Raw genomic sequence first — 56578 nt, 5'->3', positions numbered from 1 at the left:
GATGATCAGGCCGGGCGGCACGAACCACCACCAGGCGCCGCTTCCTACCGCCTGACCGGTCTGGGCGTCGTTGAGCACCGTGCCCAGGGTGATCGACCCGGTCGGTCCGAGGCCGAGGTACGACAGCCCCGCTTCACCGAGCACCGCGAAGATCACCCCGAAGATCAGCTGCGCGGCGAGCAGCGGCACCAGGTTCGGGAGGATTTCGACGAAGATCACCCGCAGCGGACGCTCGCCCGCGACGACCGCCGCGGCGACGTAGTCCCTCGTGCGCAGCGACCGCGCCGTCCCGCGGAGCACCACCGCCGACCCCGCCCAGCCGGTGATGCCGAGCACCAGCGCCACCAGCAGAGAGCTGCGGGCCAGGTCGCCCAGGCCCTCCGTGTGCTGCACGTAGGCGGCGATCACCATGACGAGCGGGAGCCCGGGGATCACGAGCATGATGTTGGTCGCGAGCATCAGGGTCTCGTCGAGCGCTCCGCCGAAATAGCCGGCGAGCACGCCGAACACCAACGCGAGGAACAGCGCCACGACGCCCGCGACCGCACCGACGAAGAGCGAGCCCTGCGTGCCGGTCGCGACCTGCGCGAGCACGTCGAAGCCCAGCTTGGTGGTGCCGAACGGGTGCTCGGGGCTCGGCGGCAGCAGCGGCTCGAAGCTCGCGTCACGCGGATCGCCGAGCAGGAGCGGGCCGATCAGCCCGAACAGCACGATCGCGGCGAGCACGATCATCCCGACGAGGAGCTTGCCCGACAGGCGCGGGAGTCCGCGGCGCAGGCGCGCCGACCGGGCGACGGCCACGGCGTGCGTGGACTCGGACGGGGAGACGATCAGATCAGCCATCGCGGCGCACCCTCGGGTCGATGAAGCCGTACAGGAGGTCGATCAGGAAGTTGGCCGCCAGCACGGTCAGCGTGATGACGAGGAACACCCCCTGCATCAGGGCGTAGTCGAGTCCCTGGACGGACTGGATCATGAGCTTGCCGAGTCCGGGGTAGCTGAACACCTGCTCCGTCACGATCGAGCCTGCAACGACGAAGCCCAGCGCGATGCCGAAGCCGGCGAGGCTCGGGATCGACGCGTTGCGGGCCGCATAGGCCCGGCGGATCCGGGAGGGCCGCAGCCCCTTCGCCTCCGCCGTGAGCACGTAGTCCTCCGACATCGTCTGCACCATCATGTTCCGCATCCCGAGCAGCCAGCCGCCGACCGAGGAGATCACGATCGTGGCCGCCGGCAACAGGGCGTGCACGAACGCACTCGCGAAGAACGCGGGTGTCCACTCCGGACCCGCCGGGAACTCGAACACGTCGTAGCCGCCGATGATCGGCAACAACCCCAGTTGCACCGAGAACACCGCGACGAGCACCAGCGCGAGCCAGAAGTACGGGATGGACTGCAGGAACGTGGTCACCGGCACCAGCTGGTCGACCCAGGTCCCGCGGAGCCATCCGACCCAGGCGCCCGCGAGGATCCCGAGCACGAACGAGATGATGGTGGCTGCTCCGACGAGCGTCACCGTCCACGGCAGAGCCGCGGCGATGAGCTCGCCTACCGGGGCCGGGTATCGGGTCGACGAGACCCCGAGATCACCGTGCAGCAGCCGACCCCAGTAGGCGAGGTATTGATCCCACAGCGTCGATCCCTTCTCCGCGCCGAGGATGGAGGTGATCGCCGCGATCGTCTCCTCGGACAGCGGTCGTCCACCGTTCGCGCGCCGGAGCTTGCCCAGCATGATCGCGGCGGGGTCGCCGGGCAGCAGCCGCGGCAGCAGGAAGTTGAGGGAGATCGCGGCCCAGAGCGTGATGATGTAGAACGCGATGCGGCGCATCCAGAACTTCACGAGCCTCTCCTCTCGTCGGATCGAGCCATGGGTGCTGTGCCCTACTTCTTCGCCGGGCGCAGGTGCGTGAGGATGACCGCGGAGGCCGTCGACAGGTACGGCAGTGGTGCCGCGTACATGTCGTCCTCCGTCGGCCAGCCCGTGAAGTCGGCCGTGTTGAAGAACGACTGCGAGGCGTTCAGCACGACCGGGATGTAGGGCAGGTCACGCGCGATCTCGGCCTGCACCGCGGCGTACGCCTCCTTCTTGACCGCCTCGTCCTGCGTCGCGCCGGCCTGCTTCACCGCGGCGTCGACGACGGGGTTGGTGTAGCGGGCGTAGTTCTGTCCCTTGGTGGGCTCCTCGCCGACCTTGGCGCTGGCGGCCGTGGTGAAGTACTGGTCGTAGTTGGAGTACGGGTCGGCGACCAGCGACTGCGTGATGCCGTAGAGGGCGAGCTGGAAGTCGCCGGTCGAGATCGGCGTCCAGTACTCGGCCTCCGACACCGTGCGCGCGTTCACGCGGATGCCGGCCTCCGCGGCCTGTGCGCTGATGAGCTTGGCGGCGTCGTTGTAGTCAGTCCAGCCGTCGGGCGAGAACAGGTCGAGCTCGATCGCGGTGCCGTCCTTGCCGTAGAAGCCGTCGGAGCCCTTGGTGTAGCCGGCGTCTTCCAGGATGCCCTCGGCGGTCGCCGCGTCGGGCTCCTGGGGGCTGACCGCCAGGGACGGATCGCTCAGCCACTTCTCGTCGCGCGGCAGCAGGGCGAAGCTGGGCGATGCCTCGCCGGACAGCCCGGCGAACGCCTTGCTGCTGATGGCCGCCCGGTCGATCGCGAGGTTGAGCGCCTGACGCACGGCCGGGTCGGTCTGGGCTCCCGCGCAGCCCATCGACGTGTCGGCGCAGGTGACGATCACGGTCGGGTCCTGCTGCTGGTTCATCGTGCTGATGCGGCCGTTCGAGGTCACACCGTCCGGGTTGGCGATGAACTGGCCGACCCAGTCGAGCTTGCCGGTCTTGAGCAGATCCTCAGAGGACTGGTTGGAGTCGATGCCGATGTCCTGCACCTCGGTGATCTCGGGCGGGCCGTCGCGGAAGAGCGGGTTCGCCTCGAGCGTGTAGGCGGCGTCGGTGAACGACTTGAGCATGTAGGGGCCGGACCCGACCGGCTCGGGGTTCGTCTCGGTCATGTAGTCGTCGATGTCCGACCAGATGTGCTTCGGGATGATCCAGGTCGAGCCGAGGATGAGCGGGGTCGCGGTGAACTTCGCGGAGGAGTACGTCACGACGACCGTGGTGTCGCCCGTGGCCTCGGCGGACACCATGTCGGGGTCGAGGTTCGATCCGTAGCCCAGGCTGAACGCGACATCCTCGGCGGTGAGGTCCTCGCCGTCGCTCCACTTCAGGTCGGGCTTGATCGTGATGGTGAGGACGGTGCCGTCGTCACTGAACTCGTACGTGTCGCCGAGCATCCCGACCGGCGGGTCGGCGGACAGCTGGTTGAAGAAGAACAGCGGCTCGTAGATCGCGCCGAACGTCATGTGTGTCGCGGTGTCCACCGCGAACGGGTTGAAGTTGTTGGTGATCGGCGTCATCGACCCTGACCACATGCGCAGCGGGCGATCTGTGCCGGATGCGCTGCCACCGGGCGTGCAGCCGGCCAGTGCCAGCGCGAGGGCGGCGGCACCGGCGACGAGAGGAAGGGTCTTCCTCCAGCGGTTGACGTGCATGGAAACCTCGTCTCAAGAGCTTCGTTGCGGAAGTCGAGCAGAGCGGACAGGCATCCGCTCTGAGGCGAGGTTATAGTAAAGGCTCTTTCCAGTAAAGAGGTTTCTAGTTATTCGATTCGAGGTCAGTACCAGATGTCGAGCGACGGGGCGGGGAACGCGGCCAGGGCCCGGTCGAGCGCCCCCACGGCCTCCGGGGAGCCGCTGATGCGGCCGGCACCCGCCAGCGAGGCCGCGCGCACGCTGCCCGCGTACAGCGACGACAGCGCCGACACCGAGAGCGTGACGTCCGCCTCCTCGCCCGAGGCCGACTCGACCTCGGCACGCCCCGCGCCGTCCACCCGCATGCGCCACTCCCCCTCGGAGAAGCCCAGCGGGTCTTCCACCCGGATCACGACGTCGAGCGGAGACGAGTACCGGCGCCCCACGAGGGCGGCAGGCACATCGAGGATGCGCAGCCAGCCGTGGTCGTGCACGATCTGGGTGACGCCGCGCGGGTCGGCGACCAGCCACGGCAGCGCATCATCGAGCGGGCGCAGGTCGGCGGTCACCTCGTCCACCAGGTCGTGCTGCAGCGCGAACCGCCACAGCATCGCGGTCGACTCCGGAGTCTCGGCGACCAGCAGTCGCACGTGCAGGGCGAACCGGAACGACTCGCCCTTCTCGCTGACCGCGTACGCCATCACACCGCGGACCACGCCGTCGGCGTCGACGTGTCGTACGCCCCGCACGCGGTCACGGTCGGTGTCCGACGACTGCAGACCGGCGAGGCCCGTCCAGCGCGCACGCCACCCCGGCACCTGTCCCGACCGCGCACCGCGCGAGCGCTCGTGCACCGCGCCGAGCTCCTGTGCGAGCTGCTCACGATCCAGGTACTCGATGCGCCCCTGCGGTGCGGGGCCGTCCCAGCCCGCGCGCCGCGTATCGACCGTGAACCGCGCGACCGGCACGGCAGACCCGAATCCGTAGCGGCCGTAGATCGTCGCCTCCGATGCCGTGAGCCCGGCGACCGCGACCCCGGCGTCTGCGGCGGCGCGCAGCTCGCCCTCCAGCAGGGCGCGGGCGATACCGCGGCGCCGGTGCGTCCCGGAGACCGTGACCCCGCTGATCGCCCACAGGCCGATCTCGCCGCCGGGCACCGTCATGGGCGTCACCCAGGAGTCGATCGTGGCGACGGGGTGCGGCGCGGTCGCCGCGTCGCGCTCATAGACCCCGATGTTGCGGCGGCTGCGCACGGTGGGCAGCCCGTCCGCAAGAGTCTCGGCGGTGGGTTCCGCGCCCAGGAAGCCACGGGCCAGCGCGCGCTGGAACGCTTCGACCGCCGCGGCGTCATCCAGGTCGAGCACCCGGTAGTCGAGCCCCTCCCCTGCCAGACGGTCGACGGAGGTCTGATCGGCGGGGATCCCGCGTGCATCGATGAGGGCCATGCGACCAGCCTATTGGCCGCCGCCGACGCGCGAGCGGGCCGGTCAGTGCTGCGCGGCCTGCACCTCGCGCAGGCGGGCGAACACCTGGTCGCGCAGCTCCTCGGGAGCGGTCTCCTTGCAGGCGCGTGCCACGACCTCGGTGAGGGTGGTGGCCACGAGCGCCTCGTCCCGGCAGGACGGGCAGTTCTCGAGATGCTCGCGGATCTCGGCGTGCTCGGTCTTGCACACCTCGTTGCGGAGGTACTCCTCCAGATCCTGACGGGCCTTGTCGCAGCCGCAGTCGCTCATTTCGTGCTCCTCGGTTCAGCCGCGGCGATGCCTCGCTCGGCGGCATAGTCGGCCAGCAGCTCCCGCAGCATCCGCCTGCCACGGTGCAGACGGCTCATCACGGTGCCGATGGGGGTCTTCATGATGTCGGCGATCTCCTGATACGCGAAACCCTCGACATCCGCCAGATACACCGCCAGCCGGAAGTCCTCCGGGACGGCCTGCAGCGCATCCTTCACGACAGACGCTGGCATGCGGTCGATCGCCTCGGCTTCCGCGGAGCGACTGTGCGAGGCCGTGGTCGACTCGGCGCCGCCGAGCTGCCAGTCCTCGAGCTCGTCGATGGTGCCCTGGAACGGCTCGCGCTGACGCTTGCGGTAGATGTTGATGTACGTGTTCGTCAGGATGCGGTACAGCCAGGCCTTGAGGTTCGTGCCCTGGGAGAAGGTCGACCACGACCCGTACGCCTTCACGAAGGTCTCCTGCACCAGGTCGGCGGCGTCCGCCGGGTTCCTGGTCATACGCATGGCCGCCGCGTACAGCTGGTCCATGAAGGGGAGCGCCTGCTCCTCGAACTCGCGTCGAGGGTCGCCGACGGTGTCTGCGGTTGCGGTGTCATCCATCACCGGCCAGTCTAGGCCGCGGAGGTCGATCACCTCGCGCTCCAACGTCGCGGGCATGCCCATCCCTTTCCTGCCTCGGGTGGCGCCGCTTCTCACGATGACGGCGTCCTGTTTACTAAGGTGAGAACCGATGAGCGCCAAAAGGTATTCCCCCTCCCGTGTGCAGGGCGCCTATCCCGCGCCCACCACCGACGCGCCGGTGCGCGCCGAGCTCACGATCCCCGGATCGAAGTCTCTGACGAACCGTGAGCTCATCATCGCGGCGATCGCCGACGGTCCGGGGCGTCTGATCGCCCCGCTCCACAGCGACGACTCCCAGCGCATGATCGAGGCCCTGCGCGCCCTCGGCGTCGGCGTGGAGGAGGTCGACGGCGGTCACGAGTTCGGTCCCGATCTCGTCGTCACCCCGGCGAAGCTACACGGCGGTGTCACCATCGACTGCGGTCAGGCGGGCACGGTCATGCGTTTCATCTCCCCGCTCGCGGGTCTCGCCGAGAACGACGTGCACCTCACGGCCCACGAGACCGCGCTGCATCGTCCGATGGGCGGCCTGATCAGCGCCCTGCGCGACCTCGGGGTCGACATCGACGACGAGGGCACCTGGGCGCTGCCGTTCACTATCCGCGGGCACGGCCGGATCCGCGGCGGCCGGGTCGAGATCGACGCCTCCGCCTCGAGCCAGTTCGTGTCGGGCCTGCTGCTCGCCGCCCCGCGCTTCGATGTCGGCCTGCACCTCGTGCACACGGGCGAGCGGCTGCCGAGCCTGCCCCACATCGACATGACGATCGAGGCGCTGAGCCGCCGCGGCATCCGCATCGAGCGACCGGCCGTCGGCGAGTGGCTGGTCGAGGCCGGCGTGCCGCGTGCGAAGGAGATCGCGATCGAGCCGGATCTGTCGAACGCCGCGCCGTTCCTCGCCGCCGCGCTCGTCACCGGCGGAGCGGTGTCGATCACCGGCTGGCCGGCGCACTCGACGCAGCCCGGCGCGCTCCTGCCGGAGATCCTGCAGAGCGCCGGCGCCCACGTGTCCCGCCACGGTGGCACCCTCACGGTGCGCGCGGGCACGAGCATCCGCGGCCTCGACATCGACCTCTCCGCGGCGAGCGAGCTCACGCCCACGCTGGTCGGTCTCGCGGCATTCGCAGAGTCCCCGACCACGATCCGCGGCATCGGGCACATCCGCCTGCACGAGACCGACCGCATCGCGGCGCTCGTGGGAAACCTGCGCGCGCTGGGCGGCACCGCCGAGGAGCTTCCCGACGGCCTGCGGATCGTGCCTTCCCCCCTGCGCGGGGGTACGTGGCCCGCGCACCACGATCACCGTATGGCGACGACGGGGGCCCTCATCGGACTGCGGGTGCCCGGCGTCGAGATCGATGACATCGGCACGACCGCGAAGACCCTCCCGGAGTTCACGATGCTCTGGGAGCGGATGCTGCGAGGCTGACGGTGAGCTGGCTCGACGACACCGACCTCGACGACGACTTCGAGGAGTACGACGAGAGCGCGATCCGCACGCGTCCGAACCCGAAGGCGAACCGTCCGCGCACCAAGCGCCGACCAGCGCACGAGGACGCCCAGATCGGCCGCGTGCTCGGCGTCGATCGTGGACGCTATTCCGTCCTCCTCGACGAGGGCACGGCCGAGGAGCACACGATCACGGCCGCGCGCGCTCGCGAACTGCGGCGCACGCCGATCGTGACCGGCGATCAGGCTCGCGTCGTGGGCGACACCTCGGGCGCCGAGGGCACGCTCGGGCGGATCGTGGGCATCCTCGACCGCACGTCCCTGCTGCGCCGCAGCGCCGACGACACCGACCAGGTCGAACGCGTGATCGTGGCCAACGCCGACCAGATGCTCGTGGTCGTCGCCGCCGCCGACCCGGAGCCGAGGGCCCGCCTGGTCGACCGCTACCTCGTCGCGGCGCTCGACGCGGGCATCCGCCCGCTGCTGGTCGTGACGAAGACCGACCTCGCCGACCCCGCGGAGTTCCTCGCCCACTTCGACGGCCTCGACCTGCGCGTCTTCACCAGCGCACGCGACGAGATGCCCGTCGCGGAGATCGGCGAGGCGCTGGTCGGCCACTCGACCGTCTTCGTCGGTCACTCCGGCGTCGGGAAGTCGACGCTCGTCAACGCGCTGGTCCCGTCCGCCGGCCGCGCGACGGGTCACGTCAACCAGGTCACCGGCCGTGGGCGCCACACCTCCTCGTCGACCGTGTCGCTGCGCTACGAGGGTCCGGACGGCACGGGATGGGTCATCGACACTCCCGGTGTGCGCTCGTTCGGCCTCGGACACGTCGATCCCGCCAACATCCTGGCGGCGTTCACGGAACTCGCCGTGATCGCGGAGAACTGCCCCCGAGGCTGCACCCACCTGCCCGATGCGCCGGACTGCGCCCTCATCGAGGCCGCGGAGCGCGGAGAGCTGAGCGAGACGGGCCGCGCGCGCCTCGACTCGCTGCAGCGCCTCCTGCAGACGTTCGCCGACAAGGCGGAGCAGACTCCCGGCCGATAAAGTGGACGGGTGACTGAGCGCCTGGAACCCGGTACTGCCGCCCCCGACTTCACCCTCCTCGACCAGGACGGGAACCCCGTCTCCCTGGCCGACCTGCGCGGCCGCAAGACCGTGCTCTACTTCTACCCCGCTGCGATGACCCCCGGGTGCACGACCGAGGCCTGCGACTTCCGCGACAGCATCTCGTCGCTGCAGGGTGCCGGCTACCAGGTCGTCGGGGTCTCCCGCGACGACCCCGCCACCCTGACCACCTTCCGCGAACGCGACGGTCTCACGTTCCCGCTGCTCAGCGACCCCGACCACGCGGTCCACGAGGCGTACGGCGCCTGGGGCGAGAAGATGAACTACGGCAAGGTGGTCGAGGGCGTGATCCGTTCGACCTTCGTGCTCGACGAGGAGGGCGTGATCACGCTCGCGCAGTACAACGTGAAGGCCACGGGCCACGTGGCGCGACTGCGCAAGCAGCTCGGCATCGACGCGTGAGCGTGGCGCCGTGGGGCGTCACTCCGCCCCGCGGCGCTCGCCTTCGCGTCGCGCGCTGGAGATGAGCAGCGCGAAGCCGACGACTCCCGGAACCGCGAGTCCCAGCACGAACGCCCACGGCACCGGCTGCACCGTGAGCGATCCCAGCGCCAGGGCGACCGCGAGCACCTGAGCCACCACCCCGCCGGAGCGCGCCCATGACCGCCCGGTACGCGTCCCCACGGCGAACGCGACGAGGGCCGCTGCGCCGATCAGGGTCAGCACGATGAGCGCGATCGCGGTCGTCGATGACGCCGCGTCCCCCGCACCGAGACCGGCCACCTCGATCGCCGCGAACACGACGAGCGCGGCGGCTTCCAGAGCGAGCACCGCGGACGCGGCGAGGGCGATTCCCGGTGCGCGCACGGGGTCCTCCTGGGGGTGCAAAGCAGAGAAAACCCTTGATTTCAGGGTGTCCATGTAACAGAATAGAGAAAGTCATGTGCTCCCACAGCGGCGTGGGGCGAACGTTCGCGTTCGCATCACAATCGGCGGGCATCCGCCCGCATCTCAACAGGGTAGCGGAACCCGAACCGCCGCCCGAATCGAGAAGTCGCATCGCGACATCTCATGAAATCCACACCGAGGAGCCCCCATGGACTGGCGCGATAAGGCCGCCTGCCTGACCGTCGACCCCGAGCTTTTCTTTCCCGTCGGCAACACCGGACCGGCCGTCGACCAGATCGAGAAGGCCAAGACGGTCTGCGCCACGTGCACCGTCACCGAGATCTGCCTGCAGTACGCCCTGGAGACCAGCCAGGACTCGGGCGTCTGGGGCGGCCTGTCCGAGGACGAGCGCCGCGCACTCAAGCGCCGCGCCGCCCGCGCCCGCCGCGCCTCTTGACGACTTCGAAGCGGCCTGAGATCAGATCTCAGGCCGCTTCCGTCTGTCCGGTGTCCGCGTTCAGCGCTCCAGCCATCGCAGCGGGATGTCGATGACCACCTCGGTGCCCTCACCCTCGCTGCCGCGCCACTCGATCGACCCGCCGAGCTCCCCCTGGATGAGCGTGCGGATGATCTGCGTGCCGAGGCCCTGACCGACGCGCCCCTCCGGCAGCCCGTGGCCGGTGTCGCGCACGGTGACGCGGAGGTTGTCCTCGGTGCGCTGGGCGTCGATGGTCACCGAGCCCTCCTGACCCGCGAGCCCGTGCTCCACTGCGTTCGTGACGACCTCCGTCAGCGCGAGGGCGAGCGGCGTGGCGTACTCGCTCGGCAGCACCCCGAAGCGCCCCGTCGACTGCGTACGCGCCCGGGTGTTCGGCGCGGACGCCACCTCTGCGACCAGCTTGAGGACCCGATCGAACACCTCGTCGAAGTCGACCTTCTGGGTGAGTCCCTGGGCCAGCGTGTCGTGCACGACGGCGATCGCGTCGACCCGGCGCATGGCCTGCGTGAGCGCGTCTCGGGCCTCGTCGGAGTGCGTGCGACGCGCCTGGATCCGTAGCAGCGACGCCACGGTCTGCAGGTTGTTCTTCACCCGGTGGTGGATCTCCCGGATGGTCGCGTCCTTCGTGATCAGCTCCTGCTCCTGATGCCGCAGTTCCGAGACATCGCGGCAGAGCACGATCGCGCCGATGCGGGTGCCGTGGTCCTTCAGCGGGATCGCGCGCAACGAGACGGTCACACCGCGCGCCTCGATGTCGGTGCGCCACGGTGCGCGGCCGGTGACGACGACCGGCAGCGACTCGTCGACCTGCCGCGAGGGCGGTACCAGCCGGGTCGTGACCTCCGCGAGCGATTCCCCCTCGAGCTCGTCGTCGAATCCCATGCGGTTGAACGCCGAGAGCGCGTTCGGGCTCGCGAAGGTGGTGATCCCGTCGACGTCGATGCGGATCAGGCCGTCGGACGCACGCGGCGCTCCGCGACGAGGTGAGGTCGGTGCGGCCGGGTCGGGGAAGCTGCCGTCCGCGATCATGCGGAACAGGTCGTTCGCGCACTCGTCGAACGTGATCTGCTGCCGCGACGGCGTGCGGACCTCGCCGAGGTTGGTGTGGCGGGTCACGACCCCGATGACGGAGGGCGCCACGTCGTCGCCGCGGCGGGTGATCACGATCGGAACCGCCCGCACGCGCGTGGGCGTCTCCTCGAACCAATCCGGCGAGGAGGAGTCCACGATCTCCGCCGACTCGAAAGCGCCCTGGACCTGCGTGCGCCACTGCGGACGAACACGCTCGCCGACGATGTCCCGGTAGAACAGCGTCGCCGCGCCGCTCGGACGGGCGTGGGCGACGGCGATGAAGGACCCGTCCTCCGTCTGGATCCACAGCACGATGTCCGCGGAGGCCAGGTCGGCGAGAAGCTGACCGTCACCGGCAAGACGGTGCAGCCACTCGATGTCGTCGTCGGTCAGAAGGCCCTGGGTCTGGGCGAGGTCGCTGAGGGTTGACACCTACCCAGCCTAGGCCGCACCGCCTCAGAGGATGGCCAGCGACGTCGCCCGCCATCGTCGATCGAGCCCTTCGAGTCGCACCGCGACCGCCCTGGTCCGTCCGGGACCTGCCACGACGACGACCGCTTCGATCACGCCGTCGACCGGCTCCGTGACCCGGAGCGAACGGATCACGAACGTCGGTCGCGCCGGCGGCACACCCCGCGCGCTCCTCGCCCGTGCCGCCAGGTTCGAACGCACGACCAGACTCCGGTACGCGTCCTCGCTGAACCATCGCGCGAGCTGATCGATCTCCCGCACACCGGCGAGCACTTCCAGGACGCCGTGCGTGAGACGGCGCAGCAGCGGTGCGGGATCGGGAAGCTGACGCGTGGGCGTCGGCTGCGGGGCGAAGTACTCGTGAAGCATCATGGCGAACTCTCCGGTCGGCGGACGAACGGCGACAGTCGAGCACGCGCGAGCACCCGCGCGGGGGCGATCAGCGGAACTATGTGGATAACTCGTACATCCGACCCGCGCTCCCCCTACGCTCTGTCGGGTGCACTGGGACCGCCTCTTCGACGACCTCGAGAGCCAGCTCGCCTCGGAGTGGGAGGCGGAGCGCGCCGCGCTGGATGCGGAGTCCGAGCGGCTCCGCATCTCCCGACTCGACCTGCACTCGCGTCTCCGGAAGCTCTGCGCCGCCGACGCCGACGCGGTCGTCGACCTGGCGGACGGCCACCGGCTTCCGGTGACGCTCCGATCCCTCGGCGTCGACTGGATCGCAGCGGTCTCGCGGGTACCGCAGGAGGCGAGGGCTGCCGCGTCGGCCCTGCTGATTCCCCTCCCCGCGATCACGGGTCTCGCCGTCGACCACGGCGCCATGCTCTCCAGCCTCGACGAGCATCGGCCCGCCGAGCGCACCCTCCGCGAGCGTATGCCGATCGGCTTCGTGCTGCGCGACCTCGCGCGACGACGCGTACCCGTCCACCTGACCACACGACACGGAGACGACGTGCACGGCACGATCGATCGCGCCGCCGCCGATCACCTCGATCTGGCGCTGCACGACACCGGGGAGTCGCGGCGAGCCGCTGCGGTGCGCGGGTTCCGCATCGTCCCGTACGCGGCGCTCGTCGTCGTGCGCTTCTCCGGCGATCAGCGCGTGTGAGCCGCGGACGTTCCCCACACCTCGGGGAAGCTCGCGGTCTGCGACTGACGCCACAGCGCCATCCTGCGTGCCTCTTCCGACTGCTCGGCGAGGTACCCCTCGATGCTGGCCTCCTCCACGCGCCAGCGCGCGGGCGAACCCAGTTGCGCGCCGCGCAGTCGCCCCTCGTGGATGAGGCCGATCACCTCGGCCACGTCGATGCTCAGGAGCTCCGCGACCTGCGCGGGAGCGAGGAACTGCGGTGCGGGGGTCGGAGCGGGTGTCATACCCACATTCTGGTCGAGGGGCCACCGACGGAGGCGGGTGTCCCGCGTATGTGGATAACTCCGCGAGCCCTCTCCGCGGTTCTGTGACGATATCGCCATGGCTTCCCACTCGCGTCCGCGCCCGGCTTTCCGCGCCGACCTGCGCTTCCTGGTCGGCATCGCCCTCGTCGTCATCTCGATCGCCGGGGTATGGCTGCTCGTCGCGGCATCCGACCGGACCGAACCGCTCCTGCAGGCGCGGCGGACCATCGCGCGCGGCGAGGTTCTCACCGCTGACGACTTCGAGGTGGCCCAGGTCAGCATCGGCGCACTCACGGATCGGTACGTGGGTCCAGGTCGGCTCGAGCCGGGGCAGATCGCGCGGCGCACCCTCACGAAGGGCGAGCTGCTCCCCCGGTCCGCGGTGGCCGACGAGAAGGACGACCGCACCACCACCGTCGTGATCGAGACCACGACCGCGATCCCCGATTCGATCGGCCCCGGCGCCGACGTCGAGGTATGGCAGGCGCCCGCGAGAGACGACGGCAGGACGTTCGACGCCCCGCGCGTCCTCGTCGGCGACGCGGTGGTGCGGACGGTCCTCGAAGACGACGGCATGCTGGCGGAGAGCGGCACGAAGGTGGAGATCGTCGTCGACCGGACCGACGTCGCCGACGTGCTCGCGGCCGCCACCGGGGGCGCCGCGCTCTCCGTGATCCCTGTCGGTGCCGGATCGTGATGGTCCTGGTCGCGCTCCCGAAGGATCGGGCGGACCAGCTCGCCGCCGAGCTCCTCCTGGAAGGAGTGGACGCGGTCGCCATCGATGGTCCGTCGAGCGTTCGCGAGCATCTTCACGCCGGCGTGGATGCGGTGATCGTTCCCGCCTCGCGAGACGCCCTGACTCCGGACCTGATCGCCGCATGTGACCGGGCGGGTGTCCGTATCGTGGCGCTCGGCGATTCCGACAGTCGTCTCCTGGCACGACTCGGCCTTCCGTCGGCGCTGCGCACGGACGCCCCCGGTTGGGAGGTGGCGGCAGCGCTCCACGCGGAGGCCTCGCCCGCCGTCGCCGAGACGCCTCGGAGCGCCTCCCCGAGGATCATCGCGGTCTGGGGGCCCCAGGGAGCTCCCGGCCGCTCGACTGTCGCGATCCAGTTGGCCGTGGAGCTGGCGCGCACGGGCCGCCGCACAGCGCTGCTGGATGCGGACACGGTCGCTCCCTCGCTCGCGCTTCTCCTCGGGCTCGGCGACGACGCCCCGGGAATCGCCGCTGCCTGCCGCCGCGCGGAGACCGGGGCACTCGACAGCGCCGAGCTCGCCAGGCTGGCGGCACGCGTCGGCGCGGGCGGTGCGGAGTTCGACGTGCTGTGCGGCATCAATCGTCCGACTCGCTGGCCCGAACTCTCGGCGCATCGACTCCACGTCCTCCTCGCGGCCTGCCGGGAGTGGGCGGAGGAGACGGTGGTCGACGTGGCAGCCGCGGTCGACGCCGACGACGAGGCGACCTACGATCTGGTCGGCCCTCGCCGCCACGCGGCAACCGCGGCGACCCTCGCCGAAGCCGACCGGATCGTGGCCGTCGCGGCCGCCGACCCGGTCGGCATCAGCCGCTTCCTCCGAGACCACGCCGAGGTCCGCCGACTCGTCGGCTCCACGCCCATCACGGTGGTGGTCAACGCCGTACGCCCCGGGCCGCTCGGCATTGACGCCCGGGGACAGGTCCGCCGGACTCTCGAACGGTTCGCCGGGATCACCGACATCGTCTTCCTGCCGTTCGACCAGCGCGCAGCAGACGCGGCCCTGCTGCACGCGCGGCCCATGGCCGACCTCACACCGCGTTCCGCCCTCGTCGCGGGGGTGCGTCGACTCGCGCTGTCGCTCTCCCCCGCGCCCGCCGTCGCCGCGCCTACTGGCGGTAGCTCGAGAGGAAGTTCCCCAGTCGCTCGACGGCTTCGCTCAGCACTCGCGGCTCTGGCAGGGTCACCAACCGCAGGTGATCGGGGTTCGGCCAGTTGAATCCGGTGCCCTGCACGACCAGGATGTGCTCCGACACCAGCAGGTCGTACACCAGCTTCGCGTCGTCACGGATCTCATGCACCTCGGGGTCGAGACGCGGGAAGGCGTACAGCGCCCCCTGGGGCTTCACGCACGTCACCCCCGGGATCGCCTCCAGGCCTTCCCATGCGATGTCCCGCTGCTCGTGCAGGCGACCGGTCGGCGCGATCAGCGCATCGATCGACTGCACCCCGGAGAGCGCCGCCTGCACGGCGTGCTGCGCGGGCACGTTCGGGCACAGCCGGGTCGACGCCAGCAGTGTGATGCCCTCGATGAAGCCCTTCGCATGGTCCTGCGGCCCCGTGATCACCATCCACCCCGAGCGGTAGCCCGCCACGCGATACGTCTTCGAGAGGCCGTTGAACGTGAGGCACAGCAGGTCGGGCGCGAGGGTCGCCGTGGGGATGTGCACCGCATCGTCGAACAGGATGCGGTCGTAGATCTCGTCCGACAGGATGAGCAGCTGATGCTCCCTGGCGATCTGCACCAGGCCCTCCAGCACCGCGCGCGAGTACACGACACCGGTCGGGTTGTTCGGGTTGATGATGACCATGGCTTTGGTCCGCGGCGTGATCTTGGACCGGAGATCTTCCAGATCGGGCTGCCAGCCGTCGTTCTCATCGCACACGTAGTGCACCGGCGTGCCACCCGCGAGGCTGGTCATGGCGGTCCACAGCGGATAGTCGGGCGTCGGGATCAGCACCTCGTCGCCCTCGTCGAGCAGCGCCTGCATGGTCATGGTGATGAGCTCGGACACGCCGTTGCCGAGGTACACGTCGTCGGGGTCGAACCGCGGGAAGCCCTCGACCTGCTCGTACCGGCTCACCACGGCGCGTCGCGCGGAGATGATGCCCTTGCTGTCGCTGTAGCCGTGCGCCGTGGGAAGGGCTGCCAGCATGTCGTGCACGATCTGATGCGGGGCGTCGAAGCCGAAGATCGCGGGGTTGCCCGTGTTCAGCTTGAGGATCCGGTGGCCCTCTGCCTCCAGTCGCGCCGCCTCGACGAGGGCGTTTCCGCGGATCTCGTACAGGACGTTCTTGAGCTTCGACGACTGGTCGAAGGTGCGCGATGGTGTCATCGATCAAGCCTACAGGGACGAAAGGAGGGCCAATCCGCACGGACTGGCCCTCCTCTCACCCTGCTCGGGTCACTTCTTCTTCTTGCCCTGCGCCCGACGCTGCTCGCGGTTGCCGGCGGCCGGTGCGGGGGCCTCGGTGCGCTGGCCGAACGCGCCGCGCGGCGCCTCCTCCTCGGGGGCGGACGGGGGTGTCTGCGCCCGTGCGGCCGCCTGACGCAGACGGTCGGTCGCCGCCTGCTGCACCTGCCCGCGGTCGTTGCGCACCTCGACCTCGCCGGCGTCGTTCGCGGCGGAGTACTCCAGTCGCTGCTCGCCCCCGTCGGTGGCGAGGCCCTTCGCCTCGACCTCCGCGGTCTGCGCATCGCCGACGCGGCGCACCTCGACCTCGAGGTTGTAGAGGTAGCCGACGGACTCCTCCTTGATCTGCCCCATCATCGACTGGAACATCGCGTACCCCTCGCGCTGGTACTCGATGAGCGGGTCGCGCTGGGCCATGGCGCGCAGGCCGATGCCGTCCTTCAGGTAGTCCATCTCGTAGAGGTGATCGCGCCAGCGGCGGTCGAGCACCTGCAGCACCACACGGCGCTCCAGCTCACGCGTGGCGGCCTCGCCCAGCGACTCCTCGCGCTTCTCGTACGCGATCTTCGCGTCGGACAGCAGCTCGCGCGTGAGACCCTCCGCGGTGATCCCGCCCTTGCGGCCCGCAGCCTCCGACACGACCTCGTCGATGGTCACTCCGACCGGATAGAGCGTCTTGAGCTCGGTCCACAGCGCGTCGAAGTCCCAGCTCTCGTTGTGACCCTCGCCGGTGTGGTCGCGCACGACGCCGCTGATCGCGTCCTCGATGAAGTGCTGCACCCGGTCGGCGATGTCGTCGCCCTGCAGGATGTGGCGACGGTCGGCGTAGATCGCCTCGCGCTGCCGGTTCAGCACGTCGTCGTACTTGAGGACGTTCTTGCGCATCTCGGCGTTGCGCGCCTCGACCTGCGACTGGGCGCTGCGGATCGCGCGGGAGACCAGGCCGGACTCGATCGGCACGTCGTCGGGGAAGTTGGTGCGGGCCAGGATCGCCTCGGCGGCTCCGGACTGGAACAGGCGCATGAGGTCGTCGGTCAGGCTGAGGTAGAACCGGCTCTCGCCCGGGTCGCCCTGACGACCGGAACGACCGCGGAGCTGGTTGTCGATACGACGGGACTCATGCCGCTCCGTGCCGAGGACGTACAGTCCCCCGGCCTCGATGACCTTGGTGGCCTCCTCCGCGACCACGGCCTTCATGGCCTCGTAGGTCTCGTCCCACGCGACCTCGTACTCGTCGGGGGTCTCGACCGGGTCGAGGCCCTTGGACTTCAGTTCCTGCACCGCGAGGAACTCGGCGTTGCCGCCGAGCATGATGTCGGTACCGCGACCGGCCATGTTCGTGGCGACGGTGACGGCCCCCAGGCGGCCGGCGCGCGCGACGATCTCGGCCTCACGCGCGTGGTTCTTCGCGTTCAGGACCTCGTGCTTGATGCCCTTCTTGGCCAGCAGCCGCGAGAGGTACTCGCTCTTCTCGACGCTGACCGTGCCGACGAGCACGGGCTGGCCGGCGGCGTGCCGCTCCGCGATGTCCTCGACGACCTGGGCGAACTTCGCCGTCTCGTTCTTGTAGACGAGGTCGGACTGGTCCTTACGGATCATCGGCCGGTTGGTCGGGATCGGGATGACGCCGAGCTTGTAGGTGGACATGAACTCCGCGGCCTCGGTCTCGGCCGTACCGGTCATGCCGGCCAGCTTCTCGTAGAGGCGGAAGTAGTTCTGCAGGGTGACCGTCGCGAGCGTCTGGTTCTCGGCCTTGACGGGCACGCCCTCCTTGGCCTCGATCGCCTGGTGGATGCCCTCGTTGTAACGGCGGCCCACGAGGATGCGTCCGGTGTGCTCGTCGACGATCATGACCTCGTCGTTCATCACGACGTAGTCGGTGTCGCGCTTGAACAGGGCGAGCGCCTTGATCGAGTTGTTGAGGAACGAGATCAACGGAGTGTTCGCCGACTCGTAGAGGTTGTCGATGCCGAGGTAGTCCTCGACCTTCTCGATGCCCGGCTCGAGCACACCGACCGTGCGCTTCTTCTCGTCGACCTCGTAGTCCACACCGGCCTCGAGCGTGCGGGCGATCTTGGCGAACTCCGCGAACCAGCGGTTCGCCTCCCCCGAGGAGGGTCCGGAGATGATGAGCGGCGTCCGGGCCTCGTCGATGAGGATCGAGTCGACCTCGTCGACGATCGCGAAGAAGTGCTCGCGCTGGACGAGATCCTCCTTGCGCCAGGCCATGTTGTCGCGCAGATAGTCGAAACCGAACTCGTTGTTCGTGCCGTAGGTGATGTCGGCGGCGTACTGCTCGCGACGCACCGCCGGAGTCTGCCCGGAGACGATGATGCCGGTGGTCATGCCGAGGGCGCGGTACACGCGTCCCATCAGCTCGGCCTGATAGTTCGCAAGGAAGTCGTTCACGGTGATCACATGCACGCCCTTGCCGGCGATGGCGTTGAGGTAGGCCGGGAAGGTCGCGACCAGGGTCTTGCCCTCACCGGTCTTCATCTCGGCGATGTTGCCGAGGTGGAGCGCCGCGCCACCCATGATCTGCACGTCGTAGGCGCGCATGCCCAGGGTCCGCTTGGCCGCCTCGCGCACTGCCGCGAAGGCCTCCGGCATGAGCTGGTCGAGGGTCTCCCCCTTCTCGTACCGCGCGCGGAGCTCCGCCGTCTCGTTGCGGAGCTCGTCGTCCGTGAGCTCCGAGATGTCGTCTTCCAGGGCGTTCACGGCCTTGACCACCTGATTGAGGCGACGGATGATGCGTCCTTCACCGGCGCGCAGCAGCTTCTCAAGAGGATTGGCCACGGATGTCTCTCCCTGTCATTGGGTCCTTGCCGGCCGCCGAGAGGCGATCGCCAGGCATACTTTGCCATGTTACCGGTCTGTGACCTGCGCGTCGCCTGCACGGCATATCGTGCCGCGCCGCGGCGGTGTTGCCGAGTATGCATATACTCGGCATGCTTCCGTCCGTCACGCAGAGGAGTCCGGCCATGTCCGTCCGCCACAGCCTGCTCGCCATCCTCGATCAGGGCGCCTGCTACGGGTACCAGCTCCGTCACGAGTTCGCCCGTCGAACGGGGTCGACCTGGACCCTGAACGTGGGACAGATCTACAACACGCTCGAACGACTCGAGCGCGACGGTATGGTGCAGCGGGACGACGCCGACGAGCACGGCCACGTGTACTGGCGGATCACGCCGGACGGATCGGCCGAGGTGGCCCGCTGGCTGTCCGACCCCGTCGAGCGGATCCAACCGGCGCGCGAAGAGCTCGCCGTCAAGGTCGCGATGGCGGCGACGCTCCCCGGGGTCGACGCCGCCGACGTCATCCGCGCGCAGCGCGCGTCCTCTGAGCGCCGGCTCGCGGCTCTGCGCGACGCCGCCTTCACCGGTCACGACGCCGACAGCGCGGAGGCTCTGGCCTGGTCGCTCGTGACCGACTCCATGATCTTCGCGGCCGAGGCCGAGGTGCGGTGGCTGGAGCACACCGAGCGCCGTCTCGCCGCACACCCGCATCCTCAGCTCGCGCTCGGTCTCGCGACCGAGCGACCCAAGCGCGGCCGCCCCGCCGGAGCCGCGCAGCAGCGTCGGCCCGAACCCGTCGCCTGAGACCGCCGCGGTCGTACGGCACGTTCGCCTGGAGCGGATGCTCAGCCCGCGCGGTCACCGGGGAAACTAGGATCGCCTCATGGCTGGATTTTGGGGTAGACGCAAACGCGAACAGGAAGAGCTCGCCGCTCAGGACGCCGACCTCGCACGGCGTGCCGAGCAGGCCCTCGTCGGAGCCGACGAGCGCATCCGCACCACCGCCGATGAGCTCGTGTTCGCCGAGGCCGAGCTGGGCGAGTCCCTGACCGCCGACCTCAAGGCCGCCCTGACCTCCGTGCGCACGCACCTGCGCGAGGCGTTCCAGCTTCATCAGCTCAACCACGACGAGATCCCCGACACCGCCGAGGAGCTGCGCACCCGCAACGCGCGCATCCTGCAGCTGTGCGACTGGGCCGAAGACCTCCTGGACGAGAAGACGACCGTCCTCGCGGAGTCGGTCGCGAAGGTGCGCCGCGCACCCCAGATCATCGCCCAGGTGCGCGCCGACGCCGAGGCCCTCGCCGCGCGGATCCCCCAGACGGACGAGACGGTCTCCCGTCTCTCCGCGCGCTACGCCGACTCGGCGATGCACCAGATCACGGCGAGCGCCGCCGAGGCGCAGCAGCTGATCCGCTTCGCCACCCACAGCGCCGACATCTCCGAGCGACGCCGCGAGGCCAAGCAGAACGAGGAAGCCAACCTCGCCCTCGAGACCGCGACCGAGGCGACGCGGCGAGCCGCCGCACTGCTGGACGCGGTCGAGGACTTCGAGATCGAAGCGCTCCGCGCCGAGTCCACCCTCGCCGAGGTCATCGCCGACTCCCGCGGCGACCTGATCGCCGCCCGCAACGCCCCCGCGGTGCCCGCGGTCGCCGAGGCGGTGGCGGCGCTGCAGGCCGCGCTCGCCTCGCTGACCCCGGCCGGCCAGCCGAATGATCCGTTCGCCGAGCTGTCGCGACTACGCGAGGCCAACTCGGCGCTCGACGACGCCATCGCCAAGGCCAGGCACCGCGCCGAGAATCCGCTGCCGTCGCTCGCCCAGGTACAGCACGCGATCGACGACGCGGACCGTCAGCTGGGCGTGGCACGCGGCCTGATCGCCGGACACCGCGGCTGGATCGGGGCGGATGCGCGCACACGACTCGCCGAGGCCGAGCGCCTGCGCGTCGACCTGAGCGACCTCCTGCCGGCGGAGGACACCAGAGAGGCCGCGCTCGTGCAGGCGCGACGGGTCGCGCACCTCGCCGCCGAGGCGCTGCAGCTCGCGCAGCGCGACATCGACTCCTCGCGCCCGCAGGACCAGGACTGGGGCGGCGGCGGCTGGGGCGGCGGCCCGCGCCGGGGTGGTGGCATGGGCGGCGGCGACCTCGCCTCCGGCATCCTCGGCGGACTCGTCATCGGCAGCATCCTCGACGGCATCTTCGACTGACGCACCCCTGACCACGCGAAACGGCCCGATCCGCGATGGATCGGGCCGTTCGTGCGTCTGCCGAGCTCAGGAGGCGAGTGCCTCCGCCGGCGGTGCCTGCGTGCTCAGCGCGATCACGCCGTAGTCCCAGCCCTTGCGGCGGTACACCACGCTGGGATGGTCGGTGCGGGCATCGACGAAGAGGAAGAAGTCGTGCCCGACGAGCTCCATCCGGTCGACCGCCTCCTCCACGGTCATCCACTCCGCATCGAAGCTCTTGGTGCGGATGACGACGGGCGAGTACTCCTCTTCCTCGTTGTTCTGCACGGGGATGCTGCCGGTCGCGACGGCGTGCAGGACCTCGACCGAGGCCGGCTGCACATCGATACCCTCGAGCGATCCGCTGCCCTTCTCGAAGTGCGGGCCGCGCGGGTGCTGGCGTCCGTCGACGCGCTTCTCCTTCGCGCGGCGCAGCTGCTCGGTCATCTTGTCGACCGCGAGATCCAGCGCGACGAACTTGTCGCCGTCGACCGCCTCGGCCCGGACCACGGGACCCTTGCCGATGAGCGTCAGCTCGACCGTCTCATCGGGAACGCGCCCGTTTCGATACACGCGGTGGGTGACCTTGACGTCCAGACGTTGCGCCTTGGCTGCGAGAGTCTCGATCTTGGCGATCTTCTCTTCGACGACGGTGCGGAAGCGATCGGTGATACCCACCCCGACGCCGACGATACTCGTTTCCATTGCTGCCTCCTTGTCCCGGTCCTCCCGGCCAAGGGCGGACCGTGGTCGCCTTGTGACACCCCACCGTAGTCCGACCGGCGACGGAAGTCACGGGTGTCGGCCCTGTGTCCCCGGTGAGTCTCCGATGAACCTCATCCGGATACCGCGTTCGTCGGCGTGGCGGCGAGCGCGACCAGCGCGATCACCTCGTACCCGACCTCCTCGAGCGCCCGCGCGGCCTCGTCCAGGGTCGCTCCGGTGGTGACCACGTCGTCCACCACGACGACGGCCGCGCCGCGCCCGTCCGCGACGGCACGCATCGCGGCGCGGACGTTGTCGCGCCGCTCCATCGCGCCGAGGCTGCGCTGGTCATGCGCCGCCCTGGTCCAGCGCAACGCCCGCGTGGTGCTCGCCCCGGCCCGCCGCACCAGCAGATCGGGCACCCGGAAGCCGCGGCGCCGGAACGCACGGCGCGACGTCGGCACCGGCACGACGAGGACTCCGTGGCTCACCGCAGGCCCGAGCACGGCAGCCAGCGCGGACCCCAGCGGGCGCGCGAGGAGGGTCTCGCCCTCGTCTTTGAGGCGGCGCAGGCATCGCGCCGCCACGCCCTGATAGGTCAGCGCCACGTGGACGTTCCGGCCCTCGGGCGTGCGCACCGCCCGCGGGTCGGGGATCAGCTCGGCTCGACAGACGTCGCACAGCAGCGTGCCGGGCAGGCCGCACCCGCCGCAGACCGCCGACAGCAGCAGCGCGGCCGCCTCGAGCACGACGGAACGGAGAGCGGAGGGCACGGGCATGCCTTCATGGTGTCTCCGGGGCCGCTCCGCGGCGGTCGTCGCGAGCACGACCCGCGAGCCGCACCGCGAGATCCGTCACCGTGGAGGAGAGGTCACTCCCCCGCCCGGGTCGCCAGGACCGTGATGCCCTCCGTGACCTCGCGCCACGCCGATCCCGCGTGCGCGTACAACTGACCGGCGGCACCGAGGATCCGCACACCCGCGGGCGTGCGCGCGCCGGAGATCGAGATCGCATCGACCGGCGCCGTCTCGGACGACCCCGGCCCGCCCACGGTCTGCAGCACGAGCCGCGGACTGCTGGGAGAGGCCAGCACGGCGAGCCGGTCGGGCCCGAGCCACACGAGCCCGGTGGACGGCTCCGGGAGCTGGAACAGCTGCACGAGGTCGCCGAGCTCGGTCGGCACGCCCGCCGAGTCGCGCACGATCGCCGCCACCACGACCCACCGCTGCCCGCCGACCACGATCACCGCGGCGACCCGGGCACCGTCCGCCGACACTCGCAGGTCGGAGATGGAGGAGGCGCTCGGCCAGGCGTTCGCCACGGCGTGCGGGGCCGCATCACTCCCCGAGGCCTGCACCGCCTGGGGATCACCCTCCGGGACGGACCACGCGTAGCCGAAGGGGTCGAGAGACGGCTCGACCAGACCGGCGCGCGCGTCCAACTCATCGCGTCCGGACTTCGCCACCCGGTACACGTGACCGTCGTCGAGCTGCACGACCGCGTAGGAGTCGTCGATGCCGACGTCGATCGCCAGGATCGGCTGCGGGATCGCGACGATCTGCTCGCTGATGTCCGGGATCGGGGAGATCTCGTCGCCGACGATCCGCCCGAACTCGCCGTTCCGCAGGACGAGCGTCCCGACGTCCGCCGGGGTGCCTGCGAGCTCGACCACCCCCGCGTCGAGGGACCTGCCGTCGACGCTGAAACGCACCTGCGTGACGTTGACCCCGGCGGCCTTCAGCGTGGACTGCAACTGCGTGCGCATGCGGGCAAGCGTGGTCTGGTCCAGTCCGGACGCCGGACGCGTCAGAGCGACCTGAGCCACCTGTCCCGTGATCGGCACCGCGTCCTGCGCCAACTGCACGTCGGCGGGGAACGCGGTCTGCACGGCCGGGTCCAGCCACTCCGACGGCGTTCCGCTCACGAGCGCCTGCGTGACGGTCGTCGCCGGGCTCTGGCGTCGGGGGAACCACCGCATGTCCGGCACGAGGCGCGACCACGAGGAGTCGAACCACTGCAGCGGATACCCCTCGAACACCTTCGGGAACCGCGCCTCGTCGATCACGATTCCGTCGGGCGCCTGGGTGATGCGCCACTCGCCGTCGTCCATGCGCTCCAGCGCGAAGGGGACGCTGGAGTCGCCGGGCGCGCCGCTGTAGGCACCCGCCCCGTCGACGCTCGCCACCAGGTCGAGCTGCACCTGCACCTCGGCGGTGTCCGCCTGTTCCACCTCGTCCTCCGGCACCGTGGACGACAGCGTCCGCGCCTCGGGGCCGACGTCGATCGACACGCCCGCCGACGGTGCCCAGCTGCGCTGCAGCGCCGGGGCGAGGAACTCGCGCGCCGTGTCCCAGTTGTCCGACGTCGTGATCCCGGCCTCCAGGAAGCCCTCGACGATCTCCTCCGGACCGGCTCCGGCGATGGGACCGGAGGCGACGGGGAGGACGTCCACATCCTGCGGCGACTCGCCGAGCTTGAGACCCACCGCGACATCGCCGCTCGTGGGCAGACCGGCGCAGGCGGGGAGGAGCAGCGCCACGATGCCCAGGGCGGCGGCGAGCGCGAGACGTCGCGACCTGCGTGCGCTCACGGTTCCTCCCTCCCCTCGAGCAGCTCCGAGTACATCTCCGCGATCGAGATCGGCTGCGTCGCGTCGCCCAGTTCCGCCAGCGGCTCCTGAGGCTCCACCGGGACCGGGCTCGGCCCGTCGAGAACACCGTCGTGGCGAGGGATGGTCAGCACGAAGTTCGACCCGACGCCCAACTCGGACCACACCGCGAGCGTACCGCCGTGCAGGGTGGCGTCGCCCAAAGCGATCGACAGTCCGAGCCCCGTGCCACCGATCGTGCGCTGCCGGGAGGGATCGGCGCGCCAGAACCGGTCGAACACGCGCTCGGCGTCGGCCGGGTCCATGCCGAGGCCGAAATCGCGTACACCCGCCGCCACCGCGTGCTGATTGCTGTCGACGGTGACCACGATCGGCCGGCCCTCGCCGTGCTCGATCGCGTTGCCGACCAGGTTGCGCAGCACTCGACGCACCCGGCGCGGATCCATGTCCACCGGCGAGTAGCCGCCCGGTGCGACGAGCCGCAGCTCCGAGCCGCGGCCGTCGGCGAGCGGCCGCATCTGCTCGATGACGTCTTCCGCGAGGTGCGCGAGGCTCGTCGCCTCGAGCTCCAGTTGCACGGATCCCGCGTCGTACCGGCTGATCTCCAGCAGGTCGGACAGCAGGGTCTCGAAGCGCTGCACCTGCGCGTGCAGCAGTTCGGTCGCCCTGGCGGTGGTCGCGTCGAACTCGTCGCGGTGGTCGTTGAGCATGTCGGCGGCGAGACGGATCGTCGTCAGCGGCGTGCGGAGCTCGTGGGAGACGTCCGATACGAAGCGCTGCTGCACCATCGACAGCTCCCCGAGCTCCTTGATCTGCGCCTCGATGCTGTCGGCCATGGCGTTGAACGACCGGCCGAGGGTCGCGAGCTCATCCTCGCCGTGCACCTCCAGCCGCACGCCGAGGTCGCCCGCGGCGAGGCGCGCGCTGGTCTCCGCGGCCTGCACGATCGGCGTCGACACCGTCCGCAGCACGATCCACGAGATCGCGGCGACGATCGCCACCAGGCCGATCCCGGCGATCCACAGCGTGCGCTGCACGAACACCAGCGTCTGATCGGCATCGGCCAGGTCGTACGCGAAGTAGATCGCGAACGGGCCGGCCTCCGGCACCTGGAGCTGCTGCCCCACGATGATGCCGGGAACCTCTCCCCCGTCCTCGACCGGCAGCGCGACCGACTGCCACGCCTGGACGTAGTCGAGCTCCTCCACCCTCGTCTTCAGCTCGGGGCTGAGGAGGTTGGCGGTGAGGCCGGCCGTGAAGCCGTTCAGTCGCACCCCTCCCGGCTCGTCCTCGATCTTGAACCCGGCCAGCTGATCGGCGCTGGACGTGCGCGCCAGCGTGTCGGGGATGCTGTTCCACAGGTCGGTGAGCGCCGCGGGGTCGTCACCCACCTCGGCCACGTCGAGGATGCTCTGCGCCTGGTCGACCGCGCGGCGCGCGTCCTCCAGAGCGACGTTCTTGCGGGAGACGAACAGGTCGTTCTGGATCACGAGCGCCATGGTGACGCACGTGATGAAGATCGCCAGCGAGGTCGCGACCAGGGTGATCGCCAGGGTGCGGAACCGCAGCGACCGCCGCCACAGCGCCGAGATCACGGCCGGCCAGCCACGCCAGTCGCGCAGCACAGCGACGGCCGTGGTCGCTGTCGTCGCGGCCATCGTGCGCCTAGGCGACGCTGCCGGCGCGGTAGCCCACACCGCGCACGGTCATCACGATCTTCGGGTTGTCCGGGTCGAGCTCGACCTTCGCGCGCAGCCGCTGCACGTGCACGTTCACCAGTCTGGTGTCGGCCTTGTAGTGGTAGCCCCACACCTGCTCGAGCAGCATCTCGCGCGAGAACACCTGCTGCGGCTTGGAGGCGAGGGCCACGAGCAGCTGGAACTCCAGCGGCGTCAGGGCGATGGGCGTGGTGCCCCGGCGGACCTCGTGCGCGTCGACGTCGACCGTGAGGTCTCCGATGCGCAGCTGTTCGCTGGTGGTCTGCGGGGTCGGGCGCAGCCGGGTGCGGATGCGGGCGACCAGTTCCTTCGGGTTGAACGGCTTGACCATGTAGTCGTCTGCGCCCACTTCGAGGCCGCGCACCACGTCCGCGGTGTCGCTGCGCGCCGTGAGCATGATGATCGGCACCCCGGACTCCGCCCGGATCCGCGTGCAGATCTCGATGCCGTCCATGCCGGGCAGCATGAGGTCCAGCAGCACCAGGTCGGGACGCTGTGCGCGCCACTCGTCGACCGCGCGCGCGCCGTCCGCGCAGAAGACCGGCTCGAAGCCCTCCGTGCGCAGCACGATGCCGATCATCTCGGCGAGCGCCGTGTCGTCGTCGACCACGAGGATGCGTGAGGTCATAACTGTTACCTTATGGCACCGAGTACCGCCCTCCGCAGGTCTGCGCCTCACCGCGAGGATATGACACGATGGGAGCGCACGACGGAGGGAGGCCCGTGAGCGGCCAGACGTGGACCCCAGCCCCCAAGAAGGGGATCATCCCCCTTCATCCGCTGACGTTCGGCATGCTGCTCGGCAAGGCCTTCGCGGCGCTCCGCCACAACCCGAAGGTGCTGTTCGGGTTCGCCGTCGTGATCCAGTTCGTCGTCGTCATCGCGACCGCCGGTGTCATGGGTGTCGTGCTTTTCACCACCTTCACCCGCCTCGAGACGGTGTCTCCCTCGTCGCCCGACTTCGAGGCCGTGCTCGCCGGCACGATCGCCATCAACGTGATCGCCGGGCTGATCGTCGGGCTCGCGTCGATCGCCTTCACCGCGATGATGCAGGGCGTGGTGGCCGCCGACATCGGGTACGCCGCCGTGGGGCGGAAGGCCTCGCTGCGCATGCTCTGGCGCCGTATGCTCCCCGCGTTCTGGCGGCTCGCCGGCTTCGCATCGCTCTCGGTGCTCGCGATGTTCGGCGGCATCGCGATCGTCGTCGCCATCATCGGAGCGCTCACCGCGGGCGGTCTGGGCGGCACGCCGGAGCTGATCGGCATCGTGATCATCGTGGTGGTCCTGCTGGCGATCGCCGCGATCCCCCTGACCATCTGGCTGACGACCAAGCTGCTGCTCGTCCCGTCGATCCTGGTGCTGGAGCGCGCCCGCTTCCGCGACGCGTTCGTGCGGTCGTGGCGTCTCACGCGCGGTCGCTTCTGGGTCGCGTTCGGAGTGACGTTCCTGATCAGCCTCATCATGGGGCTGGCGATGCAGGTGGTGAGCATCCCCACGGCCCTGGTGTCGTCGTTCCTCGGAACCGTGATCGCTCCGACCGGCGCCAGCGAGCCCAATGCGGTGATCGGCTACGTCTTCGCCCTCCTCGCCCCGCAGGTGCTCCTGCTGATCCTGCAGGCGATCACGATCGTGGTGCAGAGCACGGGCGGTGTGCTGGTCTACCTCGACTGCCGCATGCGCTACGAGGGCCTGGACCAGACGCTCCTCTCCTATGTGGAGCGCCTCGACCTCGGTGCGAGCGAGGATCAGCTCGGCGACCCGTTCGTGGTGGACACCGCCCGCGCCGTCACCTCCGCCCCGCCGCCGCGTCAGGTTCCGGAGCACGTGATGATGACACAGGGGTACGGGTACCCCCAGGCCGCGCCGCAGCCGTATCCCTACGGTCCGCCGCCGGCCGGAACGACCCCGGGGTTCGGCGGCGCGCCCTCCCCCGCGTACCCGCTGGCACCCGCGCCCGCGTCTCAGCCCGTGCCCGGGTTCCCGCCGGCACCCGCGTACCCGCCGGCACCCGCGCCGGCCTTCGCCCCCGCGCCCCCGCCCGCCCCGGCCCCGCGTCCCGCGGCTCCGGCGACACCCGCTCCCGCGCCCGAGGGCGACGGCACGGCTCCCGGTGGCGGTGACCGCTCCGCATGATGCTCCGGTTCGACGAGGTCTTCATCCCCGACGGCGATGAAGCGCGCCGGTGGGCCGAGGAGGAGCTCGCCAACCCGCGCTACGCCGACGCCAAGCCGACCTGGTTCGATCTGCTCGCCCGCGACGTCGGACGGTTCCTCGCCGATCTGTTCAGCTCCGGCAACGGTCAGAACGTCGGCCCCGTCGCGCTCATCGCCGTGGTCCTGCTGATCGCCGCCGCCCTGATCACGGCCCTGCTCGTGTGGGGGCGCCCCCGGCGGTCCCGCGCGGTACGTCGCGGCCACGCGCACCTGCTGGGCGCCGACGACGACCGCACCGCCGCGCAGCTGCGCACCGATGCCGAGCGCAGTGCGCGCGACGGCGACTGGGACACGGCCGTGGTGCTGCGCTACCGGGCCATCGCGCGCAGCCTCCTCGAACGCGACCTCATCGACCCCGCGCCCGGCGCGACCGCGCAGGCCATCGCACGATCGGCGAGCCTCGTGTTCGCCGAGGAGTCCGACGCGATGCGCCGCGCCGCCGCCGCCTTCGACGATGTGCGCTACCTGCGCCACCCCGCCTCCGAGGAGACCTACCGCGAGCTCGCCGCGACCGACGACCGCCTGCGCGCGCGGCGACCGGAGGCGGTACCCGCATGACCCTCGTCACCCCGCAGGACGCCACGACGGCCGAGCGGCGCCCTCGCCGCACAGGCGCGATCGTCGGCTGGGCGCTCATCGGCATCCTCGTGCTCGTCGTGGCCTATGCCGCCTCGCAGTTCGCCGCCAGCAGCCCCGGCGCTCGCGGTGCCCTCGACCCGGAGAGCCGCAGCGACACGGGGGCGCTCGCCCTCGCCGAGATCCTCCGCGACCGGGGCGTCGAGGTCGAGGTCGCCCGCAGCCGCGCCGAGGTCCGCGCGGCACTGGACGACGATGCCACGCTGGCCATGACCAACCCGTACACCCTGAGCGACGACGCGATCGCCGACCTCATCGCGCCGGCCGCACGCGTGGTCTTCCTCTCCACCGGCACGCACCTGCTCGGGGAACTGCGGATCGGCGAGCCCGCGCCGGGCAGCGTCTCCACCGCCGCGGCCGACTGCGCCGTGCCCGAGTTCGCCGAAGTGGGCACGATCCGGCCCGACCGCCTGTTCTCGCCCGCGAGCGGCGTCGACGCCTGCTTCGGCGACGACAGCGGCGCGGCCGTGCTCGTGGACGACCGCGACGGCAACCGTCGCACGATCGTCGACGGCACCAAGCTGTTCAGCAACGCCTTCCTCGCCGAGAACGGCAACGCCGCCCTCGGCCTCGCGCTGCTCGGCCAGTCCGACCGCCTCGTCTGGTACGTCCCCTCCTTCCAGGACTCCGACGTCGAGGGCACCGCCGCACCGGACACGCTCGGCAGCCTCACGCCGGACTGGGTCACCCCGGCCATCCTCCTGCTCCTCGCCGCCGGACTCGCGGTGGCGGTGGCGAGAGGGCGGCGCTTCGGCCCGCTCGTCGCCGAGACGCTGCCGGTCACCGTCCGGGCCTCGGAGACGATGCTCGGACGCGCCCGGCTCACCGCCAAGGCCGCCGACGCCCCGCACGCGGCCGAAGCGCTGCGCGAAGGGACCCGCCGACGGCTCGCCGTCCGGCTCGGGCTCGCCGTCCAGGCCGGAGCCGACGAGGTCGCCGACGCCGCCGCCGACCGGCTGCGGATCCCCCGCGGCACCCTGCAGGCCCTGCTCGCCGGAGCGCCACCCGCCGACGACGCCGCCCTGATCGCCCTCGCGCGCCAGCTCGACGAGCTCGAGACCGCCGTCGAGGACACGGCCCGCACCGCGCGGAGCGACGACGGATGACGCCCCGCCGCCCCGACCGACCCCCGCTCACCCCGGAATCCGAGGAGACCCCGTGACCGACGACAATCGTCCCATCGACGACGCCGCGCTGCGCCAGGCCATGCACCGCGTCCGCACCGAGGTCGACAAGGCCGTGGTCGGCCAGGCGGGCACCGTCACCGGTCTGCTGGTGTCGCTGCTCGCCCGCGGTCACGTGCTCCTGGAGGGCGTGCCCGGCGTCGCGAAGACGCTGGTCGTGCGATCGTTCGCCAGAGCCCTGGGGCTCGACACCAAGCGCGTGCAGTTCACGCCAGACCTCATGCCCGGCGACGTGACCGGCTCACTCGTGTACGACGCCAGGACGGGCGAGTTCGACTTCCGCGCCGGACCCGTGTTCACGCACATCCTGCTGGCGGACGAGATCAACCGCACGCCGCCGAAGACGCAGGCCGCGCTCCTGGAGGCCATGGAGGAGCGTCAGGTGTCGGCCGACGGCGTGAGCCGCACGCTGCCCGATCCGTTCCTGGTCGCCGCGACCCAGAACCCGATCGAGCACGAGGGCACGTACTCGCTCCCCGAGGCGCAGCTCGACCGGTTCCTGATGAAGCTCGTCGTCGGCATGCCAGAGCGCGACGCCGAGGTGTCGGTGCTGCGGCGCCACGCGCAGGGCTTCTCGCCGCGCGAGCTCACGGGCGTCGAGGCCGTGGTGTCCGCCGAGGAGATCCGCGCCGCCCAGCACGCGGCCGCCGCCGTCGAGGTCACGGACGACGTGCTCGGCTACGTCGTCGACCTGGCACGGGCCACCCGCCAGTCCCCCTCCGTGGAGCTCGGCGCGAGCCCGCGCGCCTCGACCGGACTCCTCGCTGCCGCCAAGGCCTGGGCCTGGCTCAACGCGTCGACGGCCGTGACGCCCGACCACGTGCAGACCATGCTCGTCCCCGTCTGGCGCCACCGGCTGCAGCTGCGGCCCGACGCGCAGATGGAGGGCGTGTCCGCCGATGCGGTGCTCACCTCCGTGGTGCAGCAGACCAGGGTGCCGATCTAGGTGTTCGTCACCGGACGCCTCGCCGTCGCCCTCGCCGTCGGCATCGTCCCGCTGGTCCTGACCGGTCTCGCGGGGGTGCCGCCGTACGCCGTGCTCGGAGGATGGCTCGCGCTGTGCGCCCTGCTCGTGGTGTTCGACGTGGTGCGGGCGGCGAGTCCCCGCGCGGTGACCGTCACCCGCCGGCTGCCCGCGCGGGCGCGCCTCGGCGAACCCGTGCCGGTCAGCGTGGCCCTGCACAACCACGGAACGCGGACGCTCGACGCCGTGATCCGCGACGCCTGGCAGCCCACCGCCGGTGCGCCCCTGGAGCGCCAGCGCCTGCGCATCGCGTCGGGTGAGCGCGGACGGGTCGAGCTGCCGCTGCATCCTCGCCGTCGCGGCGAGCTGGTGAGCGAGTTCGTCGTGATCCGCTCGCGCGGGCCCCTCGGCATCGCGGGACGGCAGGCGCGCCACCTCGTCCGCGGCGCCATCCGCGTGCTGCCCGCGTTCAGCTCCCGCAAGCACCTCCCCTCCCGGCTCGCCCGGCTGCGGGAGCTCGACGGCAACACGAGCATCCAGGTGCGCGGTCAGGGCACCGAGTTCGACTCGTTGCGCGAGTATGTGCGGGGCGACGACGTGCGCTCGATCGACTGGCGCGCGACCGCCAGGGCCGGGACCACGATGCTGCGGACCTGGCGCCCGGAACGCGACCGCCACGTCGTCATCCTCGTCGACACGGGTCGCACGGCAGCGGCCCGCGTGGGCGACGGCACCCGCCTGGATGCGAGCCTCGAGGCCGCGCTCCTGCTCGCGGCCCTCGCCTCCCGCGCGGGCGACCACGTGCACCTGCTGATGTTCGACCGGGTCGTCCGGGCCAGGGTCACCGGCGTCGACGGCACCGCGCTCCTTCCCGCGCTCACCGACGCCATGGCCCCCGTGCACGCACGACTCGTGGACACCGACTGGCAGAGCGCGTTCGCGGCGGTGCGCACCCTGACCACGCGCCCCTCGCTGATCGTCGCGCTCACGGCGCAGGACGCGGCGGAGTCCGCACGCGGCTTCCTCGGCGCGTTCCCGACCGCGTCGCGGGCGACGACCGTGCTGGTCGGCTCGGTCACCGACGACGGGATCGCCGCACTGGCGCGCGCCAGGGGCTCGCGCGAGGAGGTGTACGTCGCCGCAGCGGCCGAGCGGACGCTCCGCGACGCGGAGAACGTGGCCGACGCGATCCGGCGGGCGGGCGGCGAGGCCATCGCCGCCGACCCCGAGGCGCTCCCACCCCGGATTGCCGACCGCTACCTGGAGCTCAAGGCCGCCGGACGGCTGTGACCGGGGCCGGCGTCAGCCGGCGACGAGCCGCGGCGTGCCGGCCTCGTACTCGACCAGGTCGCCGCTCTCCCCGCGGCGATACGCCCGTCCGCCGATGGCGAGCATGTAGACGAGGAACACGGCGAGCGCCGCGGCCCCGATGCCGATCTTGACCGGCCACGGCAGCGCCCAGCCCGTGACGAAACCCTCCACCAGGCCGGACAGGAACAGGGCGAAGACGAGCCCGATCGCGACCGTGGCGAGGGCCCGCCCCTCCTCCGCGAGCGCTTCGCCGCGCGACCGGCGACCCGGCGCCACCCACGCCCAGAACACGTGCAGCCCGGCGGCGGCTGCGACGAAGATGCAGGTCATCTCGAGCATGCCGTGCGGCAGGATGTAGAGCACCATGAGGTCGGCCTTGTCGTGGGCCGCCATGACCGCGCCCGACGTGCCGAGCCCGATGGCGTTCTGCAGCAGCATGTAGATCGGCCAGATGCCCGTGACGCCGAACAGCACGCACTGCATCGCGATCCAGGCGTTGTTCGTCCACACCATGCCCATGAACACGGCAGCGGGGTTCTCGGTGTAGTACCCGGTGAAGCTCTCGTCGGCGTACTGCTCCAGGGCGTCGGGCGGGCCGAGCGTCGCCACCAGCGCCGGATCGCTCGCGATCCAGCCCGCGACGCCCACGGCGACCGCGATGAACGCGACCGCGATGATCAGGGTGGTCCAGCGCAGCCGGTACAGGGCGGCGGGGAGCTGGAGCCCGAAGAAGCGCCCGACCTGGGTGAGGATGCTGTCGGAGGCGCCGGTGAGCCGCAGTCGCGCGCGCACCAGGATCGTCGAGAGGTAGGCGCCCTGCGGCGAGTCGCCGACGGAGGTCTTGAGCTCGGCGAGGTCGGCGGATGCGGCGCGGTAGCGCACGATGAGCTCGTCGACCCCCGCGCCGTCGAGGCGAGCGCGGCTGAGCTGATCCAGCCGCTCCCACTCGGACCGGCGGACGTCGGTCAGGGCATCGGCATCCACCTGATTTACTGTACTCATGTCCGCGCAGATCGACGTCTCCGACGAGGTGCTCTCCGGTGAGGCGGTCGCGATCGACGTGCAGCCGGTCGGGTTCGTGCTCCGCGCCGCGGGAGCGATCATCGACATGCTCGTGGGCTACGGCGTCTTCGTGCTGTGGATCTTCCTGCGCATCTGGCTGCTCGACGCCGGCGTGCTCGACGAGGCGACCGACCGCATCGCCACCGTCTCCGCGCTCGTGGTGAGCTTCGTCGTCCTGCCGATCACGATGGAGGTCGCCCTGAAGGGACGCAGCCTCGGCAAGCTCGCGGTGGGCGGGCGCATCGTGCGCCTGGACGGCGGCGCCGCCGGGTTCCGGCACGCCTTCATCCGCGCGCTCCTCGGCGTGCTGGAGATCTACCTCACGTTCGGTGGCCTGGCGGTGCTGGTGGGCGCGTTCACCTCCCGCTCGCAGCGACTGGGCGACCTCGTCGCCGGCACGTACAGCCAGCGCGTGCGCACGCCACGGCTGACCGGGCACGCGCCCGTGCTTCCGCCGCAGCTCGCCGGATGGGCGCAGATCGCCGACGTCGCCCGGCTGCCCGATCGCCTGGCGCGCCGCATCTCGCAGTTCCTGGAGAGCGCGCCGCGGATGATGCCCGCCGCGCGCGAGCGGGTGGCGCAGGGACTGCTCGCGGAGGCGGCGCCGTTCGTGTCGCCGGTGCCCGCCGCCCCCGCCGAGCTCGTGCTCGTAGGCATCACGGTGCTGCGGCGGGAGCGCGAGCGACGGGCCCTGGAGAACGCAGACCGCCGCGCCGAGCGGCTGACGGGTCGCCGCGTCGGCGTCTGACCTCGCCTCTCCGCCGCGCTCAGTAGCGGTAGTGGTCGAGCTTGTACGGCCCCTCGACGGGCACCCCGATGTACGCCGCCTGGCTCTCGGTGAGCGTGGTGAGCCGCACGCCCAGCGCGTCCAGGTGCAGACGCGCGACCTTCTCGTCGAGTGCCTTGGGCAGCACGTGAACCCCGACCGGGTACGCCGCCGCGTTCGTGAACAGCTCGAGCTGGGCGAGGACCTGGTTCGTGAACGACGCGCTCATCACGAACGACGGGTGCCCGGTCGCGTTCCCGAGGTTCATCAGCCGGCCCTCGCTGAGCACGAGCACGCTGCGACCGCTCGGCAGGCGCCACTCGTGCACCTGCGGCTTGATCTCGACCTTCTCCGCACCGTCGAGCGCCTCCAGCCCCGCCATGTCGATCTCGTTGTCGAAGTGGCCGACGTTCGCGACGATCGCGAGGTGCTTGAGCGCCAGCAGGTGCTCCACCGTCACCACGTCGCGGTTGCCGGTCCCGGTCACGACGATGTCGACCCCGCCGGCCACGTCGATCAGACGCGCCACCTCGAAGCCGTCCATCGCGGCCTGCAGCGCGCAGATGGGGTCGACCTCGCTCACGATGACCCGGGCGCCCTGACCGCGCAGCGCCTCGGCCGCTCCCTTGCCCACGTCGCCGTAGCCGCACACGAACGCGACCTTGCCGCCGATCAGCACGTCGGTCGCCCGGTTCAGCCCGTCGGGCAGCGAGTGACGGATGCCGTACTTGTTGTCGAACTTGCTCTTCGTGACCGCGTCGTTGACGTTGATGGCCGGGAACAGCAGATCTCCCGACGCCGCGAGCTCGTACAGGCGGTGCACGCCCGTGGTGGTCTCCTCCGTGACGCCGATCAGCCCCGCGGCCACCCGCGTCCAGCGGTCGGGCGACGCCGTGAGGGACCGACGCAGCAGGTCGAGGATCACACGGTACTCGTGCGGGTCGCCCTCGGCGGCATCGGGGACGACGCCCGCCCGCTCGAACTCGACGCCCTTGTGCACCAGCAGCGTGGCGTCGCCGCCGTCGTCGAGGATGAGGTTCGGGCCGTCGACGTCCGACGACGACCAGTCGAAGATCCGCTCGGTGCACGCCCAGTACTCCTCGAGCGTCTCGCCCTTCCACGCGAACACGGGCACACCGGCGGGCGCGTCCACCGTGCCGTGCGGGCCGACCACGACCGCCGCGGCCGCCTCGTCCTGCGTGGAGAAGATGTTGCAGCTGGCCCAGCGCACCTCGGCGCCGAGCGCCACGAGCGTCTCGATCAGCACGGCCGTCTGCACGGTCATGTGCAGCGACCCCGCGATGCGCGCGCCCCTGAGCGGCTGCGCCGCACCGAACTCCGCGCGCAGGGCCATGAGCCCTGGCATCTCGTTCTCGGCGAGCCGCAGCTGGTGCCGTCCGGCGTCGGCGAGGGACAGATCGGCGATGCGGTACTCGAGCTCAGGCATGGGCCCATTGTTCCATCAGGTCGCGGACGCACCGCCCGTGTGTCAGAACCGGATGGCGTCGATCACCTTGACCCGCAGCGCCACGAGCGCGGGGATGAAGCCCGACACTGCGCCGACCACGACCGAGGCGACGAGACCGACCAGTGCCGCCCGCATGGGGAACGGCGGGATGTCCTGGATACCGGGGAACATCGAGCCGATCAGCCACTCGGAGCGCAGCACCGCCACGACGATCGCGATGCCGATCGCCCCCGCCACGGTCGTCGCCACCAGACTCTCCAGGAACACCGCGAAGAACACCCGGCCGGAACTCGCGCCGAACGCCCGTCGCACCCCGATCTCCCGCACCCGCTGGCGCATCGCGACGAGCTGGATGTTGATCAGGCTGAGCGCACCGAGCGCGAGGATCAGCGACGCGATGCCGCCCGTGACCATCTCGAACGTGGCCTGAGCGTCGGCGGTGCCGGGTTGCGCCGCCCAGTCCGAGCGGCTCACCGACACCGTCTGCCCCTCCGGCAGCCCGGCGCGGAGGTCCATCGCGAGCACCGGCGCGATCGCGTCGACCTCGTCGGGGCCGAGCCACACCTCGTACTGGGTGAACGTCTCCTCCGGCAGCGCGTCGACGCGGTCACGGTAGGCGTCGTACAGCAGGTCCAGACGGAGCTCCTCGTCGCCGAAGCCCTGCCGCGGAACGACCCCGACCACCTGGTAGGTGCCGCCGGCGTCTCCGGTGACGGTGATCGTGGGGTGCTGGGCGACCGGGACCCGCCCGATGCGCTCCCACAGCGGCTCGCTGATGACCACCGCCGGCGCGAGCGCCTCGAGGTCGCCGTCGTGCAGCCACCGGCCCTCGAGCAGCTTCTCCCGGTGGATCTGCGAGTACGCAGGGTCGACCAGCCGGGTGTTCACCGGGGTCACGCCGTCGGGCAGCGCCACGCCGAGCGAGAGGCCCTGGGCGATCCGGGCGGTGTGACTGAAGCCGAAGCGCTCCGAGGCCCTGCGGAAGCGCTCGTCCACCTCGTCCGCGTCGACCGGGGTGCCGTCGTCGGCCGACACCGCCACGACCACAGTGGCCGCACGGCCGCCCCAGCGGTCCGACTGCTCCTCCTGGAACTGGCGCTGGTACTCCGAGATCGCCACGACCGCCGTGAGCGCGCCCACCGACACGGCGATGCCGATGAGGCTGAGCAGCACACGGAGCTTGTGCACCCGGATCTCGGCCCAGGCGTCGGAGAGCGCTCCGAGGAACCCGGTCACGACGCGACCTCCGCGGCCCCGGGCACCGAGGCGGCGAGCGTGGACGCCTCGAACGCCTTCGTGAGGTCGGCCGGCTCCAGCCGCCCGGCGTCCAGGCGGTAGTGGCGGCGCGCGCGGGCCGCGACGTGCAAGTCGTGCGTGATCGTGACGAGGGCGGCGTCGGTCTCGGTCGCGACCTCGTCGAGCAGGGCCATCACGGTCGCGCCGGTGTCGATGTCGAGGGCGCCGGTCGGCTCGTCGGCGAGGATCAGCACCGGGCGGCGTACGAGCGCGCGGGCGATCGCGACACGCTGCTGCTCCCCGCCGGAGAGCCGGTCGGCGACCTGGTCGACGCGGTGCCCGAGTCCGACGCGCTCCAGCATGTCGGCGGCGATGCGGCGGCGGTCCCAGAACAGCCGTCCGCGCGCGTGGCCGAGCGGCATCATGACGTTGTCCAGCGCGGTGCGACCGGGCAGCAGGTTGAACTGCTGGAACACGAAGCCCACGTTCTCACCCCGGAGACGGTCGAGGCGACCGGAGCGCATCCGGCGGACCTCCCGCCCCTCGAACGACACCGTCCCGGACGTGGGGGCATCGAGCATGCCGAGGATGTTGAGCAGCGTCGACTTGCCCGAACCCGACCGTCCCACGATCGACACGTGGTCGCCCGCGCCGACCTCGAGGTCGACGCTGCGGAGGATCTCCAGGCGCGAGTCGTCGGGCAGGAGGACGCTCTTGGCGACGCCCTCCAGCGCGACCAGCGTCACCAGCTCATCCCGCTGTCGCACTGCTCGACGCCCGGGGAGATCTCGTAGCAGAACTCCTCGACGGGGGCGACGAAGCCCGGCACGAACTGGCGGATGCTGTCGCCCTCCGCGAGCCCGTCGGTCACCTCCACCATCGAGCCGTCGTTGACGCCGAGGGCGACCTCGCGCTCCTCCGGCTCGCCGCCGTCGCCCGCGTCGACCCACACCTTTCCGGTGCCCGCGCCGCCCTGCACCGCCGTGACCGGGATCACCAGCGCATCGTCGACCTGTCCGAGCGCGAGATCCATCATGGCGGGCAGGCCGGCGAACACGGTCTGATCGGCGGGGATCGCGCAGCGCACGCTCGCGGTGCCCTCCTCGCTCACCTGCACCCGCACGCCCGTGCACGGGAACGGGGCGGGGCCGCCCGTGATGGTCACCGTGGCCTCGGTCGGCGCGTTGACGAGCCGGTACAGCTGCACGGGCTCCACGGTCGCCTGCAGGTGGTAGCGGGCCGGGGTGAGCGTGTACGTCTCCGTGCCCACCGTGGTGGCCTGGCCCTTCACGATCGCGAGCTCCGACACGTCGCCGGCCTCGGGCGCCAGCACGTCGATGTCCTTGCGCGGGTCGTCCTGGCGCACGGTGAACAGCTTCTGCCCGGCCGCGACGCTCGCACCGTCGGCCACGTGCACCGCCGTGACCGTGCCGTTGAGCTCGCTGCGCACCGGATAGCTCTCGTCGCGCGCGACCGTGCCGTCCAGGCTGAGCGCGTTGACGACGGCCCCTCGCTCGACCGCCACAACCGGATCGGTGATGCTCGCCTCGGGGCTCACGATCGCCTCAGACCGGTCGGGGAAGAAGGCGATCTTCACGAGTGCGGCGGCGCAGGCGCCGAAGATGACCACGAGCAGCAGGGGCAGGACCCAGCGACGCCAGACGAGCACGGTAGCCTTTCCGGCCGCGCCGCCGTGACACCGCCGCCGTCAGAGTACCCAGGAATCGGCAGGGGCCACGGTGCCTCCGCCCGCGTGTCGGATCAGGCGCGCAGGGCCTCGTGGCGGATCACGAGCCAGCCCGCCGGCACCGAGAGCCGGTCGGCGTGCGGGGCGCACAGGTCGTGCGCCTGCGGGTCGTTCGCCGTTCCGAGCGGTCCGAGAGCGGCCATCTGGTCGCCGTAGTCGTAGGTGAGGGTGGCCACGGCCTCACGCGCGCAGCCGACCTTCGAGCAGAGTCGTCCGTCCATCCCCTTCACGCTACGACCCCTGTCGCGAGCGGAGCGGATGCCGCGCCGAGCGCGCGCGCAGCGCCTAGACTTTCGGCATGCCCCGTCGTCGCGCCCACGCCCCCACCGCCCGACGCGGCGCGAGGCACGGACGCCACGGACGACTCGGGCGCAGCGAGGTCGTCCGCCCGCCGCTCGCACCGCTCGACGGGCGGCTCGACCGGTTCGACCTCACGGTGGGCACTGCGGTGGAGTTCCTCCGCGGCACCTGGCCCGAGCTGCAGGAGGTGCGCTTCGAGATCGGGGCGCTGCCCGCGGCCGAGGGCGACGGGGAGGTGCCGCGCTGGCACCTGGACCGCGAGGGGCGGCGGATCGTGCTGTTCCGCATCCCGATCGAGCGGCTGCTCCCTCCGGGACACGACGACGCCGCGCACCGCCGCATGGCGATCGAGAGCGCGGTGTTCCGGGCAGCCGCCGAGTACGTCGGCCGCGAGCCCTGGGACCTCGGCCACGACCACTGACGGCGCGCCCCGTCCCGGGGTCAGGGGTAGACCGTGATCGACTTCTCCACGCCGGGCGACGGCGGCACCGGCAGCACGCCGAGCGCACCGGCCGCGGTCAGGGTCACCGCGGCGTGCACGGGTCCGGTGGTGCGCAGCAGATAGGTCGTCCGCGCGGTCACGTCGATACCGCGGGTCTGCCCCGCCGGCACCGACACCTCCTGCGGCTGACCGCCGTCGATCGGCTCGACCGTGACGGTCGCGTCCTCGTCGCCCGTGTTGGCGAGCTGCAGCCGCGGGGCGGGACCGGCGGGCACGGCGACCGCGGCCTGGTCGTCGAGCTGGGCGGCCGGAGTCACCCACGCGAAGTCGGTGTCGCGTCCGAAGCCGTCCTGCTGGCGGACGGCGGCGACGACCGGGGCCTCCGCCTCGATCTCCACGGTGTAGCGTCCCGGCTCGAGCCCGCTGAGCGCGACCTGCGCGGGGACGTCGGGGTCGAGCGGGACGGAGAACTCGTCCGTCGTCGGCGAGGAGCCCTCGCTGTGCACCGTGACCTTCGCCATGGCGTCGGCGCCTGGTGCCAGCAGCCGCAGCACGGTCATGTCTGCCTCGTCGCCGTCGGACGTGAACGTCTGGACCCCCGTGATGACCACGTTCTGCTGCGCGCCGGCCACGGCCTCCTGCAGGTCGATGCCGGCGGGGTCGAGCACGCGCACGAGCGACGACTGCAGGACGGCGCGCACCGGAGCCCCGACCGCGCTCACCTTGACGACCGGCGCCTCGTTGCCGGCGGCGATCGACGTCAGCGGAAGGGCGGTCTGCGTGCGCGCCGGGATGATGACGGTACGGCCGCCGCGCGTCTCGCCGTACACGGTGAGGGTGACGGTGGACGGCACCTCGGCCGCGTTGGTGAGGATGACGATGTCCTCCGTGCCGGTGCCCACCGCACCGCCGACGAGCCAGGACTCCAGGCGCGGCACCGTGCACGGGGTGGCCGCGAAGCCCCCGAGGTCGTCCGCGGCGAGGGTGAACGACTCGGCGCCCGCGATCAGCGGAGCCGTGCGGCCCTCCACGGCGCCGGTGAGCACGGAGACCTCGTCGCCGTCGGCGAGGTCGGGCGTCGCCACGCCCGACGAGGCCGGGTCTCCCGACGTGCCGCCGGTGGTGAGCGTGGGGGCTGCGGCCGCTGTCATGTCGAGCGGTGCGGACGAGTCGCGTCCGAGCGCCCGGAAGTCGCCGTTGCAGACCAGCACGCTGTCGCCGGGCAGCGGAGTGACCTGCTCCTGCGCCGGTTCGTGCGCCACGGTGGGCCAGGGCGCGTGCACGGCCGCGACGACCCCGATCACGCAGGCGGCGGCCACGGCCACGCCCGTCACGACGCGGGCGCTGGTCGCGGCGACCCGGAATGCGCGGTTGCCGCTCATCGGCGCTCCTCCTCGGGCTGCGGTGCGGGGGTGTCGTCGTCCGATTCCGCGGCGTCCGCGGGCTCGACCTCGGCCTCGGGAACCGGTTCGGCGATGGGCGCCAGGGCCTCGTCCGTCAGAGCCGGTTCGTCCTGCGGATCCTCGACCGCGCCGACGGGCGGGTCCTCCACGACCGCGGCCGGGAGATCCTCGGCGTGACGCGGCAGCACCATCGGCTCCTCCGGCGCCCGCCCGACGATGCGCGACTGCGCCCTGGCGGCACGCCGCGACGCCCTGGTCGGGATGGACAGCAGCAGCGCGGCCAGCACCACGAGCAGCTGCAGGGTGATCACGAGCCGCGCCGTGCCCTCCTGCGCCGCGGTGAGCGACGCCGGTGCCGCGGCGTCGCCCTCGAGCCGCCACAGCACTCCGCGCTCGGTGGTGCCCGCGTGGACGAGACCCGGGCGCTGGTCGATCGCGGCGATCGAGGCCGTGCGCAGCGCACGGGCCCGGTCGCCCTCGCCCGCGACCTGGGCGATCAGCACGTAGCTGATGCCCTCCGCGGCGAGTTCGGCCGGTGCATCGAAGTCGCGGGCGGAGATCAGGTCGACCGCGAGCGTGCCGGTGTCGGTGCCCTGGGGCTCGACGGCGGTCGAGAGCATGGTGGTCTGGGCCCCGAGGGTCTCGCTGGCTCCACGGACCACCTCGACCGCGAGTCCGCCGTCGTTCTGCGGGGTGAGGATGAGCGTCGAGATCGCGCGGTCGCCCGCCGCCTGCGCGGCCACGTAGGCGGGCAGCGTCGACTCCGGCCCGTTGGTGAGCACGGATCGATCGGTGTGGAACGCGGTGAGGGCGGGCAGGGCACACACCAGGAGCGCGGCCGCCGTGACGGTGGTCGCCACGGTGCGCAGCCGCGGCAGCGGGAGCGCCGTGTCGAGCGTGACGGTCGCCGCGCCGAGCACTCCGATCCACGCGAGGCTCAGCCCCGTGCCCGGCCAGATCGGCACGGGGGTGCCCTGCGCGAACGAGACGCTGACGCCGACCGCGAGGAAGGCCGTCGCGACACCGGCGACGGCGACCACCAGCAGCGTGATGCCCGCGCGCCACCGCGGTGACACGGCCGAGGCGAGGGCGAGCAGCGCGAGCGGTGCGCACAGGAGGGCCGCCCACGTGCCGAGACCGCCGGGCGCGACGGTCGCCCAGCCCGCGAGGTCGGTCGTCGGGAAGCCGAGGGCGATCGCGAGGCGGCCGACCGCGTCTGCTCCGGCCTGCGGTGCCGCCCACGTGAGTCCCGGGTCGGCGAGCAGTGCCAGGGGCGTGCCGTGCAGAAGCTGCCAGGAGATCAACGGCCCGAACAGCACGGCCGTGGGCAACGGGAGCCACAGCAGACGACCGGCGCCGCGGAACTGGGCCGTGCCGATCACGATGCCCAGCGTCACGAGCCACAGCAGAGCGAGCGCGGGGGCGAGCGAGGGCGCACAGGCGAGCACAGCGGCCAGCAGCAGCGAGGCGCTGCCCGCGGCACCCCACGAGCGGTGCGCGACGACCGCGGAGTGGAACAGCCACGGCAGCAGGAGGTGGGCGAGCACCGCGGCGGGGCGGCCGTCGACGAGCGCGGTGAGGAACGTGGGTGCCAGCGCCCAGGCGATCCCGGCGAAGATCCGTAGTCCGGCGCGATCGGTCACACGGGTCGCGGCGAACCACCCGCCGAGCACCGCCAGGGGCAGCGCCAGGATCCACAGCAGCACGAGGGTGAACGAGGGGCCGGCCGGCCACAGCGAGCCGAGCACCGCGACCACGGCGGCGAAGGGATCGGCGGGGCCGACCACGTCGACGCCCAGTCCGCGGGTGCCCCAGGCCGCGTCGCCCCACAGCGCCGCGACGGTCTGGCGCAGCGGCAGCAGGCCACCGCCCCCGATGGTCGGCCAGGCGAGCAGCGTGGTGAAGGAGGCGATGCCCACGACCAGGGCGGCCAGCACGACCCATGCGCCGCCGCCGGAGAAGAAGCGCAGCTCGCTCACCGCGCCGTGCTCGCTGCCGTGCCCGTCGTCGAGCCGTCGGCGCAGTTGCGCCGAGGTCACCCGGAGCGGGGCGATGCTGGCCCAGGAGGACGTACGGAAGGCCCGGATGCGTGCGCGCGAGCGGGCGACGGCCCCGAATCGCAGCATCGCGGCCAGCGCGGCGCCCCACTCGGGCAGCACGGCCTCGGGTCGCTTGCCGATCAGGTGCGTGATCGACCGCCACAGCGCGAGCGGCAGCAGCGACAGCCAGTGCGGCGGCACGGCCGGAAGGGGCGCATAGGCCAGACGGCGGTGCAGCTGCGCGAGGCGCGTGACGTACGCGCGGCGGGAGCGCCCGGAGGGCAGGGCGGCAGGGCCGTCCGGCGCGGCGGAGACCCGGGCGCTCGGCGCGAGCACGACGCGCCCGCCGCCCAGGCGCGCGCGCACCCCGAGGTCGAGTCCTTCGTCGGCGCCCGCGAGTGCCGGGTCGGGCCGCAGCGCGTCGCGCACCTCCCCGCGGATCAGCAGGCCGCGGATGTCGGCGCCGAGCGCATCGTCCATGCGGTCGTGCTGCCCCTGGTCGAGCTCCCCGGCGGCGAGCTCGACCGATCGGCCGAGCGCGGTCATGCTCACGCCGAGAGACACGATCTCCCGGTCGTTGTCGGTGGCCACGACCTTGGGGGCGACGATCGCGGCGGACGGCGAGCGCTCCAGCGTGCCGACGAGTCGTTCGAGCGCCCGCGGGTGGGGGGCGGTGTCCTGGGCCAGCAGCCAGATCGCAGACCCCTCCGGCACCCGAGGCCTCGCGAGATCGATCGCCTCCGCGAACGACGTCGACGGCCGCGCCTCGATGATGCCCTCCACCGTGTTCGCGACGGCTTCGCTCTCGCGAGCGGTCGCCGCATCCCCGCACAGGACGAGCGTGACGGCGTCGGGGGCGAGCGTCTGGGATCGCACGGCGTCGAGTGTGCGGAGCAGCTGCGCGCGGGCCGAGGGGCCGGGGCGCGCGACGATGATGGCGTGAACTCGGGCTGGCATGACGTGGTCAGCCTATGCGCGCGATCGTCGGCGTCGGGTCAGGGACCCCGGCGCGCCCGCGAAGCCGTGCGGCGTGATCGCCTCAGCTGGCGCGGCGCTTGAGCTTGCGGCGCTCGCGCTCGGAGAGACCGCCCCAGATGCCGAAGCGCTCGTCGTTGCTCAGCGCGTATTCGAGGCATTCGCCACGGACGTCGCACGCGGTGCAGATGCGCTTGGCGTCGCGCGTCGAGCCGCCCTTCTCGGGGAAGAAGGCCTCGGGGTCGGTCTGCGAGCAGAGCGCGTCGCTCTGCCAGGCGAGGGCGTTGTCGTCGTCCGGGTCGGACCGGCGAACCCCGGGAACACCGAGGTTGACCGGATCGACGAACCAGTTCTCCGGCACATCGGAACGGTAACCCGTCATGTCGACCTCCAACCCTTCAAAAACCGCCCCCCTGGCGGGCCGTGCTCACCTAATTACACCGGTGTGATTCGCTCGGGTCAAGTCGCGGATCGTAAACCCTCAACGGATTCTTGAAGGTTCATGGACGCCCGTCGGCGTGTCGCGGTCGTGTCAGCGCCCGGGCGTCGCCACGAACGCCTCGCCCGCACCACCGAGGGTGAGCGTGCGCTCCTCGGCGTCCGCGAACACCGCCGTGCCGACCGCCGCCGTGAGCTCCTCCCCCGTCGCCGTGGCCACCCGCACCGCACCCGAGGTCGCGAGCACCATCGTCGGGCCGTCCACCGCGAGCGTCACCGGCTCGCCGTCCAGCGCGACCCGCCGCAGCGCGAAGTCCGGCACGGGCACCGGGTACTCGGTGATCGCCTGGCCGTCCTGCGGACGCAGCACCGGCACCTCGCCCGTCGTCGTGTCGAGGATGTGCAGCAGCTCGGCGACGTCGATGCGCTTCGGGGTCAGTCCGCCGCGCAGCACGTTGTCGCTCGCCGCCATGATCTCCACACCGAGACCGGAGAGATAGGCGTGCAGCAGCCCGGCCCGCAGGAACACGCCCTCACCGCGGCGCAGCACGACGTGGTTCATCAGCAGCGCCACCACCACGCCGGGGTCGCCGGGGTAGTGCCCCGCGATGCCGGCGACCGCCCGCACCGTCTCGGTCCACTCCCCCGCCTCGCCCGCGGCCGCGGCGATCACGGCGGCCGTGATCTCGTCGACCTCCGCCTGGGCGTCGCCGCCGAGCAGCCAGCCGATCGCGGAGCCCAGCGGGTCGGACTCCTGCTGGAGGAGCTCCCGGAGCCGGGAAACCCCCGGTCCCGGCGCGAGCGTGTCGAGGAGCCGGAGCGACTCGGCGACGGGGCGCAATCCGCTCAGCGACTCGAAGCGCTCGCTCAGCGCGACGATGAGCTCGGGCTTGTGGTTGTCGTCCCGGTAGTTGCGCTCGGGGTCGTCGAGGGGCCGTGCGCTCTCCTTCGCCCACCCGGCCTTCGCCTGCTCGATCGTCGGGTGCACCTGGATCGACAGCGGGCTCCCGGCTGCGAGCAGCTTCAGCAGGTAGGGCAGGGTGCCGCCCGTGAAGCGGTCGAGCGTGCCGTCGCCCACGACCTCCGCCGGGTCGCCGGGGTGGTCGCCGAACCACACCTCGGCCTCCGGTGCGCCCGTCGGGGTGCGCCCCTCCAGATCGGCCAGCAGGGTCTCGGATCCCCAGGCGTAGTCGCGGGGGGCGTTCGTGAGCGCGAGCAGCATGCCCCCAGCGTAGAGCCCCGCTGCGGCGCTCAGGATCGCCGCGCGTCCGTCGCGGTAGCCTGAACGCGATGGCCCAGTACACCAAGCACCCGGTGGCCCCCCTTCCCACCGCGCCGGAGCGCGAGTCGACGGGGCACCTGCTGCTGCGCGGGTACGTCATCCTCGTGCTCTTCGTGGCCTTCGCGCACTCCGCCGTCTACAACCTGCTCGGCGTGGTCGGCGCCGCCGCCGTGCTGGGACTCTTCACCGTCGCGACCCTCGCGATCGGCATCCCGATGCTCGCGCGTCGTCGTCCGCAGCCCTTCCGCTGGCGACGCCTGCCGTGGGCCGCGCTGGGCTACACCGCACTCGCGCTGGTGTCCGTGGCATGGTCGCAGTGGCGCGGGCCGACGATCGCGACCGGGCTGCTGCTCGCCGCGGTCACCGTGAACGGCCTGTTCATCGCGCACGTGCTCACCTGGCACGAGATCGTGCGCGCGCTGTCCTCCGCCTTCAAGTGGATCCTCGGACTGTCGCTCGCCCTCGAGCTGTGGGTGTCCCTCGTGCTGCACGGCCCCCTGCTGCCGAACTTCGTCGACCTGCCGGACGGCGAGATCGACCCGCAGTGGTACTGGGTGCGCGACAACCTGTTCGACGGCGGACGCATCCAGGGCATCGTGGGCAACGCGAACCTGCTCGCGATCGTGTCCCTGTTCGCTCTCATCACGTTCGGCGTGCTGTTCGCGGCACGGGCACGGTGGCGCACCACCCTCGCACTGTGGATGATCCTCGCGGCCTACTTCCTGCTGCGCACCTCCTCCGCCACGGCGCTCGTGTGCGCGGGTGCCGCTGTCGTGGTGCTGGTGGTGGCACTGGTCATGCGGCGGGCGTCGACCCCGAGCGCCCGCACGCGCGTGTACGTCGTCGCCATCGGCTCGACCGTGATCGTCGGGGCCGCCGTCTGGCTGCTGCGCGGGCCCCTGCTGTCGCTCCTCGGCCGCAGCGCCGACCTGACCGGGCGCTCGGAGAAGATCTGGACCAAGGTCCTGGAGCGCGCGGGCGAGCACCCCCTGTTCGGCAACGGCTTCTCCAGCCCGTGGGTGCCGAGCGATCCCGCGTTCGACCACTGGATCGTCGACCACGGCATCACCGTGTTCCACGCGCACAACATGTGGCTCGACGTGCTGCTGCAGCTGGGCGTGCTCGGCGTCGTGCTGATGGCCGTCGCCTACGGCAGCCTGCTGTGGCGCTCCTGGTTCTTCGCGGTCGACCGTCCGCGGTGGGACCTCGACGCGCACCGACCGTTCTCGCCGATCACCCTGCTGCCGAGCCTCTACACCATCGTGCTGCTCGTGCAGGGCCTGACCGAGTCCACGCCGATCATGCTGTGGGGCTGGCTGCTGCTGGTCCTGTTGTCGTTCAAGCTGAAGTCCGTGCCGCTCGTGGGCGTGGGTGAGCGCGACCTCGTGTTCGAGCGCGGGACGACGCAGCGGCGGGTGCCGTGACGCCGGGTCGCACGATCACCCGGCTCCTCGGGTCGGCGGAGTTCGCGCGGGCCTTCACGCTCGCGGTGCTGCTGGCGGTGTTCGGCTCGTTCCTGATCGAGCGGATGACGTCTCCCGTCACCCTCGCCACGATCGTCACGCTGCTCTGCGTGCTGGGAGCCGCGATCCTCTGGGTGCGCCGCGAGGAGCTGTCGCTGCTGCGCCTCGCGCCCTCGTCGCTGATCGCGTTCCTCGGCTGGGCACTGGTGAGCCTGGTGTGGACGACCGATCGTTCGGACACGTTCTTCGGCTGGCTCTCCCTGCTGGGCTTCGCGTTCCTCGCCATCACGGTCGGCCACATCCGCGACACCCTCCAGACCGTGCGGGCGCTGGGCGACGCGCTGCGAGTGCTCCTGACGCTCTCGCTGGGCGTGGAGATCCTGTCCGGCGTGCTGCTCGACATCCCGTTCTCGTTCCTCGGCGTGCAGGGCGACCTCGCGCTCGGCGGACCGGTGCAGGGCGTCTTCGGCAGCCGCAACATGCTCGGGTTCATCGCCGTGATCGCGCTGATCACCTTCGTGATCGAGTGGCGCACGCAGTCGGTGGACCCGCCGCTCGCGGTCGTGTCGATCGCCCTCGCCGGCGGGCTGGCGTTCCTGTCCTCCTCGCCGACGGTGCTCGTCCTGGCGGTGGCGGTCGGCATCGTGACGGTGGCGCTCACGATCGTGCGGCACACCTCCCCCGCGCGTCGCACCATGGTCCAGTGGGGCCTCGGGGCGCTGGTCGCCCTCGCCCTGGCCGTGGCGTTCGCGCTGCGGCACCAGATCATCGCGCTGCTGGACGCCGGCTCCGATTTCTCGATGCGGGCGACCCTGTGGAACATGATCCTCGACTTCGTGTCCATCAAGCCGATCACGGGGTGGGGCTGGTTCGGCGACTGGGCTCGCGGGGAGTATCCGTTCACGTTCATCAACTTCCAGCTGGGCGAGCACCACCAGAGTGCGCTGAACGCGTTCTTCGATGTGCTGCTGCAGCTCGGCACGGCCGGCCTGGTGCTGTTCCTGCTGCTGGGAGGAGTCGCCCTCATCCGCTCCTGGCTGGTGGCGAGCGTGCGCCGATCCGTGGTCTACGCGTGGACGCCGATCACGCTCGTGACGCTCGCCGTCGATTCGATGTTCGAGAGCTTCACGCTGGTGGGTGCCGGCTGGTTCCTGCTCGTGCTGTGCGCCCTGCGCGCCGGGCAGTCCCGCTCATGGCGCGAGAACATCGACGCCGCGCACACCGGGGCCATCCCGACCCTCCGCCCCCAGGGCTAGGGTCCGCGCCGGAAGTCAGCGCAGCGAGCGGAGCTTCTCCGACCAGGCCAGTGCATCGCGCACACCGTCGTCGACCGAGCGCTCGGCGCGCCAGTCCAGCACCGCGGCGGCACGGTCGACGATCGCGTACGCGCCCGCCTGGTCGCCCGGGCGTCGGCCGGTCTCGACCACCGGCAGCACCTCGCCCGTGACCCGCTCGAACGCCTGCACGAGCTCGCGCACCGTGACGCCGTCGCCTGTGCCCAGGTTGATCACCTGGTACGGCTCGTCGGGCGTGGCCACGCGGTCGAACCGCTGCACCGCGGCGACGTGCGCGAGAGCCAGGTCCCAGACGTGCACGTAGTCGCGCAGCCCGGAGCCGTCGCGCGTGGCCCAGTCGGTGCCGGTGATGGTGAAGGGCTCGCCCGAGGCGTGCGCCTGCATGATCTTGCCCAGCGCGTGCGAGGGCGTGGGGTTCTGCAGTCCCGTGCGCAGGCGGGGGTCGGCGCCGATCGGGTTGAAGTAGCGCAGCGCGATCGCCCGGAAGTCGCCGGCGGCCGCTGCGTCGGCGAGGATCTGCTCCACCATGGCCTTGGTGGTCGCGTAGGGGCTCGCGGGCGCCAGGGCACCGCTCTCGTCGACGCCGTCACCCGACTCCCCCGCGTACACCGAGGCCGAGGAGCTGAACACGACGCGCGGGACACCCGCGTCGCGCAGCCGCTGCAGCAGCACGATCGTCTTGCCCACGTTGCTGTCGTAGTAGCCCAGGGGGTCGGCGACCGACTCCGGCACGACCACGCGCGCCGCACAGTGGACGACCGCGTCGATGTCGGGGTGGTCGGCCAGCAGCCGGTCCAGCACCGCGTGATCGGCGATGTCGCCGACGTAGAGGTTGCGTCCGTCGCCGAACACCTCGAGCCCCTTGGAGAGGTCGTCGAGCACGACGACCTCGATCCCGGCCTCGATGCATGCCGTCGCCACGGTCGATCCGATGTAGCCGGCGCCGCCGGTGATCAGTACCTTCATCGCGGTCAGTCTAACCAGGCGGGCTGGGCGCGACCGGGGAGGCTCTCCGCGGATCCCGAGGTGACGAACGGTAGGCTACTCACTGCTCGTCGAGTCGCGCGCTGCCCACCGGCGGCGTCCCGCGACACCAACATCGGAGAACCTCCCTGTGGCCCACGTCCTTCAGAATGTCGTCTTCCCGCTCGATCGCGACCCCGACCTGCTCCCGCTCTACGCCGACCCCGAGACCTGGTCCGTGATCGAGAACGAGCCCGTCCGGGTGTCCAACAGGGCGCACCTGGGCAACATCCTCGGCCGTCACCGTGCGCGCATCGTCGCCGGCCGCCGCGTCTCCCTCGGCACCTACTTCAACGCCTTCCCCGCGTCGTACTGGCAGCACTGGACGAGCGTGCGCGAGGTGCAGCTCACGGTCCGCACGACCGGACCCGCCACGATCCTCGTCTACCGCTCGAACGGCAGCGGCGTGCGCCAGCGGGTCGCCACACGCGAGGTCACCGGAGAGGCCACGACGTCGTTCGACCTGGCGCTGACGCAGTACAGCGACGGCGGATGGATCTGGTTCGACGTGGTCGCCGACGAGAAGCCTGCCGTGCTGGAGGGCGCTGAGTGGACCACCGAGCACGAGCCGGCCCGCACCGGCAAGGCCTCGCTCGGGATCACCACCTTCAACAAGCCCGACTACTGCGTCGAGACGCTGCGCGCCCTGGCCGCCTCGCCCGATGCCCTCGAGTTCGTCGACCGCATCTTCCTCGTCGACCAGGGCACGCAGCTGGTCCAGGAGCAGGACGGCTACGACGACGTCGCCGAACGCCTCGGCGAGACCCTGCAGGTGATCCGGCAGCCGAACCTGGGCGGCTCCGGCGGCTTCGCCAGGGCGATGCACGAGACGCTGCAGCGCCCGGAGAGCGACTTCGTGCAGCTGCTCGACGACGACGTGCGCCTGGAGCCGGAGTCGCTGCGCCGGTCGATCGTGTTCGGACAGTACGCGACCACGCCCGTGCTGGTGGGCGGCCACATGTTCGATCTGCTCGACCGGCCCAAGCTGCACGGGTGGGCCGAGGTGGTCGACCAGGCGCCGTTCATGTGGCGCAACCTGTACCAGGAGCAGATGCCGCACGACTTCGGGGTGTCGAACCTGCGCCAGTCGACGCTGCTGCACATGCGCATGGACGCCGACTACAACGGCTGGTGGATGTGCCTCATCCCGGTCGAGGCGGTCCGCGCGGTCGGCCTCGCCCTCCCCGCGTTCATCAAATGGGACGACGCGGAGTTCTGCCTGCGCGCCGGGGAGGCCGGATTCCCCACCGTCTCGATGCCGGGCGTCGCCCTGTGGCACGTCTCCTGGGTGAACAAGGACGACACGATCGACTGGCAGGCCTACTTCCATGCCAGGAACCGCATCGTCGCCGGGCTCCTGCACTCGGAGGTCCCGCGCGGAGGTCGCCTGCTCCGGCACAGCCGGCGCGTCGACCTCAAGCACCTGATGATGATGCAGTACTACCCGGTCGCCCTCCGTGCCAGGGCGCTGCGCGACGTGCTGTCGGGGCCGGAGCACATGCGCCGGAACATCCGTACCGCGATGCCCGCCGCGCGGGCCCTCGCCGCCGAGTTCCCCGAGACCGTGGTGCACCGCGACCCGTCGCGCGTGCTCTACTCGCGTCGCGGGCGCCAGGTGTACAAGCAGGTGTCGAAGAACGACCTCGACAACCCGACCGGTCTGCGGCTGCGCTGGTTCACGCTGACCACGCTGGTGTCGCACTGGATGCACCGTCCGCACCCGGCGAACGTCGTGCAGCCGGAGGCCGAGTTCGGCAAGGAGGACGCCCAGTGGTGGCGCGTCCCCTCCTTCGACAGCGTGCTGGTGAGCACGGCCGACGGCTCCGGAAAGAACATCTACACGCGCGACCGCCGCCAGTACCGCCGCATGCTGCGCGAGAGCGTCCGGCTGCACGCCGAGCTCCGGCGCCGGTGGCCGGAGCTGCGGGCGCGCTACCGCGAGGCGATGCCCGATCTCGTCTCCCCCCAGTCCTGGCAGCAGATCTTCGAGGAGAAGGCATGACCGCGGCCCCCGCTGCATTCGACCCCACCGCAGCGACCATCGTCATCGTCACCTTCAACCGTTCGCACCTGTTGTCCGGGCTGCTCACCAGCATCACCGCGATGGACCCGAAGCCGGGCCGCGTGGTCATCATCGACAACGCGTCGGCCGACGACACCACCGACGTGGTCGAGTCGTTCCGTGACGACATCGGCACCGAGATCGTGTACCGGCGCCTGCAGACGAACACGGGCGGGTCCGGAGGCTTCAGCGAGGGCATGCGCACCGCGTACGAGCTCGGGTCCGAGTGGATCTGGATGATGGACGACGACGTGGAGGTGCTGCCGGACGGCCTCGCCAGGATGGGCCGCTGGGCGCCGCGCTTCAAGAGCATCCAGGGCCGCCGGTACGACTACGACGGCAGCGAGTTCTACTGGCAGTACCGCATCGCCGAGCGCATGGGCATCCCGATCCCGTTCGCCCCGGCCGGCTTCGACGAGTCGGGCTACAAGCACATGAACAGCGGCTGCTTCGAGGGCATGTTCATCCACCGCTCGATCGTGCAGCAGATCGGGCTCCCCGACCCGCGGTTCTTCATCTACTGGGACGACCAGATGTACGGCTGGCTGGCCTCGCGCCTGACCACCGCGGTCATCGTGGACGAGTTCGTGCTGCGTCGCACGCGCGAGATCAAGCAGTGGGACATGGGCATCCGGCACATGAACGCGTCGAGCAACGCCTACCGGTACTACATCATGCGCAACCGCGGCTTCATCAAGCAGTACTACCGCGTCCACGGCGTGTACAACCCTGTGCTGTTCGGCCTCGGCACCGCGGCGACGTTCGCGAAGGAGCTCATCCGGCTCGTCTTCGTCGAGCGCACGGTGCGGGGCACGAGCAACCTGTTCCGCGGGATCCGCGACGGCGGCCGCGTGGGCCGCGACCGGTCGTGGCAGCCGATGACCCCTCTGGAGGCATGACGTGACCGATCCGCAGGAACCGCAGCCGGAGCTCCGCTGGGCCCCGCTTCCGCCCACCCCCGAGCGCAAGGGGCGGGTGTGGCTGATCGTCGGCCTCTCGGTGCTCGCCCTCGCGATCATCGGTGCCCTGCTGTTCTTCCTCCTGCCTCGCGGAGACGGGCCGACGCCGGGACCGAGCGCCTCGCCCTCGCCGAGCTCGACCCCCACGCCGACCGAGACCCCGACGCCCACGGCCACGCCGACGGCGGGCCCGCAGCCGAGTCAGACGCCGATCGTGACGCAGCCGCCGGTCGTCGACCCCACCGTGGAGGCTTTCCGCGGACAGGTCTCCGGGCCGCTGGCCGACGCGCTGCGCGGGCTCGACATCGTCGCGGGCGCGAGTGGTCAGGACGCGCTGCCCGTGGTGGACACGCTGCAGGAAGACGCGCGACGCCTGTCCGACCTCCCGGCACCGTCGTCGATCGCGGACAGCTGGCGCGACGGCACCGCCTCGTACACGCAGCGGCTCAGCGAGCTGCGGACGGCGATCACCGACGGCGGGAACACCGCCGGCGCGGTCGATGCCGCGCGCACGGCGGCGCAGAGCCTGCGGAGCCTCGTCGGCCTCTGAGCCCCGGCGACCTCGCCCCGACCGTGCGGGCGTGGAGGCTCAGACCGCGTAGTCGGCGTTGTAGCGGTCGAGCACCTCGCCGATCGGTGCGTCCAGCGCGAGCGCGCCCTTGTCGAGGTACAGCCCGCGCGTGCAGAACCGGCGCAGGTCGCGCTCGTTGTGGCTCACGAAGAACAGCGTGCGCCCCTCCGCGAGCAGCTCGTCGATGCGCTTGTAGCACTTGTCGCGGAACGCCTTGTCACCGACGGCGAGGACCTCGTCGACGAGGAGGATCGGCTCGTCGAGCTGCGATACGACAGAGAACGCCAGCCGCACCTTCATGCCGTTGGAGAGGTGCTTGTAGGGCGTCTCCTCGAAGCCGGCGAGCTCGGCGAACGCGATGATGTCGTCGTAGCGGCGCGAGACCTCGTCGCGCGACATGCCGTGGAGACCCGCGGTGAGACGCACGTTCTCCCGCACCGTCAGATCGCCGACGAACCCGCCGGTGATCTCGATGAGCGGCGCCACGCCTCCGTTGACATGCACCGACCCCTCATCGGGGAGCAGCACGCCGGCGACCAGGCGCAGCAGCGTCGACTTCCCCTGTCCGTTGCGGCCGACCACACCGATCGACTCCCCCGGCTGCACCGTGAACGAGACGTCGCGCAACGCCCAGAACTCGCCGGGGCGCGAACGGCGCGATGCCCCGCTGAACAGGTCCTTGAAGCTGCGCCGCCCCCTCCGGTTGCGGCGGAAACGGACGCCGAGCCCCTGTACCTCGATTGCCGCGGACATCACAGCTCCCCCCTCGATGAGAGGACGGCGATCGCCGCGAGCGTGTGGGCATCACGGATCGTCCCGTCCTGCACGGCATGCGCCAGTTCCGCGAGCGGCAGCCAGCGCCGGTCGGAGACTTCCCCGTCCGGCACGGTCGCCGGCGCGTCCTGGTCGATGCGGCACTCCACGACGGCGACCTCCTGGGGGAAGATCGACGAGTCGGTCACGTACGTTCCCAGCACCTGCGGGTCGCGGCCGCGCAGGCCGGTCTCCTCCCGCAGCTCTCTGAGGGCGGTCTCGACGGCCGTCTCACCGGCTTCGCCGGCCCCGCGAGGGAGCTCCCAGAGCTTGGCCCCCGCGGCTTCCCGGGCGCTCAGCACGAGCAGCAGCCGATCCGCGTCGCGGGCCACGATCACCGCTCCTGCTCGCCCGTCGGAGACGACGAGGCGGTGGTGCGTGTAGGCGGACCCGTCGGCGGCGCGCCGCGCGGCGGCCTCGAGCCGCACCGGGAGCCCGTCGGAGCTCGCGTACACCGGGGTGAATCCATCGGTCATGAGCGCGCTCCCCTGTGCAGGACGAACCGTGCCTGCGGATCGCGGACGAGAAGCTCCCGGAGGGCACCGAGCGAGTCGAAGGGCACGGTCGTGGCGATGGCGCCGACGAAGGCCACCCAGGTCCAGACGTTGTCCACGGAGCCGAGCCCGAGGCCGGGCACGGCGAGGGCGACCACGCAGAGCGCGATGACGAGCTTCGCGATCGACGTCAGCAGCACGAAGCCCCGCGACGACACGGCCGTCACCTGGGTGGCCGCAAAAGCGAGCCCGCGCATGCGCGACCACGTCGGCCGCTCGCGCAGGCGGTGCCGCTGACGATGAGAGGCGTCCCAGGCGACCGCGATCGTGGCGGGGGTGGACTCCCGCGCCCACGCGACCAGCGTCGTCGACAGCGGCAGCTCCACGTCGTGCGCGGCGCGAGCGAGGTGCCCGTCGGCCTCGGCGCCGAACGTCACCCAGTCCGCTCCCGCGTTCTCCGCGATCATGCGCAGGTACGCGTCGCCCCACCAGCGACGCACCGCCTCCCGATCGGCCTCCGCGAGCGGGAGCGCCTCGATGCGCTGCCACGCCACGCTGCGGAACCGTACCTCGTCGAGTCGCGCATCGGCGATCACGCGCAGCGCCTCCGGCGACGAGGCCGGCGGGGTGCCCGTGCGCAAGGGTGCGTCGCCACCCGTCTGCTGCTCGTACCGGATGATCCCCGTCTCGACGAACCGCAGCCATTCGTCCCACCCGCGGCGGACCTCCGCCGGAATCCCGACCGCACCGCGCAGAGCGGGAAGCGACCAGTGAAACGCGTCGTTCGCGAGCCGAGCATCCAGACCTTCGCGCAGCGTCGGGTGCACGCCCGTGATCGTGAGGGGATACCGTCCCGGCGTCGCGCCGAGCTCCCGCATGACACCGTCCGGACCCAGCGTCAGGAAGTACGCCCCGTCGAGCAGCATGGCGTCGGTCACCAGGATCTCGCTCGAGACGAGCATGCCGATCCGGAGCATCCCCGTCAGCTCGGTGATCGCCTCCCGCGCATCGGCAGCCCCGTCGAAGAGCGCCGCCTGGGCGGGCGCGTCGAGCTCAGCGATGAGCACGCGTGCAGCCGCAGACATCACAGCTCCTTCAGCACCGGGCGCTCGAGGCTCCGGAACGTCCACACGCCGAGCGCCAGGATGACCACGCACATCACGACGCTCACGATCACCGGCATCGGGTCCCACAGATCGGGGAAGAAGCCCACGCGGTAGAGCGTGAAGATCCCGGCGAGCGGGTTGAACGCCCCGATCACGTCGAAGGGCGCCGGGAGGTCTTCGAAGCTGTAGATGACGGGCGAGGCGTAGAACAGCGCGCGGAGGATCAGCGCCGTCGTCCGCTCCAGATCCGTGTACAGCACGCACAGCGGCGCGACCAGCAGACCGAGCCCGACCAGCAGCATGATCTGCAGGAGGAGCGCGACCGGGAACCACAGCAGCATCACGTTCACCGTGGCTCCGCTGAACACCGCGAACAGCACCAGCACGGGGATCGAGAACAGGAACTCGATGCCCTTGCTCAGCACGATGCGGTTGACCCAGATCGACCGCGGGATCGCCGTCGAGCGCACGAGACGCGAATCCTTCTTGAACGCCCTCGTGAAATCCGACACCGAGGTGTTGAACCACACCCACGGCAGCAGCGCCACGATGAGGAACACGATGTACGGGTCCTCGCCCACGCTCCGATGGAACACCTGCGTGAACACGAACCAGTAGATGGCGCTCATCACCAGCGGATCGAGCACCGACCACAGGTAGCCGAGGGCGCTCGTCGCGTACCGCACCTTCAGGTCGCGGGCGGACAGCAGCCACAGCGAATGCAGATAGCGCCGGGGCGTCCCGGGCGCCCCGACAGCAGCGTGACTCACGGTTCCGAGTCTAGGAGAGAGTGTTGTTCCAGAGCGACAGCGCCGACCCGATGGCCATGTGCATGTCGAGGTACTGGTACGTGCCCAGACGCCCGCCGAAGTGCACGTCCTTCTCGCCCTTCGCCAGCTCGCGGTAGGCCAGCAGCCCCTCGCGGTCGGTCGGCGTGTTCACCGGGTAGTAGGGCTCGTCCTCGCGCTCGGCGAAGCGGGAGAACTCGCGCATGATGACGGTCTTGTCGGAGTCGTAGACGTCTTTGCGCTCCGGGTGGAAGTGCTTGAACTCGTGGATGCGCGTGTAGGGCACGTCCATGTCGGGGTAGTTCATGACGCTGGTGCCCTGGAAGTCGCGGACGTTCAGCACCTCCTGCTCGAAGTCGAGCGTGCGCCAGCTCAGGGCGCCCTCCGCATAGTCGAAGTAGCGGTCGACCGGCCCCGTGTAGACCACGGGCACCTGGCCGACGGTCGCCCTCTTGTTCAGCGGCTGCGCCTCGTCGAAGTAGTCGACGCCGAGCTTCACCTCGATGCGGGGGTGGTCCGCCATGCGCTCGAGCCACGCGGTGTACCCGTCGGTCGGCAGTCCCTCCCACGTGTCGTTGAAGTAGCGGT

At 71.2% G+C, this 56578-nt stretch carries 54 protein-coding genes (2 of these 54 only partly in view); 21 read left to right on the top strand and 33 right to left on the bottom strand.

Going from position 1 to position 56578, the window contains the following annotated elements; translation table 11 throughout:
• The 6 genes from ACWH95_RS11810 to ACWH95_RS11785 form a co-directional block, all read right to left on the bottom strand.
• Positions 1-843, bottom strand: partial view of an ABC transporter permease gene (locus ACWH95_RS11810; RefSeq protein ID WP_136032931.1) — the 5' portion only. The gene continues 150 nt to the left of window position 1, outside the view; the window shows 843 of its 993 coding nt (coding positions 1-843); its start codon is at positions 841-843; its stop codon lies off the left edge, out of view.
• Positions 836-1840, bottom strand: a complete 1005-nt coding sequence (locus tag ACWH95_RS11805) for an ABC transporter permease (protein WP_136032929.1) — start codon at positions 1838-1840, stop codon at positions 836-838. The genes ACWH95_RS11810 and ACWH95_RS11805 overlap by 8 nt, the downstream gene beginning before the upstream one ends.
• Before the next feature lie 41 nt (positions 1841-1881).
• Positions 1882-3546 (bottom strand): ABC transporter substrate-binding protein, encoded by a 1665-nt coding sequence (locus ACWH95_RS11800; protein ID WP_454120698.1) that lies wholly within the window; start codon positions 3544-3546, stop codon positions 1882-1884.
• 122 nt (positions 3547-3668) lie between these two features.
• Entirely contained in the window at positions 3669-4970 is a 1302-nt protein-coding gene (locus tag ACWH95_RS11795; RefSeq protein ID WP_454120697.1) for a GNAT family N-acetyltransferase, read from the bottom strand.
• 42 nt (positions 4971-5012) lie between these two features.
• Positions 5013-5258 (bottom strand): zf-HC2 domain-containing protein, encoded by a 246-nt coding sequence (locus ACWH95_RS11790; protein WP_136032923.1) that lies wholly within the window; start codon positions 5256-5258, stop codon positions 5013-5015.
• The gene (locus ACWH95_RS11785; protein WP_136032921.1) at positions 5255-5917 is read right to left on the bottom strand and encodes a sigma-70 family RNA polymerase sigma factor; all 663 of its coding nucleotides are present in this window, start codon (positions 5915-5917) and stop codon (positions 5255-5257) included. Before ACWH95_RS11785 ends, ACWH95_RS11790 begins: the two co-directional genes overlap by 4 nt.
• A 73-nt stretch (positions 5918-5990) precedes the next feature.
• Here ACWH95_RS11785 and aroA point away from each other — a divergent pair, with 73 nt between their 5' ends.
• Genes aroA through bcp form a run of 3 tightly spaced genes read left to right on the top strand, consistent with a single transcriptional unit; the run spans position 5991 to position 8860 of the window.
• Positions 5991-7307, top strand: a complete 1317-nt coding sequence (gene aroA, locus ACWH95_RS11780; RefSeq protein WP_136032919.1) for a 3-phosphoshikimate 1-carboxyvinyltransferase — start codon at positions 5991-5993, stop codon at positions 7305-7307.
• Between the two features lie 2 nt (positions 7308-7309).
• Complete coding sequence (gene rsgA, locus ACWH95_RS11775; protein WP_136032917.1) at positions 7310-8377, top strand: ribosome small subunit-dependent GTPase A; 1068 nt, start codon at positions 7310-7312, stop codon at positions 8375-8377.
• Between the two features lie 9 nt (positions 8378-8386).
• The gene (bcp, locus tag ACWH95_RS11770) at positions 8387-8860 is read left to right on the top strand and encodes a thioredoxin-dependent thiol peroxidase (protein WP_206251464.1); all 474 of its coding nucleotides are present in this window, start codon (positions 8387-8389) and stop codon (positions 8858-8860) included.
• An 18-nt stretch (positions 8861-8878) separates the two neighbouring features.
• Here bcp and ACWH95_RS11765 read toward each other — a convergent pair whose 3' ends face one another.
• Positions 8879-9265: a hypothetical protein gene (locus ACWH95_RS11765; protein WP_136032913.1), complete on the bottom strand. Its 387-nt coding sequence runs from the start codon at positions 9263-9265 to the stop codon at positions 8879-8881.
• 229 nt (positions 9266-9494) lie between these two features.
• Here ACWH95_RS11765 and ACWH95_RS11760 point away from each other — a divergent pair, with 229 nt between their 5' ends.
• Positions 9495-9743: a WhiB family transcriptional regulator gene (locus ACWH95_RS11760; RefSeq protein ID WP_017203224.1), complete on the top strand. Its 249-nt coding sequence runs from the start codon at positions 9495-9497 to the stop codon at positions 9741-9743.
• Between the two features lie 60 nt (positions 9744-9803).
• Here ACWH95_RS11760 and ACWH95_RS11755 read toward each other — a convergent pair whose 3' ends face one another.
• Together ACWH95_RS11755 and ACWH95_RS11750 are read right to left on the bottom strand one after the other, a co-directional pair.
• On the bottom strand, positions 9804-11288 hold the full coding sequence (locus ACWH95_RS11755; RefSeq protein ID WP_136032911.1) for a sensor histidine kinase: 1485 nt from the start codon (positions 11286-11288) through the stop codon (positions 9804-9806).
• A gap of 24 nt (positions 11289-11312) precedes the next feature.
• Positions 11313-11699, bottom strand: a complete 387-nt coding sequence (locus ACWH95_RS11750; protein WP_136032908.1) for an Rv3235 family protein — start codon at positions 11697-11699, stop codon at positions 11313-11315.
• Between the two features lie 127 nt (positions 11700-11826).
• Here ACWH95_RS11750 and ACWH95_RS11745 point away from each other — a divergent pair, with 127 nt between their 5' ends.
• Positions 11827-12438 (top strand): hypothetical protein, encoded by a 612-nt coding sequence (locus ACWH95_RS11745; RefSeq protein WP_454120696.1) that lies wholly within the window; start codon positions 11827-11829, stop codon positions 12436-12438.
• Here the strand turns inward: ACWH95_RS11745 and ACWH95_RS11740 are convergent.
• The gene (locus tag ACWH95_RS11740; RefSeq protein ID WP_136032904.1) at positions 12426-12704 is read right to left on the bottom strand and encodes a helix-turn-helix domain-containing protein; all 279 of its coding nucleotides are present in this window, start codon (positions 12702-12704) and stop codon (positions 12426-12428) included. The genes ACWH95_RS11745 and ACWH95_RS11740 overlap by 13 nt on opposite strands.
• 97 nt (positions 12705-12801) lie before the next feature.
• Between ACWH95_RS11740 and ACWH95_RS11735 the strand changes: the two genes are divergently transcribed.
• Positions 12802-13422, top strand: coding sequence for an SAF domain-containing protein (locus ACWH95_RS11735; protein ID WP_206251465.1), 621 nt, complete (start codon positions 12802-12804; stop codon positions 13420-13422).
• Entirely contained in the window at positions 13422-14699 is a 1278-nt protein-coding gene (locus tag ACWH95_RS11730; protein WP_454120695.1) for an AAA family ATPase, read from the top strand. Before ACWH95_RS11735 ends, ACWH95_RS11730 begins: the two co-directional genes overlap by 1 nt.
• Here the strand turns inward: ACWH95_RS11730 and ACWH95_RS11725 are convergent.
• Both ACWH95_RS11725 and secA read right to left on the bottom strand, forming a co-directional pair.
• Positions 14590-15816, bottom strand: coding sequence for a pyridoxal phosphate-dependent aminotransferase (locus ACWH95_RS11725; RefSeq protein ID WP_136035790.1), 1227 nt, complete (start codon positions 15814-15816; stop codon positions 14590-14592). The genes ACWH95_RS11730 and ACWH95_RS11725 overlap by 110 nt on opposite strands.
• A gap of 69 nt (positions 15817-15885) precedes the next feature.
• Entirely contained in the window at positions 15886-18690 is a 2805-nt protein-coding gene (secA, locus tag ACWH95_RS11720) for a preprotein translocase subunit SecA (protein WP_136032896.1), read from the bottom strand.
• A gap of 185 nt (positions 18691-18875) precedes the next feature.
• Here secA and ACWH95_RS11715 point away from each other — a divergent pair, with 185 nt between their 5' ends.
• On the top strand, positions 18876-19493 hold the full coding sequence (locus tag ACWH95_RS11715) for a PadR family transcriptional regulator (RefSeq protein ID WP_454120694.1): 618 nt from the start codon (positions 18876-18878) through the stop codon (positions 19491-19493).
• A gap of 79 nt (positions 19494-19572) precedes the next feature.
• Entirely contained in the window at positions 19573-20901 is a 1329-nt protein-coding gene (locus ACWH95_RS11710) for a coiled-coil domain-containing protein (RefSeq protein WP_136032893.1), read from the top strand.
• A gap of 66 nt (positions 20902-20967) precedes the next feature.
• Here ACWH95_RS11710 and hpf read toward each other — a convergent pair whose 3' ends face one another.
• The 5 genes from hpf to mtrA all read right to left on the bottom strand — a co-directional run bounded on the left by hpf (position 20968) and on the right by mtrA (position 26578).
• Positions 20968-21624: a ribosome hibernation-promoting factor, HPF/YfiA family gene (gene hpf / locus ACWH95_RS11705; RefSeq protein WP_454120693.1), complete on the bottom strand. Its 657-nt coding sequence runs from the start codon at positions 21622-21624 to the stop codon at positions 20968-20970.
• 131 nt (positions 21625-21755) lie between these two features.
• Complete coding sequence (locus ACWH95_RS11700; RefSeq protein ID WP_454120692.1) at positions 21756-22403, bottom strand: ComF family protein; 648 nt, start codon at positions 22401-22403, stop codon at positions 21756-21758.
• A gap of 92 nt (positions 22404-22495) precedes the next feature.
• Positions 22496-24214, bottom strand: a complete 1719-nt coding sequence (locus tag ACWH95_RS11695) for an LpqB family beta-propeller domain-containing protein (RefSeq protein WP_136032891.1) — start codon at positions 24212-24214, stop codon at positions 22496-22498.
• The gene (mtrB, locus tag ACWH95_RS11690; RefSeq protein ID WP_136032890.1) at positions 24211-25890 is read right to left on the bottom strand and encodes an MtrAB system histidine kinase MtrB; all 1680 of its coding nucleotides are present in this window, start codon (positions 25888-25890) and stop codon (positions 24211-24213) included. Before mtrB ends, ACWH95_RS11695 begins: the two co-directional genes overlap by 4 nt.
• A 7-nt stretch (positions 25891-25897) precedes the next feature.
• Complete coding sequence (mtrA, locus tag ACWH95_RS11685; RefSeq protein WP_136032889.1) at positions 25898-26578, bottom strand: MtrAB system response regulator MtrA; 681 nt, start codon at positions 26576-26578, stop codon at positions 25898-25900.
• Positions 26579-26673: 95 nt separating this feature from the next.
• Between mtrA and ACWH95_RS11680 the strand changes: the two genes are divergently transcribed.
• The 5 genes from ACWH95_RS11680 to ACWH95_RS11660 are packed head-to-tail and all read left to right on the top strand — an operon-like array spanning position 26674 to position 32237.
• Entirely contained in the window at positions 26674-28083 is a 1410-nt protein-coding gene (locus tag ACWH95_RS11680; protein WP_454120691.1) for a glycerophosphoryl diester phosphodiesterase membrane domain-containing protein, read from the top strand.
• A complete protein-coding gene (locus ACWH95_RS11675; protein WP_136029200.1) occupies positions 28080-28721 on the top strand; it encodes a DUF4129 domain-containing protein in 642 nt (213 codons plus the stop codon). Before ACWH95_RS11680 ends, ACWH95_RS11675 begins: the two co-directional genes overlap by 4 nt.
• On the top strand, positions 28718-29905 hold the full coding sequence (locus ACWH95_RS11670; protein ID WP_452313188.1) for a DUF4350 domain-containing protein: 1188 nt from the start codon (positions 28718-28720) through the stop codon (positions 29903-29905). Before ACWH95_RS11675 ends, ACWH95_RS11670 begins: the two co-directional genes overlap by 4 nt.
• 52 nt (positions 29906-29957) lie before the next feature.
• Positions 29958-30929 carry an AAA family ATPase gene (locus tag ACWH95_RS11665; protein WP_136035405.1) on the top strand — a complete coding sequence of 324 codons (972 nt, stop codon included), beginning with the start codon at positions 29958-29960 and terminating at the stop codon, positions 30927-30929.
• Positions 30930-32237 carry a DUF58 domain-containing protein gene (locus ACWH95_RS11660; protein WP_136035404.1) on the top strand — a complete coding sequence of 436 codons (1308 nt, stop codon included), beginning with the start codon at positions 30930-30932 and terminating at the stop codon, positions 32235-32237.
• Positions 32238-32249: 12 nt separating this feature from the next.
• Here ACWH95_RS11660 and ACWH95_RS11655 read toward each other — a convergent pair whose 3' ends face one another.
• Positions 32250-33242: a stage II sporulation protein M gene (locus ACWH95_RS11655; RefSeq protein ID WP_136032131.1), complete on the bottom strand. Its 993-nt coding sequence runs from the start codon at positions 33240-33242 to the stop codon at positions 32250-32252.
• Positions 33243-33258: 16 nt separating this feature from the next.
• Here ACWH95_RS11655 and ACWH95_RS11650 point away from each other — a divergent pair, with 16 nt between their 5' ends.
• Positions 33259-34068 carry an RDD family protein gene (locus tag ACWH95_RS11650; RefSeq protein WP_366626873.1) on the top strand — a complete coding sequence of 270 codons (810 nt, stop codon included), beginning with the start codon at positions 33259-33261 and terminating at the stop codon, positions 34066-34068.
• 19 nt (positions 34069-34087) lie between these two features.
• Here ACWH95_RS11650 and ahcY read toward each other — a convergent pair whose 3' ends face one another.
• From ahcY to ACWH95_RS11625, 5 genes are all read right to left on the bottom strand, one after another.
• On the bottom strand, positions 34088-35533 hold the full coding sequence (ahcY, locus tag ACWH95_RS11645) for an adenosylhomocysteinase (RefSeq protein ID WP_454120690.1): 1446 nt from the start codon (positions 35531-35533) through the stop codon (positions 34088-34090).
• 42 nt (positions 35534-35575) lie between these two features.
• On the bottom strand, positions 35576-36790 hold the full coding sequence (locus ACWH95_RS11640) for an ABC transporter permease (RefSeq protein ID WP_136032264.1): 1215 nt from the start codon (positions 36788-36790) through the stop codon (positions 35576-35578).
• A complete protein-coding gene (locus ACWH95_RS11635; RefSeq protein WP_136032267.1) occupies positions 36787-37536 on the bottom strand; it encodes an ABC transporter ATP-binding protein in 750 nt (249 codons plus the stop codon). Before ACWH95_RS11635 ends, ACWH95_RS11640 begins: the two co-directional genes overlap by 4 nt.
• Positions 37533-38459, bottom strand: coding sequence for an efflux RND transporter periplasmic adaptor subunit (locus ACWH95_RS11630; protein WP_454120689.1), 927 nt, complete (start codon positions 38457-38459; stop codon positions 37533-37535). The genes ACWH95_RS11635 and ACWH95_RS11630 overlap by 4 nt, the downstream gene beginning before the upstream one ends.
• 92 nt (positions 38460-38551) lie before the next feature.
• The gene (locus ACWH95_RS11625; protein ID WP_136032271.1) at positions 38552-38758 is read right to left on the bottom strand and encodes a DUF3499 family protein; all 207 of its coding nucleotides are present in this window, start codon (positions 38756-38758) and stop codon (positions 38552-38554) included.
• A gap of 77 nt (positions 38759-38835) precedes the next feature.
• Here ACWH95_RS11625 and ACWH95_RS11620 point away from each other — a divergent pair, with 77 nt between their 5' ends.
• A complete protein-coding gene (locus ACWH95_RS11620) occupies positions 38836-39258 on the top strand; it encodes a hypothetical protein (protein WP_240744592.1) in 423 nt (140 codons plus the stop codon).
• A gap of 20 nt (positions 39259-39278) precedes the next feature.
• Here the strand turns inward: ACWH95_RS11620 and ACWH95_RS11615 are convergent, their stop codons facing one another.
• From ACWH95_RS11615 to manA, 4 genes are all read right to left on the bottom strand, one after another.
• Positions 39279-40661, bottom strand: a complete 1383-nt coding sequence (locus tag ACWH95_RS11615; RefSeq protein WP_452313182.1) for a DUF5719 family protein — start codon at positions 40659-40661, stop codon at positions 39279-39281.
• Complete coding sequence (locus ACWH95_RS11610) at positions 40658-43678, bottom strand: glycosyltransferase (RefSeq protein WP_454120688.1); 3021 nt, start codon at positions 43676-43678, stop codon at positions 40658-40660. Before ACWH95_RS11610 ends, ACWH95_RS11615 begins: the two co-directional genes overlap by 4 nt.
• A gap of 82 nt (positions 43679-43760) precedes the next feature.
• Complete coding sequence (locus ACWH95_RS11605) at positions 43761-44078, bottom strand: WhiB family transcriptional regulator (RefSeq protein ID WP_136029858.1); 318 nt, start codon at positions 44076-44078, stop codon at positions 43761-43763.
• 150 nt (positions 44079-44228) lie between these two features.
• The gene (gene manA / locus ACWH95_RS11600) at positions 44229-45356 is read right to left on the bottom strand and encodes a mannose-6-phosphate isomerase, class I (RefSeq protein WP_136029860.1); all 1128 of its coding nucleotides are present in this window, start codon (positions 45354-45356) and stop codon (positions 44229-44231) included.
• 68 nt (positions 45357-45424) lie between these two features.
• Here manA and ACWH95_RS11595 point away from each other — a divergent pair, with 68 nt between their 5' ends.
• Positions 45425-46840, top strand: a complete 1416-nt coding sequence (locus ACWH95_RS11595; protein ID WP_136029863.1) for an O-antigen ligase family protein — start codon at positions 45425-45427, stop codon at positions 46838-46840.
• Entirely contained in the window at positions 46837-48135 is a 1299-nt protein-coding gene (locus tag ACWH95_RS11590; RefSeq protein WP_136029864.1) for an O-antigen ligase family protein, read from the top strand. Before ACWH95_RS11595 ends, ACWH95_RS11590 begins: the two co-directional genes overlap by 4 nt.
• 15 nt (positions 48136-48150) lie before the next feature.
• On the opposite strand, the gene galE is transcribed toward ACWH95_RS11590, so the two are convergent.
• Positions 48151-49140: a UDP-glucose 4-epimerase GalE gene (galE, locus tag ACWH95_RS11585; protein ID WP_136029866.1), complete on the bottom strand. Its 990-nt coding sequence runs from the start codon at positions 49138-49140 to the stop codon at positions 48151-48153.
• A gap of 148 nt (positions 49141-49288) precedes the next feature.
• On the opposite strand from galE, the gene ACWH95_RS11580 reads away from it, so the two are divergent.
• The 3 genes from ACWH95_RS11580 to ACWH95_RS11570 are packed head-to-tail and all read left to right on the top strand — an operon-like array spanning position 49289 to position 52768.
• Positions 49289-51199 (top strand): glycosyltransferase, encoded by a 1911-nt coding sequence (locus tag ACWH95_RS11580; RefSeq protein WP_136037059.1) that lies wholly within the window; start codon positions 49289-49291, stop codon positions 51197-51199.
• Positions 51196-52158, top strand: a complete 963-nt coding sequence (locus ACWH95_RS11575) for a glycosyltransferase (protein ID WP_136029870.1) — start codon at positions 51196-51198, stop codon at positions 52156-52158. Before ACWH95_RS11580 ends, ACWH95_RS11575 begins: the two co-directional genes overlap by 4 nt.
• A 1-nt stretch (position 52159) precedes the next feature.
• Positions 52160-52768 (top strand): hypothetical protein, encoded by a 609-nt coding sequence (locus ACWH95_RS11570; RefSeq protein ID WP_136029873.1) that lies wholly within the window; start codon positions 52160-52162, stop codon positions 52766-52768.
• A 39-nt stretch (positions 52769-52807) separates the two neighbouring features.
• Here the strand turns inward: ACWH95_RS11570 and ACWH95_RS11565 are convergent, their stop codons facing one another.
• The 5 genes in view from ACWH95_RS11565 to glf are tightly spaced (at most 10 nt apart) and all read right to left on the bottom strand, a layout consistent with a single transcriptional unit that may run on beyond the window.
• On the bottom strand, positions 52808-53542 hold the full coding sequence (locus tag ACWH95_RS11565; protein ID WP_136029875.1) for an ABC transporter ATP-binding protein: 735 nt from the start codon (positions 53540-53542) through the stop codon (positions 52808-52810).
• Complete coding sequence (locus ACWH95_RS11560; RefSeq protein WP_168443158.1) at positions 53542-54078, bottom strand: NUDIX hydrolase; 537 nt, start codon at positions 54076-54078, stop codon at positions 53542-53544. Before ACWH95_RS11560 ends, ACWH95_RS11565 begins: the two co-directional genes overlap by 1 nt.
• Positions 54075-55181 carry a hypothetical protein gene (locus tag ACWH95_RS11555; protein ID WP_168387290.1) on the bottom strand — a complete coding sequence of 369 codons (1107 nt, stop codon included), beginning with the start codon at positions 55179-55181 and terminating at the stop codon, positions 54075-54077. The genes ACWH95_RS11560 and ACWH95_RS11555 overlap by 4 nt, the downstream gene beginning before the upstream one ends.
• The gene (locus ACWH95_RS11550; protein ID WP_136029877.1) at positions 55181-55972 is read right to left on the bottom strand and encodes an ABC transporter permease; all 792 of its coding nucleotides are present in this window, start codon (positions 55970-55972) and stop codon (positions 55181-55183) included. The genes ACWH95_RS11555 and ACWH95_RS11550 overlap by 1 nt, the downstream gene beginning before the upstream one ends.
• 10 nt (positions 55973-55982) lie before the next feature.
• Positions 55983-56578, bottom strand: the 3' portion of a protein-coding gene (glf, locus tag ACWH95_RS11545) for a UDP-galactopyranose mutase (RefSeq protein ID WP_136029879.1). The gene runs 541 nt beyond the window's last position; only the last 596 of its 1137 coding nucleotides appear in the window; its start codon lies off the right edge, out of view; the stop codon is at positions 55983-55985.

Source organism: Microbacterium sp. NPDC055502, assembly GCF_053643635.1.
This window is presented reverse-complemented; position numbering and strand designations above follow the sequence as displayed.

What these genes read in the sequence shown, in the direction of transcription:
- mtrA (WP_136032889.1), bottom strand. Translation starts at nt 26,578, where the DNA reads ATGACCTCACGCATCCTCGTGGTCGACGACGACACGGCGCTCGCCGAG.
- ACWH95_RS11555 (WP_168387290.1), bottom strand. Translation starts at nt 55,181, where the DNA reads ATGTCTGCGGCTGCACGCGTGCTCATCGCTGAGCTCGACGCGCCCGCC.
- ahcY (WP_454120690.1), bottom strand. Translation starts at nt 35,533, where the DNA reads ATGCCTGAGCTCGAGTACCGCATCGCCGATCTGTCCCTCGCCGACGCC.
- ACWH95_RS11625 (WP_136032271.1), bottom strand. Translation starts at nt 38,758, where the DNA reads ATGGACGGACGACTCTGCTCGAAGGTCGGCTGCGCGCGTGAGGCCGTG.
- ACWH95_RS11595 (WP_136029863.1), top strand. Translation starts at nt 45,425, where the DNA reads ATGGCCCAGTACACCAAGCACCCGGTGGCCCCCCTTCCCACCGCGCCG.
- ACWH95_RS11760 (WP_017203224.1), top strand. Translation starts at nt 9,495, where the DNA reads ATGGACTGGCGCGATAAGGCCGCCTGCCTGACCGTCGACCCCGAGCTT.
- ACWH95_RS11575 (WP_136029870.1), top strand. Translation starts at nt 51,196, where the DNA reads ATGACCGCGGCCCCCGCTGCATTCGACCCCACCGCAGCGACCATCGTC.
- galE (WP_136029866.1), bottom strand. Translation starts at nt 49,140, where the DNA reads ATGAAGGTACTGATCACCGGCGGCGCCGGCTACATCGGATCGACCGTG.
- ACWH95_RS11650 (WP_366626873.1), top strand. Translation starts at nt 33,259, where the DNA reads ATGTCCGCGCAGATCGACGTCTCCGACGAGGTGCTCTCCGGTGAGGCG.
- ACWH95_RS11710 (WP_136032893.1), top strand. Translation starts at nt 19,573, where the DNA reads ATGGCTGGATTTTGGGGTAGACGCAAACGCGAACAGGAAGAGCTCGCC.
- ACWH95_RS11795 (WP_454120697.1), bottom strand. Translation starts at nt 4,970, where the DNA reads ATGGCCCTCATCGATGCACGCGGGATCCCCGCCGATCAGACCTCCGTC.
- ACWH95_RS11800 (WP_454120698.1), bottom strand. Translation starts at nt 3,546, where the DNA reads ATGCACGTCAACCGCTGGAGGAAGACCCTTCCTCTCGTCGCCGGTGCC.
- ACWH95_RS11725 (WP_136035790.1), bottom strand. Translation starts at nt 15,816, where the DNA reads ATGACACCATCGCGCACCTTCGACCAGTCGTCGAAGCTCAAGAACGTC.
- ACWH95_RS11740 (WP_136032904.1), bottom strand. Translation starts at nt 12,704, where the DNA reads ATGACACCCGCTCCGACCCCCGCACCGCAGTTCCTCGCTCCCGCGCAG.
- ACWH95_RS11735 (WP_206251465.1), top strand. Translation starts at nt 12,802, where the DNA reads ATGGCTTCCCACTCGCGTCCGCGCCCGGCTTTCCGCGCCGACCTGCGC.
- ACWH95_RS11750 (WP_136032908.1), bottom strand. Translation starts at nt 11,699, where the DNA reads ATGATGCTTCACGAGTACTTCGCCCCGCAGCCGACGCCCACGCGTCAG.
- ACWH95_RS11785 (WP_136032921.1), bottom strand. Translation starts at nt 5,917, where the DNA reads ATGCCCGCGACGTTGGAGCGCGAGGTGATCGACCTCCGCGGCCTAGAC.
- manA (WP_136029860.1), bottom strand. Translation starts at nt 45,356, where the DNA reads ATGCTGCTCGCGCTCACGAACGCCCCCCGCGACTACGCCTGGGGATCC.
- ACWH95_RS11730 (WP_454120695.1), top strand. Translation starts at nt 13,422, where the DNA reads ATGGTCCTGGTCGCGCTCCCGAAGGATCGGGCGGACCAGCTCGCCGCC.
- ACWH95_RS11610 (WP_454120688.1), bottom strand. Translation starts at nt 43,678, where the DNA reads ATGCCAGCCCGAGTTCACGCCATCATCGTCGCGCGCCCCGGCCCCTCG.
- ACWH95_RS11715 (WP_454120694.1), top strand. Translation starts at nt 18,876, where the DNA reads ATGTCCGTCCGCCACAGCCTGCTCGCCATCCTCGATCAGGGCGCCTGC.
- ACWH95_RS11700 (WP_454120692.1), bottom strand. Translation starts at nt 22,403, where the DNA reads ATGCCCGTGCCCTCCGCTCTCCGTTCCGTCGTGCTCGAGGCGGCCGCG.
- hpf (WP_454120693.1), bottom strand. Translation starts at nt 21,624, where the DNA reads ATGGAAACGAGTATCGTCGGCGTCGGGGTGGGTATCACCGATCGCTTC.
- ACWH95_RS11620 (WP_240744592.1), top strand. Translation starts at nt 38,836, where the DNA reads ATGCCCCGTCGTCGCGCCCACGCCCCCACCGCCCGACGCGGCGCGAGG.
- ACWH95_RS11790 (WP_136032923.1), bottom strand. Translation starts at nt 5,258, where the DNA reads ATGAGCGACTGCGGCTGCGACAAGGCCCGTCAGGATCTGGAGGAGTAC.
- ACWH95_RS11565 (WP_136029875.1), bottom strand. Translation starts at nt 53,542, where the DNA reads ATGTCCGCGGCAATCGAGGTACAGGGGCTCGGCGTCCGTTTCCGCCGC.
- ACWH95_RS11675 (WP_136029200.1), top strand. Translation starts at nt 28,080, where the DNA reads ATGATGCTCCGGTTCGACGAGGTCTTCATCCCCGACGGCGATGAAGCG.
- ACWH95_RS11670 (WP_452313188.1), top strand. Translation starts at nt 28,718, where the DNA reads ATGACCCTCGTCACCCCGCAGGACGCCACGACGGCCGAGCGGCGCCCT.
- aroA (WP_136032919.1), top strand. Translation starts at nt 5,991, where the DNA reads ATGAGCGCCAAAAGGTATTCCCCCTCCCGTGTGCAGGGCGCCTATCCC.
- ACWH95_RS11615 (WP_452313182.1), bottom strand. Translation starts at nt 40,661, where the DNA reads ATGAGCGGCAACCGCGCATTCCGGGTCGCCGCGACCAGCGCCCGCGTC.
- ACWH95_RS11560 (WP_168443158.1), bottom strand. Translation starts at nt 54,078, where the DNA reads ATGACCGATGGATTCACCCCGGTGTACGCGAGCTCCGACGGGCTCCCG.
- ACWH95_RS11605 (WP_136029858.1), bottom strand. Translation starts at nt 44,078, where the DNA reads ATGACGGGTTACCGTTCCGATGTGCCGGAGAACTGGTTCGTCGATCCG.
- mtrB (WP_136032890.1), bottom strand. Translation starts at nt 25,890, where the DNA reads ATGGCCGCGACGACAGCGACCACGGCCGTCGCTGTGCTGCGCGACTGG.